This window comes from Myxococcus xanthus (assembly GCF_013116825.1).
In the GTDB taxonomy this organism is placed as follows: Bacteria; Myxococcota; Myxococcia; order Myxococcales; family Myxococcaceae; genus Myxococcus; species Myxococcus xanthus_B.
This window is the reverse complement of the sequence record NZ_JABFNS010000042.1, coordinates 1-55,745: the sequence shown is the minus strand read 5'-3', so window position 1 is coordinate 55,745 and position 55,745 is coordinate 1. Positions and strand designations below refer to the sequence as shown.

52 protein-coding genes (1 of these 52 running past the window's edge) are annotated in these 55,745 nt (G+C 69.5%); 25 read left to right on the top strand and 27 right to left on the bottom strand.

The features are described 5' to 3' along the window. The 4 genes in view from HNV26_RS14735 to HNV26_RS14720 are tightly spaced (at most 22 nt apart) and all read right to left on the bottom strand, a layout consistent with a single transcriptional unit that may run on beyond the window. On the bottom strand, positions 1-526 hold the start of the coding sequence (locus HNV26_RS14735) for a methyl-accepting chemotaxis protein (RefSeq protein ID WP_171443292.1). The gene continues 1,262 nt to the left of window position 1, outside the view; only the first 526 of its 1,788 coding nucleotides appear in the window; its start codon is at positions 524-526; the stop codon falls past the left edge of the window. Next, a complete protein-coding gene (locus HNV26_RS14730) occupies positions 523-894 on the bottom strand; it encodes a protein CrdC (protein WP_171443293.1) in 372 nt (123 codons plus the stop codon). Before HNV26_RS14730 ends, HNV26_RS14735 begins: the two co-directional genes overlap by 4 nt. Before the next feature lie 3 nt (positions 895-897). Then, positions 898-1,332 (bottom strand): chemotaxis protein CheW, encoded by a 435-nt coding sequence (locus HNV26_RS14725; RefSeq protein WP_163884324.1) that lies wholly within the window; start codon positions 1,330-1,332, stop codon positions 898-900. A 22-nt stretch (positions 1,333-1,354) separates the two neighbouring features. Further along, on the bottom strand, positions 1,355-2,104 hold the full coding sequence (locus tag HNV26_RS14720) for an OmpA family protein (RefSeq protein ID WP_171443294.1): 750 nt from the start codon (positions 2,102-2,104) through the stop codon (positions 1,355-1,357). 219 nt (positions 2,105-2,323) lie between these two features. Between HNV26_RS14720 and HNV26_RS14715 the strand changes: the two genes are divergently transcribed. Further along, the gene (locus tag HNV26_RS14715; protein ID WP_171443295.1) at positions 2,324-3,820 is read left to right on the top strand and encodes a sigma-54-dependent transcriptional regulator; all 1,497 of its coding nucleotides are present in this window, start codon (positions 2,324-2,326) and stop codon (positions 3,818-3,820) included. A 146-nt stretch (positions 3,821-3,966) separates the two neighbouring features. Here HNV26_RS14715 and HNV26_RS14710 read toward each other — a convergent pair whose 3' ends face one another. The 3 genes from HNV26_RS14710 to HNV26_RS14700 form a co-directional block, all read right to left on the bottom strand. Beyond that, positions 3,967-4,755 carry a pesticin C-terminus-like muramidase gene (locus HNV26_RS14710; protein ID WP_366816871.1) on the bottom strand — a complete coding sequence of 263 codons (789 nt, stop codon included), beginning with the start codon at positions 4,753-4,755 and terminating at the stop codon, positions 3,967-3,969. 153 nt (positions 4,756-4,908) lie between these two features. Next, positions 4,909-5,217, bottom strand: coding sequence for an AzlD domain-containing protein (locus HNV26_RS14705; protein WP_171443297.1), 309 nt, complete (start codon positions 5,215-5,217; stop codon positions 4,909-4,911). Continuing rightward, a complete protein-coding gene (locus HNV26_RS14700; RefSeq protein ID WP_171443298.1) occupies positions 5,214-5,963 on the bottom strand; it encodes an AzlC family ABC transporter permease in 750 nt (249 codons plus the stop codon). Before HNV26_RS14700 ends, HNV26_RS14705 begins: the two co-directional genes overlap by 4 nt. A 250-nt stretch (positions 5,964-6,213) precedes the next feature. On the opposite strand from HNV26_RS14700, the gene HNV26_RS14695 reads away from it, so the two are divergent. Both HNV26_RS14695 and HNV26_RS14690 read left to right on the top strand, forming a co-directional pair. Next, positions 6,214-7,728 carry an Hsp70 family protein gene (locus HNV26_RS14695; protein WP_171443299.1) on the top strand — a complete coding sequence of 505 codons (1,515 nt, stop codon included), beginning with the start codon at positions 6,214-6,216 and terminating at the stop codon, positions 7,726-7,728. 58 nt (positions 7,729-7,786) lie between these two features. Further along, positions 7,787-8,176 (top strand): DoxX family protein, encoded by a 390-nt coding sequence (locus HNV26_RS14690; protein WP_171443300.1) that lies wholly within the window; start codon positions 7,787-7,789, stop codon positions 8,174-8,176. A 10-nt stretch (positions 8,177-8,186) separates the two neighbouring features. On the opposite strand, the gene HNV26_RS14685 is transcribed toward HNV26_RS14690, so the two are convergent. Beyond that, positions 8,187-8,861 (bottom strand): SOS response-associated peptidase, encoded by a 675-nt coding sequence (locus HNV26_RS14685; RefSeq protein ID WP_171443301.1) that lies wholly within the window; start codon positions 8,859-8,861, stop codon positions 8,187-8,189. Between the two features lie 97 nt (positions 8,862-8,958). Between HNV26_RS14685 and HNV26_RS14680 the strand changes: the two genes are divergently transcribed. Then, positions 8,959-9,141, top strand: coding sequence for a hypothetical protein (locus tag HNV26_RS14680; RefSeq protein ID WP_090491820.1), 183 nt, complete (start codon positions 8,959-8,961; stop codon positions 9,139-9,141). Between the two features lie 52 nt (positions 9,142-9,193). After that, positions 9,194-9,928: a hypothetical protein gene (locus HNV26_RS38390; protein WP_253816567.1), complete on the top strand. Its 735-nt coding sequence runs from the start codon at positions 9,194-9,196 to the stop codon at positions 9,926-9,928. Between the two features lie 15 nt (positions 9,929-9,943). Here the strand turns inward: HNV26_RS38390 and dgt are convergent, their stop codons facing one another. Continuing rightward, entirely contained in the window at positions 9,944-11,362 is a 1,419-nt protein-coding gene (dgt, locus tag HNV26_RS14670) for a dGTP triphosphohydrolase (RefSeq protein WP_171443315.1), read from the bottom strand. A 245-nt stretch (positions 11,363-11,607) separates the two neighbouring features. On the opposite strand from dgt, the gene HNV26_RS14665 reads away from it, so the two are divergent. Beyond that, the gene (locus tag HNV26_RS14665; protein WP_171443302.1) at positions 11,608-12,123 is read left to right on the top strand and encodes an OmpA family protein; all 516 of its coding nucleotides are present in this window, start codon (positions 11,608-11,610) and stop codon (positions 12,121-12,123) included. A gap of 2 nt (positions 12,124-12,125) precedes the next feature. Here HNV26_RS14665 and HNV26_RS14660 read toward each other — a convergent pair whose 3' ends face one another. Beyond that, positions 12,126-13,742: a GMC family oxidoreductase gene (locus HNV26_RS14660; RefSeq protein WP_171443316.1), complete on the bottom strand. Its 1,617-nt coding sequence runs from the start codon at positions 13,740-13,742 to the stop codon at positions 12,126-12,128. A 287-nt stretch (positions 13,743-14,029) separates the two neighbouring features. On the opposite strand from HNV26_RS14660, the gene HNV26_RS14655 reads away from it, so the two are divergent. Together HNV26_RS14655 and HNV26_RS14650 are read left to right on the top strand one after the other, a co-directional pair. Further along, the gene (locus HNV26_RS14655) at positions 14,030-15,250 is read left to right on the top strand and encodes a M20/M25/M40 family metallo-hydrolase (RefSeq protein WP_171443303.1); all 1,221 of its coding nucleotides are present in this window, start codon (positions 14,030-14,032) and stop codon (positions 15,248-15,250) included. Positions 15,251-15,353: 103 nt separating this feature from the next. After that, entirely contained in the window at positions 15,354-17,111 is a 1,758-nt protein-coding gene (locus HNV26_RS14650) for an ABC transporter ATP-binding protein (protein WP_171443304.1), read from the top strand. A 4-nt stretch (positions 17,112-17,115) separates the two neighbouring features. Here HNV26_RS14650 and HNV26_RS14645 read toward each other — a convergent pair whose 3' ends face one another. Next, complete coding sequence (locus tag HNV26_RS14645) at positions 17,116-19,539, bottom strand: ABC transporter permease (RefSeq protein WP_171443305.1); 2,424 nt, start codon at positions 19,537-19,539, stop codon at positions 17,116-17,118. Between the two features lie 275 nt (positions 19,540-19,814). On the opposite strand from HNV26_RS14645, the gene HNV26_RS14640 reads away from it, so the two are divergent. The 4 genes from HNV26_RS14640 (at position 19,815) to HNV26_RS14625 (ending at position 22,033) form a co-directional block, all read left to right on the top strand. Next, positions 19,815-20,006, top strand: a complete 192-nt coding sequence (locus HNV26_RS14640; protein ID WP_216612286.1) for a hypothetical protein — start codon at positions 19,815-19,817, stop codon at positions 20,004-20,006. 375 nt (positions 20,007-20,381) lie between these two features. Then, positions 20,382-20,582 (top strand): hypothetical protein, encoded by a 201-nt coding sequence (locus HNV26_RS14635; RefSeq protein WP_216609124.1) that lies wholly within the window; start codon positions 20,382-20,384, stop codon positions 20,580-20,582. A gap of 201 nt (positions 20,583-20,783) precedes the next feature. Then, entirely contained in the window at positions 20,784-20,981 is a 198-nt protein-coding gene (locus tag HNV26_RS14630) for a hypothetical protein (RefSeq protein WP_253816566.1), read from the top strand. Between the two features lie 251 nt (positions 20,982-21,232). Then, the gene (locus tag HNV26_RS14625; protein ID WP_253816565.1) at positions 21,233-22,033 is read left to right on the top strand and encodes a glycosyltransferase family 9 protein; all 801 of its coding nucleotides are present in this window, start codon (positions 21,233-21,235) and stop codon (positions 22,031-22,033) included. 30 nt (positions 22,034-22,063) lie between these two features. Here HNV26_RS14625 and HNV26_RS14620 read toward each other — a convergent pair whose 3' ends face one another. From HNV26_RS14620 to xth, 6 genes are all read right to left on the bottom strand, one after another. Continuing rightward, positions 22,064-23,569: a radical SAM protein gene (locus HNV26_RS14620; protein WP_171443307.1), complete on the bottom strand. Its 1,506-nt coding sequence runs from the start codon at positions 23,567-23,569 to the stop codon at positions 22,064-22,066. Next, on the bottom strand, positions 23,566-24,987 hold the full coding sequence (locus HNV26_RS14615) for an aKG-HExxH-type peptide beta-hydroxylase (protein WP_171443308.1): 1,422 nt from the start codon (positions 24,985-24,987) through the stop codon (positions 23,566-23,568). Before HNV26_RS14615 ends, HNV26_RS14620 begins: the two co-directional genes overlap by 4 nt. Then, positions 24,987-26,684 (bottom strand): MBL fold metallo-hydrolase, encoded by a 1,698-nt coding sequence (locus HNV26_RS14610; RefSeq protein ID WP_171443309.1) that lies wholly within the window; start codon positions 26,682-26,684, stop codon positions 24,987-24,989. Before HNV26_RS14610 ends, HNV26_RS14615 begins: the two co-directional genes overlap by 1 nt. Positions 26,685-26,765: 81 nt before the next feature. After that, positions 26,766-28,808 (bottom strand): hypothetical protein, encoded by a 2,043-nt coding sequence (locus HNV26_RS14605; protein ID WP_253816564.1) that lies wholly within the window; start codon positions 28,806-28,808, stop codon positions 26,766-26,768. A 327-nt stretch (positions 28,809-29,135) separates the two neighbouring features. Further along, positions 29,136-29,336, bottom strand: coding sequence for a hypothetical protein (locus HNV26_RS14600; protein WP_171443311.1), 201 nt, complete (start codon positions 29,334-29,336; stop codon positions 29,136-29,138). 99 nt (positions 29,337-29,435) lie between these two features. Further along, positions 29,436-30,206, bottom strand: coding sequence for an exodeoxyribonuclease III (gene xth, locus HNV26_RS14595; protein ID WP_011555149.1), 771 nt, complete (start codon positions 30,204-30,206; stop codon positions 29,436-29,438). A 197-nt stretch (positions 30,207-30,403) separates the two neighbouring features. Between xth and HNV26_RS14590 the strand changes: the two genes are divergently transcribed. The 5 genes from HNV26_RS14590 (at position 30,404) to HNV26_RS14570 (ending at position 38,610) form a co-directional block, all read left to right on the top strand. Beyond that, on the top strand, positions 30,404-31,504 hold the full coding sequence (locus tag HNV26_RS14590) for a tetratricopeptide repeat protein (RefSeq protein ID WP_171443312.1): 1,101 nt from the start codon (positions 30,404-30,406) through the stop codon (positions 31,502-31,504). A 96-nt stretch (positions 31,505-31,600) separates the two neighbouring features. Then, positions 31,601-34,228, top strand: a complete 2,628-nt coding sequence (locus HNV26_RS14585; protein ID WP_216612284.1) for a penicillin-binding protein 1A — start codon at positions 31,601-31,603, stop codon at positions 34,226-34,228. Next, positions 34,225-35,583: an FG-GAP repeat domain-containing protein gene (locus tag HNV26_RS14580; protein ID WP_171443313.1), complete on the top strand. Its 1,359-nt coding sequence runs from the start codon at positions 34,225-34,227 to the stop codon at positions 35,581-35,583. The genes HNV26_RS14585 and HNV26_RS14580 overlap by 4 nt, the downstream gene beginning before the upstream one ends. Next, a complete protein-coding gene (locus tag HNV26_RS14575; RefSeq protein ID WP_171452814.1) occupies positions 35,580-36,950 on the top strand; it encodes a periplasmic substrate-binding domain-containing protein in 1,371 nt (456 codons plus the stop codon). Before HNV26_RS14580 ends, HNV26_RS14575 begins: the two co-directional genes overlap by 4 nt. 10 nt (positions 36,951-36,960) lie before the next feature. Continuing rightward, complete coding sequence (locus tag HNV26_RS14570) at positions 36,961-38,610, top strand: ATP-binding protein (protein WP_171444671.1); 1,650 nt, start codon at positions 36,961-36,963, stop codon at positions 38,608-38,610. A 1-nt stretch (position 38,611) separates the two neighbouring features. On the opposite strand, the gene HNV26_RS14565 is transcribed toward HNV26_RS14570, so the two are convergent. From HNV26_RS14565 to hpf, 4 genes are all read right to left on the bottom strand, one after another. Next, on the bottom strand, positions 38,612-39,436 hold the full coding sequence (locus HNV26_RS14565) for a class I SAM-dependent methyltransferase (protein ID WP_171444672.1): 825 nt from the start codon (positions 39,434-39,436) through the stop codon (positions 38,612-38,614). A 52-nt stretch (positions 39,437-39,488) separates the two neighbouring features. Beyond that, a complete protein-coding gene (locus HNV26_RS14560) occupies positions 39,489-39,821 on the bottom strand; it encodes an SMR family transporter (RefSeq protein WP_171444673.1) in 333 nt (110 codons plus the stop codon). A gap of 137 nt (positions 39,822-39,958) precedes the next feature. Beyond that, positions 39,959-41,911: an MXAN_5187 family protein gene (locus tag HNV26_RS14555; RefSeq protein ID WP_171452813.1), complete on the bottom strand. Its 1,953-nt coding sequence runs from the start codon at positions 41,909-41,911 to the stop codon at positions 39,959-39,961. Between the two features lie 144 nt (positions 41,912-42,055). Then, the gene (gene hpf, locus HNV26_RS14550; protein WP_090491726.1) at positions 42,056-42,415 is read right to left on the bottom strand and encodes a ribosome hibernation-promoting factor, HPF/YfiA family; all 360 of its coding nucleotides are present in this window, start codon (positions 42,413-42,415) and stop codon (positions 42,056-42,058) included. Between the two features lie 169 nt (positions 42,416-42,584). Between hpf and HNV26_RS14545 the strand changes: the two genes are divergently transcribed. Further along, positions 42,585-42,947, top strand: coding sequence for a response regulator (locus HNV26_RS14545; RefSeq protein ID WP_026114334.1), 363 nt, complete (start codon positions 42,585-42,587; stop codon positions 42,945-42,947). Positions 42,948-43,030: 83 nt separating this feature from the next. Further along, on the top strand, positions 43,031-43,513 hold the full coding sequence (locus tag HNV26_RS14540; RefSeq protein WP_140865075.1) for a putative signal transducing protein: 483 nt from the start codon (positions 43,031-43,033) through the stop codon (positions 43,511-43,513). Positions 43,514-43,519: 6 nt separating this feature from the next. Here HNV26_RS14540 and HNV26_RS14535 read toward each other — a convergent pair whose 3' ends face one another. Both HNV26_RS14535 and HNV26_RS14530 read right to left on the bottom strand, forming a co-directional pair. Further along, positions 43,520-44,485, bottom strand: coding sequence for an N-acetylmuramoyl-L-alanine amidase-like domain-containing protein (locus tag HNV26_RS14535; protein WP_171444674.1), 966 nt, complete (start codon positions 44,483-44,485; stop codon positions 43,520-43,522). Then, positions 44,482-45,537, bottom strand: a complete 1,056-nt coding sequence (locus HNV26_RS14530) for a HEAT repeat domain-containing protein (protein ID WP_171444675.1) — start codon at positions 45,535-45,537, stop codon at positions 44,482-44,484. The genes HNV26_RS14535 and HNV26_RS14530 overlap by 4 nt, the downstream gene beginning before the upstream one ends. Positions 45,538-45,614: 77 nt before the next feature. On the opposite strand from HNV26_RS14530, the gene HNV26_RS14525 reads away from it, so the two are divergent. Further along, complete coding sequence (locus HNV26_RS14525; protein WP_171444676.1) at positions 45,615-45,932, top strand: DUF4398 domain-containing protein; 318 nt, start codon at positions 45,615-45,617, stop codon at positions 45,930-45,932. 17 nt (positions 45,933-45,949) lie between these two features. Continuing rightward, complete coding sequence (locus HNV26_RS14520; RefSeq protein WP_171444684.1) at positions 45,950-47,359, top strand: OmpA family protein; 1,410 nt, start codon at positions 45,950-45,952, stop codon at positions 47,357-47,359. A 92-nt stretch (positions 47,360-47,451) separates the two neighbouring features. On the opposite strand, the gene truD is transcribed toward HNV26_RS14520, so the two are convergent. From truD to HNV26_RS14505, 3 genes are read right to left on the bottom strand one after another with little or no spacing between them, the layout of a single operon-like run. Beyond that, positions 47,452-48,486, bottom strand: a complete 1,035-nt coding sequence (truD, locus tag HNV26_RS14515) for a tRNA pseudouridine(13) synthase TruD (protein WP_171444677.1) — start codon at positions 48,484-48,486, stop codon at positions 47,452-47,454. Beyond that, positions 48,483-49,820 (bottom strand): DUF4388 domain-containing protein, encoded by a 1,338-nt coding sequence (locus tag HNV26_RS14510; protein ID WP_171444678.1) that lies wholly within the window; start codon positions 49,818-49,820, stop codon positions 48,483-48,485. Before HNV26_RS14510 ends, truD begins: the two co-directional genes overlap by 4 nt. Positions 49,821-49,827: 7 nt before the next feature. Next, the gene (locus HNV26_RS14505; protein ID WP_171444679.1) at positions 49,828-50,814 is read right to left on the bottom strand and encodes a DsbA family protein; all 987 of its coding nucleotides are present in this window, start codon (positions 50,812-50,814) and stop codon (positions 49,828-49,830) included. A gap of 72 nt (positions 50,815-50,886) precedes the next feature. Between HNV26_RS14505 and HNV26_RS14500 the strand changes: the two genes are divergently transcribed. Beyond that, positions 50,887-51,948, top strand: coding sequence for an asparaginase (locus HNV26_RS14500; protein ID WP_171444680.1), 1,062 nt, complete (start codon positions 50,887-50,889; stop codon positions 51,946-51,948). A gap of 60 nt (positions 51,949-52,008) precedes the next feature. Beyond that, on the top strand, positions 52,009-52,920 hold the full coding sequence (locus HNV26_RS14495) for a GGDEF domain-containing protein (RefSeq protein WP_026114337.1): 912 nt from the start codon (positions 52,009-52,011) through the stop codon (positions 52,918-52,920). 22 nt (positions 52,921-52,942) lie between these two features. Here HNV26_RS14495 and HNV26_RS14490 read toward each other — a convergent pair whose 3' ends face one another. Further along, the gene (locus HNV26_RS14490; protein ID WP_171444681.1) at positions 52,943-54,556 is read right to left on the bottom strand and encodes a HEAT repeat domain-containing protein; all 1,614 of its coding nucleotides are present in this window, start codon (positions 54,554-54,556) and stop codon (positions 52,943-52,945) included. Positions 54,557-54,667: 111 nt separating this feature from the next. Here HNV26_RS14490 and rpsU point away from each other — a divergent pair, with 111 nt between their 5' ends. Both rpsU and HNV26_RS14480 read left to right on the top strand, forming a co-directional pair. Beyond that, positions 54,668-54,862, top strand: a complete 195-nt coding sequence (gene rpsU / locus HNV26_RS14485) for a 30S ribosomal protein S21 (RefSeq protein WP_002614080.1) — start codon at positions 54,668-54,670, stop codon at positions 54,860-54,862. Between the two features lie 104 nt (positions 54,863-54,966). Further along, positions 54,967-55,425 (top strand): GatB/YqeY domain-containing protein, encoded by a 459-nt coding sequence (locus HNV26_RS14480; protein ID WP_171444682.1) that lies wholly within the window; start codon positions 54,967-54,969, stop codon positions 55,423-55,425. The last annotated feature ends 320 nt before the right edge of the window (positions 55,426-55,745 follow it).

Below are 55,745 nucleotides of genomic sequence, written 5' to 3'. Positions count from 1 at the left end.
CCACCTCCAGCGGGGACAGTCCCTCGGCCGCCACCAACTCCACCGCCTTGCGGGCGCGGCGAGCCACCATCAGGTAGACGAACAGCGCGCTCAGCGGCCCCAGGAACAGGCCCATCAGCGCGAGCCGCATCCCCAGCATCCATGTCCCGCCGACGAGCGGAACGAAGACGAGCGCCACGCCCAGCGAGGCCAACAGCCAGCACTGAAGGACGAAGGCGAAGCTCCGCTCCGGGAAGGAGCGCGCTTCCAGCAGCGCCTTGAGCAGGGCCTCGTGTGTGGATGGCAGCCGGCCTTCGCCCAGCGCGTACAGCACCCGGAGCGCGCGCCTTCCATGGACGCCGGTGAACCAGAGCGCCAGCGACAGCGCCAGGCCGACCAGCAGCAGGAAGGGCCCCCAGGTGCCCTCGGGCACCGTGCCGGTGAGCTGGCAGTGCAGCAGCACCAGCACCGTGCCCATGGAACTGCCCAACAACGCGGGACGCGCGGTCCACCGCGCCAGGCCCCTCATGCCCCCGGGCACCGTCATGCCCCCTCCCCTGGATGCCCGCGCAGGAAGCGCTCGAAGTCCGCCAGTCCCACGAGGGGCCACAGCGCGCCTCGCGCCATCACGAAGCCCTGGAGGCTGCCCCCCGACGCGCGCACCGTCACCGGCGGCGCGGGCAGCACCCGGTGCGGCTCCGCGTCGATTTCCAGCGCGTCCACGCCCACTGCCCCGCCCGAGGCGGACACCAGCACGCGGGCGGACCCCTCCGTCTCATGGAAGGCCCGGCGCGCGGAGGCCGCCGCGTGCCCGGAGGGCGACGTGATGGAGGCCACCTCGTGCGCATGGAAGGCGAGCCGGTGGGGACCGGCATGGCACAGGAGCATTCCCCGGACGTGGCCCGGCGGATCCATGACTCAGGTCCCCTGACTGAGGTGGTCGAAGAGCCCTTCCGGGTCGATGACGGCCACGTCCCGGGGGCCGCTCTTGGCGGGGCCTCGCAGGTGGACATGGACGCCCGTGGGGCCCAGGGGCTCCAGCGTGCCCGTCACCGGGGAGACGCCGGCCACCGTACTGGCCGTGAGGGCCAGGGTCCCACGCGGCAGGCGGACGAGCACCGCCCTTCGGGAACCCTGACTGACGCCGCCCACCAGCAGGCCCATGTCCACGACGGGGATGACTTCACCCCGGTGCGCGAACACGCCCAGCAGGTGGGCTGGAGCGCCGGGCACCCGCGTGAGCTCGGGGAAGGTCACGACCTCCGCCGCGCTCTCCGCGGGTACCGCATACCAGCTGCTGCCACAGGCGAAGACGAGATAGGACTGACGCGCTTCCGGCTCTTGGACGGCCATCACACGCGCAGCCTACCTCAGACTAGCGCTGGAACTCGACGCGGCGGTTCTCGGACCACGCGTCTTCGGACGAAGCGGAGTTCACCGGGCGGGTCTCACCATAGCCCACCGTGCCCAGCTGGCTGGCCGGCACGCCCAGGTCCGTCAGGTAGCGCTTGACGGACGCCGCGCGGCGGTTGGAGAGCTGGAGGTTGTACTCCTCGGTGCCGCGCTCGTCGGCGTGGCCCGCCAGGGTGACGCGGCCCGGCGCCGTCTTCATGCACTGCGCCAGGTCGGACAGGCGCTGCTGCGCGTCCGCGGACAGGCCGGACTCGTTGAAGCCGAACGCGATGGGGCTCCAGTCGCAGCGCTCCGCGGAGGCCGTCACGCACTGGCCGGCCTGGCACTCCTGGCCCTCGCCGCAGTCAGTGCTGGACGCGCAGGTGTTCTCGGGAACCTGGCAACGGCCGGACTCGCACTTGCCGCCGCCGGGGCACTGGGTGTCCTGCTGGCACTGGGCCTCGGCGCACTTGCCGGCCTCGCAGATGCGGCCGCTGCCACAGGCGCTGTCCGTGGTGCACTCAGGCGGCTTGGGGGCGCACTTGTTCGCCTGGCAGGTGAAACCCTCCTGGCAGTTGGCGTCGGTGGCGCACTCCTGGCACTGGCCCTGGACGCAAACTTCGCCCTTCTCCGCGCAGTGCTCGTCCTCGTTGCACTTCGGATAGGAAGGGGTGCAGCCGCCCATGATGGCGACGGCGAGGGAGAGCCCCGCCAAAAGGGAAATCTGACGCATTATTTCCTCCAGAATTCTGTAGTCGAAAACGCGCCCGCGCCCGCGGGGTGTAGTCGTTGGCGTGTAGTCTCACTGGAGGGGGTGAGTCAAAACATTTGTCCCGCGCAGGACACCCCACCCCATCGTCGAAACCCTTGAATCTCCAAATATTTTCCGTGAGATTGTCACGATTGACCCGCGTGTGGCGCGCCCCGCGGCTCGCCTCGGGGAAAGCCCGCCATGCCCGCCTCTGTCCTCATCGTCGATGACGAGAAGAACATCCTCCTCACCCTGAGCCAGTCACTCCAACTGGCGGGGTATCAGACGCACCTGGCCAACAGCGGGCAGGTGGCCCTGGATGTCGTCAGCGCCCGTCCCGTGGACGCGGTGCTGATGGACGTGAAGATGCCGGACATGGACGGCCTCACGGCCCTGGCCAAGCTGACCGAGCTGAAGCCGGAGCTGCCCGTCATCATGATGTCCGGGCACGGCACCATCGACACCGCGGTGAAGGCCACCCAGCTGGGGGCCAGGGATTTCCTGGAAAAGCCAATCGCCCGGGAGCGGCTGCTGGTGGCGCTGCGCAACGTGCTCAAGCACCAGGCCGCCATGGCGGAGCTCCAGGAGCTGCGGGCGCAGCTGGGCCGCTACGACATGGTCGGCAGTGGACCGGCCATGCAGCGCATCTTCTCGCTCATCCAGCGCACGGCGCCGTCCGAGGGCCGGGTGCTGATTACGGGTGAGAACGGCACGGGCAAGGAGCTCATCGCGCGGGCGCTGCACCAGCACTCGAAGCGCAAGGGACAGCCCTTCGTGAAGCTCAACTGCGCCGCGGTGCCGCATGAGCTCATCGAGAGCGAGCTGTTCGGCCACGAGAAGGGCGCCTTCACCGGCGCGGTGAGCGTGCGGCGAGGCAAGTTCGAGCTGGCCCACGAGGGCACGCTCTTCCTGGACGAGATTGGCGACATGCCGCAGGCGATGCAGGCCAAGCTGCTGCGCGTGTTGCAGGAAGGCGAGCTGGAGCGCGTGGGCGGCGCGGAGACGCACAAGGTGGACGTGCGCGTCGTCGCGGCGACGAACAAGAACCTGGAGGCGGAGATTGCCGCCGGGCGCTTCCGCGAGGACCTCTACTACCGCATCAACGTGGTGCAGATTCATTCGCCGCCGCTGCGTGAGCGGCGCGAAGATTTGCCGGACCTCATCAAGACGTTCCTCGACGAGGCCTGCGCCAAGAATGGACGCCGGCCGCTGACGCTGTCCCCCGACGCGCTGGCGGTGATGAGCGCCTACGACTATCCCGGCAACGTGCGCGAGCTGCGCAACCTGGTGGAGCGGCTGGCCATCCTGTGTGAAGGCCCCATCGTCACCCGGACAGACGCGCTGGAGCTGTTGCCTCGGGGCCGGAACGTGCCGCCGCCCGCACTGGTGGAGACGCCCGCGAGCCCCCTGCCCTCTCCTTCTCCCGAGGCGGCCGTGGTCCTGGCGTCCAGTACGCCCGCGCCCGCCATCGCCGCCCCGGTGGCGACCGAGCCTCCCGCGCCCGTGGGCTTCCGGCCGCGTGCGGACCGGACGTTCCGCGAGCAGGTGGAAGACGCCGAGCGGGAAATCATCCAGCACGTGCTTTCCCATACACACGACAACGTGACGGAAGCCGCGCGGTTGCTCGACCTGGAACGTGGTCACTTCTACAAGAAGATGAAGGCCTTGGGCCTACGCCGCGGACAGAGCGAATCCTGATGGCCTGACAATCATTACCGCCAAGCAATTCCAGACGCGCAAAAGCGAACGCGTGCCGCTCCAGCCCGGCGGCTCCCGCGCTGCGGGCGCAGGCCTGGAGCCTCGGCGTCTCCGCCGCGCTCCGGGCCGTGTTGGCCGCAGCGGGCTCAGCTCAGGGTCGCGATGCCCTCGCCCAGCAGATCCGCCTCGCGGCCCCGGCGCGACGGATAGCGGTCACCGAAGTCCTCCAGGTTGGCCTTCGCGTCGTCCCACCGCTGCTCCGTCACCTGCGCGAAGAAGTTGGGCGTGGCCGTCTTCAGCGAGCCGTACTGGAAGCCCACGGAGGCAATCACCGTCTGCATCTCCCGCGGCAGCTCCGCGAACTTCGGCCGGCTGCCACCGTCCGCGGCGTTCAGGCGCTCGACCTCGGTGTTGTACTCATTGACCACGTTGTCCAGCGCCTCACCCTTCACGGCCCGGTCCAGCTCCTTGACCTCTTCCGCCGTCAGGTTCAGCGGGTTCTCCGCCAGGAAGTCCGCGGCGTCCTGGCCCTGCTTGCCCAGGTAGGGCTCCAGCTTCGTCTTCAGCGCGTCCGACAGCCCCAACCGGTCCAAATCGTTCATGTCCCGGGCGCCCAGGTCCACGCCTGTGCCCACGGTGACGCCGCTCTTGCTCCCCGTGGCATCCGGGACATAGCCATCCTGCACCGCCCGGCCCTCCTGCTCGGCGATGAAGTCCCAGTCGACGTCCGGCTCCGTCGCGGCGGCAACTTCGCCCTCCGCAGCCACGGCCTGGGCCTCGACCGCCGGTTGCGATTGCTTCGCCGCGTGGGCGGGCCGCGAATCCCAGCCGTCCTTCACCGAATAGCCCTTGGCCTTGTTCTGCTCGGGCTGCCGCGCGTCCTCGCGCCGGTTCGTCTCATTCCGGAGGCCGCGGGCGGAGTCCCCTCCAGACACCCGCGATTCCCGCTGGGAGCTTCTTGAAGACGAAGAGCGATCGATTCCAGTCATGGCAAGCCCTCACTGAGTCCGGGAAAATTCGACTAACAGTGTGGAGCCTGCCACCCACATCACCCTTCATCAAGCCGCAGTGCGTGATTTAGCCCGAACTCAACTCACTCCTGACATTCGCAACAAAGCTGTGACACCCGCGGCCCCCACCACCACGACGACGAAGGGCAGCTTCCGCCACGCCAGCACAGCGCCAGCGAGCACCCCTGCCGGACGTGCCCAGCCCGAGAAGCCCCCGTTCGACGTCAGCGTGGCCGTGGCCACCAGCGCGGTGAGCAGCGCAATCGCGGAGAGAGACAGCAGGCCCTGGACCCGCGCGGACACCTGCACGCGCTGGCTCAGCAGGGGGCCCGCGAGCCGGAAGGCATAGGTGCCCGCCGCCAGAACCAGGATGGGGAGCAGCGTCATCGCAGCACCAGCCCGAGCGCCAGCAGCGAGAGCAGCACGGGAACCCCCGTGGGAAGAATCGGCGTGGTGGCGAGCGCGATGAGCACCGCGCCCCCCGCCACCCAGCGCGCCCGGGCAGCGGCCGCGCGGGCGTCCTGGGCGCGTGCGGTCGCGCCCCCACCCTCCGCGGTACCGGGCTCGACGTTCGGAGGCTTGGCGGGGGCGGTCAGCGACGGCAGCAGCAGCGCCAGCAACCCGGCGGGAAACGCGGCATCGAGCCCCATCGCCTCCGGGCTGCCCAGCGCCGTTCCCGCCAGGGCGCCGACGAGGACGCCCACGTTCCAGCCCACGAACAGCGCCCCACCGCACAGCCAGTACGCCGCCTTCCGGCGCTCCGGCGTGGGCTGCGCGAGCGCGAACGCCACGGACTCGTCCACCATCAAGTGCGTGCCAATCAGCCGCACGAGCCAGTGCTTTCCCAGCACGTCCGAAATCACCAGGCCAAACGGCAGGTGCCTCGCGTTGAGCAGCAGCCCCGCGATGACCGCGGCCACGGGACTGCCACCGCCCGCCACCACCCCCACGGCCATGAACTGTGAACCGCCCGCGAAGACGAGCACGGACATGGCCGACGCGACCCACACCGACAATCCCGACGCCACCGAGATGGCGCCGAACGAAGCCCCGATGACGCTAGAGGCGGCGGCAATCGCCGCGACATCCCGAACCAGAGTTCGATCCACATGCCCCATGACCATGGCGCGCATCCATGAAACGAAGGCTCGGGCCGGTCAACGACGAACACCGCCACGGACCTCGATGCCCCTGCCTTCGGGCCGGCAAGCCCCCGCGTACGCTCTGCGCCCACCCAACAACACATTTCTACTGCCTGTCGCCTCCCACCGCCGCCGCGGAGTGAAGCGAAGAGCAACCGGGCTTCAAGTGACCCACCCACGCTGTACTCGAGACATTTTCAGGGGCTGAACGTGCCCACGGGACGTGGGAGAGTCAGCGGCGATGAGTACGGGCTCCATCCTTGGCATCGACTTCGGGACCACCAACACCGCCGCTGCCTTCTTCGACAAGGCCGGCAAGCTTCGTGTCGTTCCGGTGACGGACAAGAGCGTCACGCTGCCTTCCGTCGTCTGGTTCCACGCGGCGGACAAGGCCCTCGTTGGCCACGCCGCGCGCCGGCAAATCATTGACGACCCGCGCCACACCGTCTTCGGCGCCAAGCGCTTCCTGGGCCGCCGCTTCCAGTCCGAGTACGTCACCCAGCACAAGGACAAGTACGCCTTCGAGCTCGTCGAGGCCGAGGACGGCTACACGGCCGTGACGATGTACGGGAAGCAGACGTCGCTGACGGACGTGGCGCACCTCATCATCAAGCAGATTTACACGTTGGCGAACCACGCCGCCGGCACGCCCTTCCGCGAGTGCGTGCTCACCGTGCCCGCGCACGCCAGCAGCCGCCAGCGCGCGGCGGTGCGCCATGCCGCGGAGCAGGCCGGCCTCCAGGTGCGCGCCATCGTCAACGAGCCCACCGCCGCCGCGCTCTACTACGCCAACCTGCGCAACCCCGAGCAGACGGTGATGGTGTTTGACTTGGGCGGCGGCACCTTCGACGCCACCCTGCTCGCGGTGCAGAACAAGGTGGTGAAGGTGCTGGCCACCGGCGGTGATGCCTTCCTGGGCGGCGCCAACTTCGACGAGCGCATCGTGGAGATGCTGGTGGACGACTTCCAGCAGAAGCACGGCATCGACCTGCGCGGAAACAAGGTGGTGATGCAGCGGCTCGTCTTCGCCGCGGAGTCCGCGAAGATGGCGCTGAGCCAGCGCGACGCCACGGTGCTCCGCGTGCCGTGCATCGCCCAGAAGGACGGCGGCTTCATCGACTTCGACTACACGCTCACCCGCAAGCGCCTGGAGGAGATGGCCTTCCAGCTCATCGAGCGCACCGCCTCCGCCTGCGACGACGTGCTCGAGCGCGCGAAGCTGAGGGCAGACCAGATTGACGAGCTGGTCCTCGTCGGCGGCCAGACGCGCATGCCCGCCATCCGCCAGCGCTTCTCCCACTTCAAGCGCATGTCTTCCGACAAGGAGGTCAACCCGGAGCTCGGCGTCGCGGTGGGCGCGGCCATCCTCGGCCGGAACCTGGCGCGCGGCATCACCGGCCTGGCGGACGTGGTGCCCATGCCCATCAGCATCATGGTCCCCGGCGGCGCGCAGCACGAGGTCATCCCCGCCAACACCCCCGTGCCCGCGGCGAAGTCCGTGACGCTGGAGCTGCCGATGATTCCCGGGCCGCTCTCCATCGCCCTCTTCGAGGCGCTGGACACCACCACCGTGGACCGCGAGCTGCTGGGCACCGTCCGCGTCGAGTTGGACTGGCGCACCACCTACAAGGGCCCCACCACGCTGGAGCTCCGCATGGGCCAGGACTTCGTCCTCGGCGCCGCGCTCGTCTCCCCTCAGGGCGCCCGGCATCCGCTGGCCATCAGCGACATGCGAGCACCCAAGCGCTCCGCGTAACGCAGCGTGACGCACGTCGCCGTGCGAGGATGCGCGGACAACCTGGGAGGTACACAGCATGGTGGGTAAGTCCGCGGTGGGTTTGACGTTGATCCGCGTGGTGTTCGGTCTCTCGTTGGCGCTGGGGCACGGCCTGTCCAAGCTCACCGGCGACATGAGCAAGTTCGCGGCGGGCGTGGCGCAGCTCGGCTTCCCGTTTCCGACGTTCTTCGCCTGGTGCGCCACGTTGGCGGAGTTCCTGGGCGGGCTGCTGGTGGCGGTGGGCCTCTTCACGCGTCCGGCGGCGGCGATGGCGGGCTTCACCATGGCGGTGGCCCTCTACCGGCACCGCGCGGACCCCTTCGGCCGCATGGAGATGGCGCTGCTCTACCTGGCCGTCATGGCCGGAATCGCGCTCATCGGCGCGGGGCCGTGGAGCCTCGACGCGAAGGTCCGCCGCCGCGCCTGAGCCGCGCGGCTCAGGCGGCCACGCGCTCCACACACTCCGGGGTGTCGTTGGCGGGGGAGTTCACCACGCGCGACACCTCGTAGGCGTCCAGCGACTCCTCGGCGCAGGTCACCAGCAGCGGGAGCAGCACCGAGGACTCCTGCGGCTCCGGACGCAGCCACACCTCCTGTGCCTCCGGCTCGAGGATGACGGGCATCCGGTCATGGATGGGCGCCATCAGCGCGTTGGGCCCGATGGTGATGATGGTGCAGGTGTTGAGCACCTCCCCCGTGTCGGGCGCGGTCCACTCTTCCCACAGCCCCGCGAGCGTCAGGAGTTGCCCGTCCTTGCGGTGGAAGTAGTACGGCGTCTTCGGCTTCGTGGACTGCTTCCACTCGTACCAGCCATCCACCACGACGAGGCAACGGCGCCGCTTGAGCGCGGAACGGAAGCTGGGCTTCTCCGCCACCGTTTCGCCCCGTGCGTTGATGAGCTTGTTGCCAATGGCGGGGTCCTTCGCCCACGACGGGACGAGCCCCCAGCGGAAGGCATCCAGCATCCGCGCGCCATCATTGGTCACGACGGGCATCAACTGCGTGGGACAGAGATTGAAGCGCGGGCGCTCCACCGCGGTACGGATGCCTGCGAGGCCCAGACCGGTGACAATCTGCTCAGGAGAGGCTCGAACGGTGACACGGCCACACATGGGCGGGAAGTATCGCCCTGGCTGGCCGAATGCCCAAGAAGACGCCTTGCCAGCGCAGCCGAACAGGCGGGCGGACGCTGCAGTAGCATGGGGGGGCATGAGCGACGGCCCCAAGAAGAACCCAAAGGTGTTTGGCGTTCCGGTGAAGATTGACCCGTACACGTCGGTCCGGCCTGAGCACCCCACCGGCGAGTTCGGTATGCCGAGCGCGAAGAAGAAGGATGACAAGCCCTTCGACCCCTTCGCGGTCGTCATCGAGTCACCAAAAGGCGGCGGCTGAGCGACGGAATCCGGAGCCCACCGCCTGTCCGCTGGACTACAACGAGCGGGCCATGAACCGGACTGCGCTGCTTTCTCTCTGTGTCGCCGCCTCGCTCGTCGCCTGCACCGAGCGAACCTCGAGCCCCACCGCCGGAGTCGACTCGGGTGTCGCCGCCGCGCCTGTCGCCCCTGCCGCGCCGGGCAAGGGACAGACACCCGCCCCGAGCACGGAGTCCCAGGGCGCGGGTAGCCCGGATGCCGCGGTGCCTGGCTCGGCAACGGCCGAAGCGGCCAACGCCGATTCGGGCGTCGGCGAATACACGGGAGCGCCGGCCGCGGAGAAGGGAACCTGCTCAGCGGCGAGTTTGTCTCCGCGCGCAGCACCAGCGTCCCCGGCGCTGCCAGCGCCCGTGGAGTCGATGCGTCAGCGCATCATCGCCGCGGCGGTGGCCTGTGATTACACGGCGCTCGATGCCCTGGCGGACGAGAACGGCAAGGCCGTGCGGTTCACCTTCGGCGACGACACCGACGCGGGAGAGTACTGGCGCGCAGCGGAGAAACTGGGCAACCCGGAGTTGGCGCGCATCGTCCAGGTCCTGAACCTGCCCTACGCGAAGCAGGGCAATCTCTACTTCTGGCCGGCCGTCCATGTCACCGGCGCGACGTCCGACAAGGATTGGGGCGCGCTCAAGGGCGTCTACCCGGACGAGGAAGTCGCGGAGATGAAGGACCAGGGCAGCTACCTCGGCCTGCGCGTGGGCATCACCCCCGAAGGCGACTGGCAGATTGCCGTCGCCGGGGACTGAGGCACGCCACGCGAATCACGTCGGCAGCTTGATGCCTGACAGCCGTTGGAACAGCTCCACGGCGAAGCCGTCCGTCATGCCGGAGATGTAGTCCGTCACGCACAGCAGCCGCTGGTACTTCGACAGACGGGCCACCGCCTCGGTGATGGCTTCGTCTCGGGAGGCGGGCTCTTCGGCCATGTCCCGGACGTGCTCCGGACGCTGGAAGAGGTCCAGTGGCAGCAATTGCCGCAGCTTCTTCTCCTCGCGGTTCGGCGTGTCGGTGACGACCGCCATCGCGAACATGTCCAGCAATCCGCCCAGCGTCTTGAATCCCGCGCTCTCAATCTGGAGCACGCGCTCGCTCTCATAGCCGTAGCGCCGCGTGAGGTTGCGGATGGCCTTCAACGGCTTCGCCACGTCGTCCCGCGCGGAGGCCAACGGCGTCTCCCACTTCCCGTCTTCCATCGCCTCCACGTTCTCCAGGAACACCTTCACGCACGCCTGGATGAGCTCGCCAATCGCCCGCGCTCGCGCCTGTGCAAGCCGTGTCTCCGGATGCGACGGTGGCGGACGCACTGGCCCCTTCACGGGCTTTGGCAGCACCGCATCCAACAACTCACACGCTTCCTTGATGGGAATCAGCCCCAGCTTCGCCGAGTCCTCCAGGTCGATGACCGCGTAGCAGATGTCATCCGCCGCCTCGACGAGGAACGCCAGCGGATGCCGGGAGAACACGCCAGCCTCCAGCTCCACCAGGCCCACCGCGCGGTACGCCTCCAGCGCAAGGGCCTCGTCGTCCTGGAAGTAACCAAACTTCTTCTCGGATACGCGCCCCTTGTCCCGCTCACGCCCGCCCGGCAGCACCGACGCGCGCGGGTACTTGCTCATCGCCCCCAGTGTCGCCGCCGTGTAGCGCAGGCCGCCTCGCCGCTCGCGCGACTGAAGCCGGTTGAGGATTCGGAAGCCCTGCGCGTTGCCCTCGAAGGCCTCCAGGTCCTGCCACTGCTCCACCGTCTCGAAGGGGCTCTTCCGCCCGTCCACCTCAGCACCGGGCCGCGCCAGCCGCTGTGACACCCAATGCTGGATGGCCGCCTCGCCGGAGTGGCCGAAGGGCGGATTGCCAATGTCATGCGCCAGGCACGCCGCCGCGACGATGGTGCCCAGGTGCGAGGGATTCACCATGACGTCGCGCGCCCGCAGCCCCCGCCCCGCCAGATTCCCCAGCGAGCGCCCGACGCACGAAGCCTCGATGCTGTGCGTCAGCCGCGTGCGCGTGTAGTCACTCGTGGACAGCGGAAACACCTGCGTCTTGTCGTGCAGGCAACGAAACTCCGCGGAGAAGACGATGCGGTCATAGTCCCGGTCGTAGTCGGTCCGCTCGTCCTGGAGCAGCGCGTCCATGTCACTCAAGACGGGCGCCGGCTCCTCCACCGGCTTCTTCTCCGAGCCCACCCGGTAACCCGACAGAAGCTGCCGCCAACGCTCCGTTCGACTGCTGCTGCTCACGCCTGCCTCGCTGTGCGAAGGGACCGGGGGGACATGCTGCCCCCCTCACGCACCGAGGCAAGTTTTACCAGCCGGGCGGACGGGCCCCCGTCACCCATCCCATGAGACATCGCGCCGCTGGACGAAGGCGCGGCCCCCGGGCAGCCTTCCGCCCGGCGAACACCGCCCATCCAACGGAGGCGTCCTCACGTATGAAGCTCAAGGCCCTGTGCATCACCGTGTCGCTACTCACCCTTCCCGGCGTGGCCTTCGCGCAGGGCGGGTTCGGCGCCCTCACCAAGGCCGCGGGCGATGCCGGCAAGTCCGCCGTGGAGAAGCGCGTCAACACCAAGCTGATGGACGAGGGCCGGCAGAACCAGTGCAGCTTCAAGACGGGCACCGCCACGCTCGATGCCGGCTGCGACGCCAAGCTCAAGAAGCTGACCAACGCGCTTGTCGACGCCAAGAAGCAGCTCGTCGCCGCCGGCGTGAAGTCCTACAAGTTCGAGGTCTCCGGCCACACCGACTCCTCCGGTGACGCGGCCAAGAACAAGAAGCTCAGCGAGCAGCGCGCGGAGACCATCGTCAAGGAGCTCATCGCGCGCGGCATCCCCCGGGCCGAAATCATCGCCGTGGGCTACGGCTCCGAGAAGCCGCTGGTGAAGCCCGACGACACCGCCGCCAAGAAGGCGAAGAACCGCCGCTACGAGCTCCAGGTCCGCCTGTAGCCTCAGCTCGCGCGGGCGTCCGAGGACACGGGCCCCGCGGGCACGCCCACCTCATCCCGCGGCGCCGTCCGGGCCGCGGGAATGAAGGTCATCGCGCGCTCGGCCAGCGCCGTAATCGTGAGCGACGGATTGACGCCCGGGTTGGCGGAGATGGCGGAGCCGTCCACCACATACAACCCCTCATGGCCGAACACGCGGTGCCGCGAGTCGATGACGCCCGTCTCCGCCGAGTCCCCCATGCAGCAGCCGCCCAGGATGTGCGCCGTCGTCGGGATGCCCAGCAGGGTCTCGCTGACGATGGTCATCGGATAGCCATCCAGCTTGTCCGCCACGCGCCGGGCCAGGTCGAACGCCTCTGGCATGTTGGCGCTCGGCGCCGGGCCCTCCTGGAGCGCCGTGCTCAACCCCAGCCTCCGCGAGCGCTTCATGCGCAGGTGCCCTTCCAGGGTGCGCATGTAGAGCAGAATCATCGTCCGCCGCGCGAAGTCCTGGACGAACCACGCCTTGAGGAAGCGCAGCGGATGCCGAACCAGCAGGCCCACCAGCCGAGCGAAACGCTGGAGCACCGTGGCCCCGGACACCTGCGGCGCCATCAGCAACCGGAAGAAGCCCGAGCCCGCCGAGTAGCGCACCGGCTCCAGGTGGGACTGGGCATCGGTGTGAAGGATGGAGCCGATGGCGATGCCCCGTGACAAGTCCTGCCCCTTGCGGCCGCTCACCACTCCCACGAGCGCCTCGGAGTTGGTGCGCACGCCGTCTCCCAGCCGCTCCGACAGGCGCGGCAGTCCGTCCGGGCTCGCCTTCAACTTGAGCAGCAGGTTCAGGGTGCCCAGCACGCCCCCCGCGAAGACGACGTGCTTCGCGGTGAACCGCACCTTCTTCCGGAAGAAGCGCCGCGCCCCTTGAAGCGCTTCGACCTCGTAGCCCCCGTCTGGCAGGGGCCGCACCCAGGTGACTTCAGTGTCCGCGTGCAACGTGAGGCCGCGCCGCTCCGCCAGGTGGAGGTAGTTCTTGTCGAGCGTGTTCTTGGCGTCGAAGCGACACCCCAGCATGCACCCGCCACACGCGATACAGCCCGTCCGGTCCGGTCCCTCACCGTTGAAGTACGGGTCCTTCACGGAGACACCCGGCTCGCCGAAGTACACGGCCACGGTGGTGGGCTGGAAGTCGGTGCGGCCCAGGTCCGTGCCCACGTCCTGGAGCACCTGGTCTGCCACGGTGCGCAGGGGATTCGGCGTGGCGCCCAGCATCCTCCGCGCGGTGGTGTAGTGCGGCGCCAGCTCCTCCTTCCATGCGGCGAGGTGGCCCCATGAGGAGGCCTGGAAGAAGTCGTCCCGGGGGATGGGGAGCGTGTTGGCGTACACGAGCGAGCCGCCGCCCACGCCCACGCCCGACAGAACGGTGACGTGGCGGAAGAACGACATCTCGAACAGGCCCCGCCACCCCAGCGTGGGCATCCAGAGCCAGCGCTTCAACTCCCAGTTCGTCTTCGGAAAGTCCGGGGCGCGCAAGCGCCGCCCCTTCTCCAGCACCAGGACGCGGTAGCCCTTCTCGGTCAGCCGAAGCGCGCTGACGCTGCCGCCGAACCCCGAGCCGATGATGAGCCAGTCGCAGTCCATGGCCATCCTGCCTCCCGTCGGGCACCACGCCACACACGTCACGCACCAGCGCATGCCGGCGGCGCCACTCTACGACAAAGGGATGCATCAACCCGGCGCGGAGATTCAGGCGGTGCGGGGAACGAAGCGCCTGCCCGCCCAGCCTCGATTTCACTCTTGGTGTGTTTTATTTTCCACACCCACACCGGACATCAGAAAGCCTTTATTTCTCGAAAAGCAGAGGCTCCTCCCCGCAGCCCGTCCCCCGTGCTGCGACGCAACGCCGTCCCCCTGGAGGAGCAATGCGGATGAAGACCTGGATGCCGGTCTCGCTGTTGCTGCTGAATGCCCCGCTGGCCCTTGCCGAGCCGATCAAGGCCAAGCCAGCAGACAAGACTGTCTGGATTGCGATTGGCACGGATGCCATCACGCCCATGCAGGAGACCTTCGCGGCCGAAGGCTGGAACGTGCCCACCGCCCTCAAGCAGCAGGAGCACGCGGGCGTGTTCCAGCTGAAGGAGTCCCAGCTGTCGCGGCTGGCGCTGATGATGCACGAGAAGTTCAACCGGTGCGCGGGCTTCATCACCTACGAGACGAAGGAGGAGGCACTGGCGTCCCTGGCGCCCGTGGCCCCCAATGCGACCCAGAAGGCCGTCAACTACACCCTCACCAACGCCGCGACCGTGAACACCCTGATGGGTGAGCTCTCTGCCGCGAACATCCGCACCACCATCGCCGACCTGTCCGCCTTCCCCACGCGCAGCCAGAGCTCGCAAGGGGGCGTGGACGCCGCGGCCATGCTCCTGGCGAAGTGGCAGGGCTACGTCACCAGCGCGGGGCGCACGGACGTCACCGTGGCGTACTACCCGCACACGGGCTGGCGGCAGCCCTCGGTCATCCTCACCATCCCCGGCACCGATTTGTCTGGCGAGGTCGTCGTGGTGGGCGGCCACCTGGACTCCATCAGCTCCACCAGCGCCGCGCCTGGCGCCGACGACGACGCGTCCGGCATCGCGACGTTCACCGAAGTCATCCGCGCCGCCATGGCTCGCAACTACCGGCCCCAGCGGACGGTGAAGTTCATGGCCTACGCCGCGGAGGAGACGGGCCTGCGCGGCTCGCGGGAGATCGCCCTTTCGCACAAGAGCAACAACATCAACGTCGTGGGGGTGATGCAGCTCGACATGACGAACTACAAGCACCCCAACGCCACAAGGGATGTGGGCATCGTCATCGACAACACGAACGCCCCTCAGAACCAGTTCATCCGCAACCTGATCACGACGTATGTCGGCGTGCAGTTCATCGACACGACCTGCGGCTACGGGTGCTCGGACCACGCCTCCTGGCACAACCAGGGCTACGCGGCCTCCATCCCCTTCGAGGGGACCGTCGCCCAGAAGAATCCCAACATCCACACCCCCAGAGACACCCTGGCGAACTCCGACAGCAGCGCCGCGCACGCGCTCAAGTTCTCCAAGATTGCCGCCGCCTATGTCGCCGAGCTGGCCAAGGGCACCGCGCAGTAGGCCCTGAAGCCAGGGGCCCGGCGCGAGACATGCGCCGGGCCCCCCTGCATCACCAGTTTTGTCGGGATTACAACTTTGGCACATCTGGACTAGCCTGTGAGCAATGGGCTTGATTCAGAATCCGCCGCTGAGCCACGCATCCCTTCGTCGCGTCCTGGCACTGGCTCGTCCCGAGTGGAGGCTGCTCTTGCTCGGCACGTGCTTCCTCTTCATCGGGAGCGCGGGAGGCCTGCTCTTCCCACAGGCCATCCGGGTCATCCTCGACGAAGCCTTGACCACCGCCACGCTCGACATGGTGAACGACACCACCCTGTGGATGCTGGGGGTGTGTTTCATCCAGTCGGTGGCCATCGGGCTGCGCTTCGCCTTCTTCAACATCGCGGGTGAGCGCATCGTCAGCGACCTGCGGGAGCGGCTGTATCGCAGCTTGCTGGAGCAGGAGATCGCGTTCTTCGACCAGCACCGCACGGGCGGCCTCACCAGCCGGCTGTCCACGGACACCGCCCTCATCCAGGGCGCCGTCAGTACGCACATCGCCATCATGCTCCGCAACGCGACCACGTTGATTGGAGGGCTGGCGCTGCTGCTCTACACGTCGCCCCGGTTGACGCTCGTCATGCTGGCGGTCGTCCCACCCGTGACGCTGGGGGCGCTGTTCTACGGCCGCAAGGCCCGGCAGCTCGCGCGAGACGCCCAGGCCGCGGTGGCCGAAGCCAATGAGGTCGCCGCCGAGTCCCTCTATGGCATCCAGACCGTCCAGGCCTTCGTCGCCGAAGACGCGGAGCGCCGGAGCTATGGCCGTGCCATCGGCAAGGCCCTGGCGCTGGCGCGCACGAGAATCGTCTCTTCGGGCTTCTTCATGGGAGGAACGGGCTTCACCGGCCTGGCTTCGACCCTGCTCGTCTTCTGGTACGGCACGCACATGGTCGTCTCGGGCGACATCACGGTGGGTGGACTGACCTCCTTCCTGATGTACACGTTGATGGTCGTCATGGCCGTCGGCGCCCTGAGCGAGCTGTGGGCGGAGTTCATGAAGGCCGGAGGCGCCACCGAGCGCGTCTTCGAGCTCATCGACCGTACGCCCGCTATCTCCGTCAGCGGCGGCGAGCGGCCCGCGAGCATGGAAGGCCACCTGCGCTTCCGCGACGTCAGCTTCAGCTATCCCACGCGCCGGGACGTGCCCGTCCTCCAAGGCCTGGACCTGGACGTCGCCCCCGGTGAAGTCGTGGCGCTGGTGGGACACTCGGGCGCGGGCAAGTCGACTGTCGCCTCGATGTTGATGCGCTTCTACGATCCGGACCGGGGCGCCATCCTCGTCGATGGGACAGACCTGCGAACGCTCGACGTCCGCTGGCTCCGTCAGAACATCGGCATCGTGTCGCAGGAGCCCACGCTCTTCTCGGGCAGCATCGCCGACAACATCCGCTACGGACGCACCGGCGCCACCGATGCGGAAGTGGAAGCCGCGGCCCGCGTCGCCAACGCCCACGACTTCGTGAGCCGGTTTCCAGAAGGCTACCGCACGCGCGTCGGCGAGCGGGGCATCCAGCTCTCCGGAGGGCAGAAGCAGCGCGTCGCCATTGCCCGCGCGGTCCTCAAGGATCCGCGGCTGCTCATCCTGGACGAAGCCACCAGCGCGCTGGACTCTGAAAGCGAGCACCTGGTCAAGGAGGCACTGGACCGGCTCATGGTGGGCCGCACCACCCTCATCATCGCCCACCGCCTGTCCACCGTGGCGGGCGTCGACCGCATCTTCGTGCTGGACCAGGGCCGCGTCGTCCAGCACGGAAACCACGAGGCGCTCATCACCCAGGACGGCCTCTACAAGCGCCTCGTGGAACGGCAGTTCATCGCCGCCTGAGCCCTCACTCCTCGCGCATGGCCATGCTGGGCGGGACGCGCGCTGCGCGCCAGGCGGGCACGTAGCCCGCCACCAGCGCCACGAAGAGCAGCACGCAAGCCGTCCCGAGGAAGACGAGCGGGTCCGCGGGGCTGACCTCGAAGAGCAACTTCGACAGGCCCCGCGCCAGGACCAGCGCCAGCACGGAGCCGATGATGACGCCCAGCCCGGCGAGCCGCAGCGCCTGGCTCAATATCAACCAGAAGATGCTCCCCTCCCGCGCGCCCAGCGCCATGCGCACGCCAATCTCCGTCCGCCGCTGGGTGACGGAGTAGGCCATGATGCCGTAGACGCCCCCGGCGGCCAGCAGCAGCGCCACGCACGCGAAGAACCCCAGCAGCGCGGCCAGCAGGTGCCTGGAGCCGAACGACTCCGCGATGAGCTCCTCCAGGGGCCGCGGCGACGGCGGTGGTTGCTCGGGGTCCAACGACGCCATTCCCTCACGCAAGGACAGCGCCAGCGACGACGCCGACGCCCCCGTCCCTCCCACGGTCACCATCATCACCATCGCGTCACGCGGGGCCTGCGCCAGCGGCAGGTAGAACTCCGGCACGGATGAACGCACCTGCCCGCGCCACAGCGTCCGGACGTCACCCACCACGCCGATGACCTCCCACGGCTCGGTGCCGCCCGTGAAGAAGCGCTTGCCCAGCGGCGACTCCCCGGGCCAGAAGCGCCGCGCCAGGGCCGAGTTGATCATCGCGACCCGGGGCGCATCCTCCACATCCAAGGCGTTGAAATCGCGCCCCTCGTGCAAGGGGATGCCCATGGTCCGGAAATAGCCCGGGGAGATGACGCGCTGACTGGCCTCGGGCAGTTGCCCGGGCTGCGGCTTCGGCTGCCCCTCCAGGTAGATGTTCGAGCTCTGGCTGCGACGGCTGATGGGCGGCAGGCTGGCCGCCGAGACGGCCTGGGCTCCCGGCATGGAGGACAACCGCTCCTGCAGCGCATGGAAGAAGCGAACCCGCTCGGCGTCCGTCGGATACTTGGTCTCCGGCAGCGTGACGTCGAAGTAGAACACGCGTTCGGCGGCGAAGCCGGGTGAGGTCCCCTGGAGCTGGTAGAGGCTTCGAAGCATCAGGCTCGCGCCGACGACCAGCATCAAGGCCAGGGCCACCTCCGCCGTCACCAGGGCCGAGCGGATGCTCTTTCGCCCCGCCGTGGCGCCCGCCCCCTCCCGCATCGCCTCCAGCGGGTTCTGCCGCGACATCTGGAACGCGGGCGCCAGGCCAAACAGCACCCCGGTGATGGCGGACAGCCCGACACAGAACAGCAGCGCCCCTCCATCCACCTGGATGGATTGCCACCCTGGCAGGCGCTCCGCCAACCCGGGCGGCAACATGGTGGCAATCATGTGCGTGCCCCACAGCGCGCCCAGGATTCCCAATCCTCCGCCCAGGAGCGACAGCAAGACACTCTCAGTCAGGGCCTGGACCATCAAACGCGTCGGGCTCGCCCCCAGCGCCCCACGAATGGCCAGCTCCCGCCGCCGAGCCGCCGCGCGCGCCAGCAGCAGGCTCGCGACGTTCGCGCACCCGATGAGCAACACGAAGCCCACCGCGCCCGCCAGGGTGATGAGCAGCGGCCTCAAGGGCCCCAGGTAGGCCTCGCGCACGGACGTCAGCCGCACGGTGCGCTCCGAATCCGTGTCGGGGTACCGCTCCGCCAGTTGCCCCGCGAGGACCCGCAGGGCGTCCTCCGCCATCGACACGGAGAAGCCAGGCTTGAGGCGGCCCACCACCCGCACCTTCCGGTCCCCGCGCGCATCCAGCTCCGCCTGCGTCGGCGCGAGCGGCACCCAGGCTTCGGCGCCAGGCGGGAAGTCGAAGCTCTTCGGCATCACGCCCACGACCGTGTAGGGCGCACCATCCAGCGTCACGGACTCACCCAGCACGGTGGGCGCGCCACCAAACCGGCGCCGCCACAATCCGTCCGACAGCACCACCACCGCCTCGCCACCCACACGGTCTTCTTCCGCGGAGAACGCCCTGCCCAGCGAGGGCCTCGCCTCCAGCGCGGGGAACAGCGCGGCCCCCACCCGAAACGCCTGGAGCCGCTCCGGCTGCAGCGCGCCCCCCAGGTTCAAGCTCCGCGGAACAATCCCCGCCACGTGCTCGAAGACCCCCGCCTGCGCGGTCCAGTCCTCCAGCGTCGCCAGGGATGTCTCGCTCCGCTCGACACCTGCCTTGGGAAGCGAGTCCCACACCATCACCAGACGCTCCTCATGCGGGAAACGCATGGGTTGCAGCCAGATGGAGTTGACCACGCTGAATATCGCCGTGCTCGCGCCAATCCCCAGCGCCAGCGTCATCATCGCGACCAGGGTGAACGTCGGACTCTTGAGCAACAACCTGGCGCCAAACCGGATGTCCTGACGAATTGTATCCATGTCCCTCTCACGCAAGAGCATGCCATGCGGCGTGTACCGCGGCGACGCGCATCACCACAAAGGCCCAGGCCCAGCGCCTGAGAACACCCAAGTCCGCGAAATTTCAAAGCTGGCAGATATTTCAACAAAAACATGTCTAAGCCTGGACATCCGCTCGAGGTTCGCCGTACGCTTGGAGATCCGAGCTGAAGGCATCAACTGGCGTCAGGCTCGGCACGTTCGGCGACAAGTTCGTGCCGCGCGTGTGTTTTGATTCACCTCCCCAGGAGTTCCTCATGGTTGAGAGCAACATCGTTCTGAAGCCCGAGGTGGTGACGTTCAAGCAGCTGGATCCCGCGAAGGTGGACGCGCTCCGCGGCCAGCTGAGCATGATCCTGGGCCGTGGCGAGTTCCCCATGATGTCCGCGCGTGCGGTCGTCAAGGAGCCGCAGGATCACACCAGCCACACGTCTGACGGCTGGTTCTAGCAGGTCTCTGCTCCCCGGCGCTCATCCCTGGGCGCCGGGGTGCAGATTGTCGTGACGCAAGGATTGCCCCCTTCCCGCCGCAGGAGCATCACTCGCTCCAAGCCCCGGTGGTGTTCCACCTGGATGGGATTGGAGACCGGCTCCTCGCCCTTCCCAACCCGCGCCCCCTGAGTCAGCCGTACCCGGGTCAAGCGCGCCGAATCTCACGTGTAGCAGCTGTTTCAGCGAAAACACGTCTACGCCTGGACATTCGTTCGAGGGACGCCGTACTCTTTGTGATCCGAGCTGCGAGCATCCACTGGCGTCAGACTCGGCACGTTCGGCGACAAGTTCGTGCCGCGCGTGTGTTTTGATTCACCTCCCCAGGAGTTCCTCATGGTTGAGAGCAACATCGTTCTGAAGCCCGAGGTGGTGACGTTCAAGCAGCTGGACCCCGCGAAGGTGGACGCGCTCCGCGGCCAGCTGAGCATGATTCTGGGTCGTGGCGAGTTCCCCACGATGTCCGCTCGCGCGGGCGCCGTCGTCGTCAAGGAGCCGCAGGATCACACCAGCCACACGTCTGACGGCTGGTTCTAGCAGGTCTCTGCTCCCCGGCGCCCATCCCTGGGCACCGGGGAGCAGGTTGTCGTGACGCAAGGATTGCCCCCTCCCCGCCGCAGGAGCATCACTCGCTCCAAGCCCCGGTGGTGTTCCACCTGGATGGGATTGGAGACCGGCTCCTCCGGAGACAAGCTCGTGCCGCGCGTGTGATTTGATTCACCTCCCCAGGAGTCCCTCATGGTTGAGAGCAACGTCGATCTGAAGCCCGAGGTGGTGACGTACAAGCAGCTGGATCCCGCGAAGGTGGACGCGCTCCGCGGCCAGCTGAGCATCATCCTGGGTCGCGGTGATTTCGCCCAGATCTCCGCGCGCGCGGCCGCCCCCGTCGATTATCCGTGGGAGCACTCCAACCACACGTCTGACGGCTGGTTCTAGCAGGTCCCTGCGCCCCGGTGACCCCACCCGGCACGCCGGGGGCAGGATGTCTTGACGCAAGGATTGCCCCCTCCATGCAGCAGAAACTTCGTTCTGCCCAGGCCCCCGTCGTATTTCACCTGAATGGGATTGGGGACCGGCTCCTCGCCCTTCCCGCCCTACGCGCCCTGAGTCAGCTGTACCCGGGTCAAATCAGACTGGTGGGTGCGCCAGGTGATTCAAGCCTGTTCTTCTATCAAGAGCTCGGGCTCATGAAGATTCACGAGGTCCGCGCGACCACGCAAGGCACGGAGCGAAGCATCGACGCAGAGATGCTCCGGCAGGCGGTGGGGGACTGCGACTTGTTTGTCTGTTTCAACACCTGGCACGCGACGGGTGTCTCCGAGCTGCTCGAGGGGTTCCCGGCGGCCACCGAGACGGTCGGCCTGTATCGCCGTTACAAGCAGTGGGTCCGGGGTGAAGAGTCCCAGCATTCCGCGGACCGGCTCTTCTCGCTGGCCCAGCATGTGGACCCCACCCTGCGGCTGGAGGATTTCGCCCAGCCCCCCGTGCTGACGGCCGAGGCCGCCGAGGCCGCCAGGCGCTTTCGTGACAGCGTCCCCGACGGGGCCAAGGTGCTCGCGCTCCATACGGAGACCGGCTCCCGGAAACAGTGGCCCGTCGCCCGCTACCGCGCCGTGCTGGACGCCTTCCTGGCAGCCCATCCCGAATGGCTCGTGCTCAACGTGGACTACAACGCCACGGAGCTGGCGCCCATGGTCCATGAAGGCCGCGTGCTGTCCATCGCAGGCGCCCCACTCGATGTCGCCATGGCGCTGCTCGGCGCCTGTGATGGCTTCCTCGGCATCGACTCCTGCATGCTGCACGCGGCGGACTTCTTCCGGCTCCCCTCGGTGGGCCTGTTCGGAACGACCTCCCCCCAGCAATGGGGCTTCCGTTTCACGCCGGCCTTCCGCGAGCCCACCGGGAACGGGAGCATGGACGACATCACCGAGGAAGAAGTCCTCGGCGCGCTCACGGACCTCGCCGCCGGGCGGCTGCGCCCCGCCTGAGCGGCGGCGAGGGCGCCAGCCCCTGCGGCCTCAGCCGCTCTGCACGCTCAGCATCGGCGGCATGGCCTGCGAGGCAGGCTCTGTCGGCAAACCGTTGGCCATCTCCACCAGGGCGGCGTCCATTCCAGGCATCATCCGCAACAGGGGGATGGGGTCCTCCACGAGCTTGCGCAGGACCCACTCCACCACCGCCAACGTCTGCAGGCATTCCTCGGACGCATGGGGGCGCGGCGTCGCGTCCCCGGTCCGGGCATAGTCGAGCACCGGCAGCACGCCGCAGTAGGGATTGAAAGCGCACTCGCGGCACTGCGGGTCACGATCCCGCAGCGACAGGTTCATGGACCGGAACGTGGCCTTGTTGCGGATGAGCGCGTCATAGGTCGTCCCCTTCACGTTGCCCAAGCCGAACTCGGAGCGCATCGAACGGGCTTCGTCCGACGGCAGGATTTCGCCGTCATGGTCATAAGTGATGGCCGAACCGAAGTCCCCGACCGGGTTGCGCCAGTCCACGAAGCCCGTATCCGTCGACTGGAGAATCTTGGCCAGGACGACCCGGACCACGCGCTCGGAGTAGTTCTCGTTCTCCTGGCGGTTCTTCTCGTAGATGTAATCGAGCGCGTCCAGGTAGTAGTGGAGGAAGTCCTGGATGTCGAAGGGCAGCTTCTCCTTGCGGGCGTTGCCCAGGGCCTTGAGCTTGAGGATGGCGAGGTCCTTGAAGCCCTCCGCATGATAGAAGTCGATGGTGCGCTTCAGCTCCTTGGCGTTGGAGGCCCCCACCACGCACAGGGGCGACGCGCTGAGCACCCCGGGGAACCGGTCGCGGAAGTGGGACAGCCGCTCCATGACCTTGCGGAAGCTGCCCGCCCCGCTCCGCGTGACTCGGAATGAGTCGTGAATGTCCTCGGGACCGTTCAACGAATACGACACGTTGATGCGGTTCTCCTTGCAGTACGCGATGTGCTCGTCGGTGGCGACCATGAGGTTGCTCACCACGGAGAAGCGAAGCCGCTTGCCCACGGCTTCGTTCTGCCTGCGGGCCTCCTCGACGAAGTACTTCATGCCCTCGAAGTTCAAGAAGGGCTCGCCGCCCTGGAACTCGAAGCCCAGGAAGGGGGCCGGAGAACCGAGCGCGAAGCGGATGATGGCATCCGCGACGTCGGGCTGCATGTCGAAGCGCTTGGAGTCCGCGGAGATGTTCTCCGGGTTCATGTGGCAGTAGGTGCAGTTGAGGTTGCACCGCTTGGACAGCACGACGATGTGGAGCCCCGGCCCCGCGTAGGTCCGGTCATGCCAGCGCTTGAGGTCCTCCAGCACGCGCGAGGAGTTCTGCGCGGTGATGAGGTGGCTGGTCTGCTCGAGCCGCGCGAACAGGGCCTCATCCATGGAGATTTCGTCGAGCTGGGCATTCTCCGCGGCGGACAGCAGCTGCATGGCGCCCGTCCGGGACAGCCGCACGAAGTGGTCGGGGCCCACCTGCTTCGCGGGGAAGAAGTTGGGCAACCACTCGTCGCGATAACGCAACCCTGGGACCCTCATGCGGCACCTCCGGCGTGCTGGGTATAGCGGGCCGCGAGCGCTGCCGCCTCGCGCCAGTCCATGTATGTCTCGGCGTCATTCACCACGGGGCCGCAGGCGGCCACTCGCGAGAAGTGCTGCTTCATCCAAGCGTCGAAGGCCTGGTCCATGTCCGCATCCGCGACACGCTCGATGAGCGGGTGCTGCTCACTCAGGGCCTGGGCCATCTGCGCGAGGAGCACGCGCCCTTCGGGCGTGGGACGCTCGAAGTCCAGGAGGGTCCGGAAGGAGAGCAGGTTGCAGCGGTGTGACTTGAGCAACTGGAAGCGCCACTCCCGCTGCTTGAACTCGGGCCTGTCCAGCGCCCGCAGCCGGAGCCGGTTCACCGCCAGGAAGGAGTGCAGGCCCAGATGCACGCCTCGGAGGGGGCGAGGGTCGGTGCGGTAGGCGGAGACGAACTCGGGGCGTGAGTCGTCCCACCGCCCGAATGCGCGCGAGTCGAGCAGCAGATACATGCGCTCGTGCTGCAGTTCGTGGACCAGGTCCTCCGCATGCTCCAGGCCGTGGGCCACGCGCGTGAGGAAGACGGGCGTGCCAGCCCCATACGAGGACGAACAGCGCACGCTCCGGTTCTCCGGGCCTCCCATGTCGACGAGCGCGGGGAGCAACACGCGGGCCCAGTCGAGCACTTCGGGCCACAGCTCCCTCAGGATGTGGAAGGCCTCCTCCGTGCTTCGCAGCAGGGGCATGGGCCGCCAGGTGCCCGTGCTCCCGTCGTCCGGGATGCCCGCTTGCTCGCGCCGGCCGGTGATGCCGAGCATCTCACTGTCGTCCAGCACCGGAACGTTCCAGGTCTCGGACCAGGGCAACGGCTGGATGCTCACGGGCGCATCGCCCGTGAGCGGCAGCGGGATGCGCAGCCCGGGGCCGGCGTGCCCCTCGGCGGAGAGCAGGCACTCCGCGCCAGAGAAGTGCCAAACGACGCGCCCCTCGCCGAGGCCGCGCACGTCGAGCCGCTCCCCCCGGGGCAGGCAGTAGAGGGTCCGCGGCGTCACGAAGAAGGCTTCGCCGTGGGTGACCTCTCCCCGCAGCCGCTGGACGATGAGCAGGGACGCGAGGTTGCCCATCAGGCATTGAATCAAGCCAGGCCCGACGGCGGCGGGCCCCAACAAGCGGCCGAGCAGCACCGTCGTGCTCCAGTGCTCCAGGAACTCACGCGCCAGCGCCGGCGCGCGCTCGACGAGCTCGAACGCCTCGGAGAGGAGGGATTGGAGCTCCGCGGCACATCCCCCCAACTTCCCGAGCCGCTCCGGCTGCTGGACCCAGCCCATGAGCAGATCGAGCTGCCCCATCTGCTGCGCACGCAACAGCTCACGCGCCGAGGCTTCCGTCTCGGGGGACAACGGCGTCGGGAACGTGAAGGCATCTTGGAATTGCATCAGTGACTCCAGTCGAGCACCAACGGCGACTCGTGCGACAGATGGGACAGGAACGTGAAGATGGCCGACCGGACGTCGTCGTGAGGCAGGGAGAGGGCCGCGCTCACGTCGCCGACCATCTCGGCGACCGTGCGTCCGTCACATTGGTCCAGCAGGAGCACCTCGAGCGTCGACAGCGGCTGATGGCGGATGCCCGCCGGGCTCGCGTAACACAGGACCTCCGACGTCTCCGGCGACAGCGGGCGCGCGTCCAGCAGCCGCGCCAGGTCTCGCGTGACGCGCAGGTGGTAGGGCCCCAACACCGGGCGGCGCTGGAGGAGGCTGTCACGCAGGACCGACACGTGGGTCGCGCGAAGCGCCTCGGTGCGCTCGTCACGGCGGGCCAGCTCCTTCATCCGGCGTGACATGCACTGGATGTGGAACAGGCCCCGGTCCATCCACAGGCAGGCCGCCAGGTCCTCCCGCAGCGGCGCCTCGAGCGCCGGCTCGCACTGGAGCGTGGCCTCGACAGCGGCGAAGTAGCCAGCATCCATGTCCGTGGGCTCCGAGATTTTCGACGGGAGGAGTGAGACCACCCTCGCCGCGAGCTCGAAGGCCTTACCCTCCACGAGGCAGCGGAGCGTCCGGGGCACCAGGACCGCCGCGGGGGTCTTGTTGACGGACAGCTGGCACCGCTCCAGCAGGTAGCGCAGGTCGTGGGTGGATGCGCGCAGCACTTCCCGGATGGCCTCGAACGGCTCCAGCCAACGCACGAGGTCGTTGCTGTCTCCCCATCCCCAACGCTGAATGGGTTTGCTCGGGTGATATCCCGTGAAGAAGGTCGTCAGCAGGGCCTGAGGACGCCGCTGCCCTCGCGCCGGTTCGAAGCGACGGCCGGGCTGCAGCAGCGCGCAGCGCTCCAGGACGTGCTCGCCGTAGACGAGCCGGTACGGGGGCTTCCAGGGCAGGAGCGCCGAGTCATGCGCGCGAGTCACCGCGGCGGCCATCCAATGCGCCCGGTCGACCGGGTAGCGCTCCAGGCGGTCTTCCCGCGGCCGCCCCGCCATGGACAGCGTGCCCCCACAGGTCGCGATACGCGCTGGCTTCAACCAGTCGCAGAACGCGAGCGCTCCCACGGAGTCCATCTGATTCCAGAAGCCCTGCCACTGGACCGAGGCCCCCGTGGGGACGAAGGCGACATCAACGCGGCCCCGGAAGGCCTCAAGCGCTTCGCGCGTCCGGGGGGAATCCGTCACGTCCACCGCGTCCAGCGCCAGCACATCCGGCGTCTCCACCAGCAGGGCACATTGATCCTCGCCCTCCCCCGAACACTGCGCGGGCAGGATGTGGATGCGCAGGTCCTGGGCCAGCTCGACGACGTCCCCCTCCTGGAAGGGATGGAGATTGCGAAAGCCCAGCGCCGTGAGAATCGCGCGAGCGCTCGACTCGGGCGCCGCGCCCGGCTTCGGCCTGTCGAGGAAGTAGAGGGCGACGTCTTCGCGAAGCCCCAACAGGCTGGGTGGATGGAGATGGTCGTCGTGCGCGTGGGAGAAGAAGACCGCGTCCACCGACGACAGGTCATCGAAGAACCACGCGGGACACGCAGGCTGCCGGAACTCCAGCTCCCGCAGCACCAGCACCGGGTCGATGAGAACCCTCAGAGGACCGCGCTGAATGACAAAAGAAGTGTGGCCCAGGTGCTCGATGAAAGTCTGCACAGCCTGCCCATTCTGAATATTCAGAATTCAACGTATCAATTCGTATCCCCGAGCGTCAATGCAGGCCACGGGAATGACGACTCAACGCGGCCGGAGCAGTTCGGAGGTGCGATGTGTGGCCAGATAGGCCTTGGCTTCAATCACCGGGGCCCCCGTCAACCCCAGCTTGACGTGCGCGAGCCGCTTATCGAAGACACTCTCTCGCGTGGCCGAGCCAGCGGACAGGTTGACCTGCGTGCGACCCGGCCACGCCAGCAGCGCGTCGCGCCGTGAGGGTGCGCAGAGCCCCCGCGTCACGAGCTCGTCGAGCAGGCGTTGCCACCGGGGCTCCTCGGCGGGCTGCGCACGCCCCTGGAACGAGCACTCGAGCCCCAGCGTCGGCAGCAGCTGCGGCGCCAGGTCCAGGTTGAGCATGAAGCGATTGACGCCGAGCGGAAGGACCCACGCGAGGGTGTCCCGCAACTGCTGGATGTCTCCTGGCCACGCCACGGCTTCCAGGTACGCCACCATGCTCTCGGGAGGCACGTTCTTGAGCGTGAAGCGGAGGTTCTTGCTGCGCCGCGACATCATCACGCAGGCCGCATAGAGGTGTGCACCGGGAGGCAGCGCCTCGATGCAGACATCCATTCCTCGCTGGAGCTCTGGAGTGAGCGGCGCCTCATCCCCACGCAAGAGCGGAAGCCCCGCGTGGAGTGTCGCGCGGTAGGTATCCGACTTCTGCCGGTGGAGCGCTTCGTTGACGGCGACAGGCTGGTCCCGTGTGCAGAGGAACACGATGGGCAGCGGAGGCGAGGCGACTGGCGCATCCAGGTCGAACTCCAGCCAGAACGCGTCGACTTCCCGGTCGAGCAGCCCGCCCGGCTCAGCCCACGCTCGCGCGAAGTCGCGAATGCGCCGCCACTCGGGAGCGGCGAACAAGGGCGCTGGGAGTTCTGAGTGGGGATGCCTGCCAGCAAGCAGCGCCTGCCCGTCGTGTTTGATCCCCAGGATGAAGTCCACCCGAGGCGTCCCCTCCAGCAGCCGGACCTCGAAGCCCCCATCGCCCTCCAGGGCCGCCGGCAGCCATTCGCCCAACGCGAGCAGGCGGGCCCGCGACTCGGGAGAAAACAACGCGGGCGGATAATCACTGTCGAAGGCCGCCAACGTCTCCTTCCAGGTGCCCGACCGAGGCGGGAGCGCCCCCGGGAGGAAGTTGTCGGTCCGGTCCGCCGCGATGCGCGCGATTCGGACGTACCGGACGAGCGCTTCGACACACAGCGCCGCCGATGCCTCCAGCGAGCCGTAGACGACGTCTCCGGCCTCGTACAGCGGCGCCACGGGCCAGAGCCCCTCCTCGCTCTGCTCGCGCAGCAGCAGGGCCGCCATGGAATCCAACGTCCGCTCGAAGAGGTTGACGTCCGTGGGGCGCCCCAGGTTCATCAGGGCGCTCATCGCGAGGGCGACATTCACCGCGCCGCGCACCTCCCCCTTCTCCCAGAGCGAGATGAGCTCTGCCCGAAGGGGGACCGCGAGCTGCCAGTGGTCCCCCACGTGACGAACCCAGCGCGTCAGCAGGTAGCCCAGCAGGAGAGGCGAAACCGCTGGCTCGCCGCGGGCGCAGCCCAGAAGCCCCTGGGTTCGAACCTTCTCGGAAACAAGCGCGGCGCGGCCCGGTAGCGACCGCCCCTCGTGCGCCGCCAGGAGCAGGAGGTCCGCGGTCATGGCGACGTCCGCTTCAGGAAGAACGCCTTCGATGGCCGCCGCTCTGGACTCGGACGATGTCTGGCCAGGCGCCCCCGCGACGTCGCGCGACAGGAGCGCAGCGAGCGCCGGGGGTGGGTCCAACGGCATGTTCCATTGCCTCAACGCCACCAGCGCGCGGGCGGACTCCCCCGCTTCCGACCGTCCCGAATCCGAGGAGAAACGCCAGAAGCCAGTCGATGCGCGACTGGAGAGCAGCCGCCGCATGCAGGACGCCCCATGCGCATGTGCAGCCCCCTCGCTCTCGGCCAGCGCGAGGAGGACCAGCGTTGCCGCCGCCGGTGAGTCCACCGAATGAACGCCTGCTCCCGTGGAAGCCAGCATCTCCGCGACGGGAAGCTGCTCCAGTGCGGCAACCGCCGCGCCAATCGCGCCATCCAGCATGTCTGCCGTGGGCCGGCTCGGCGCTCCTGGATTCTGAACAGACACGGGCTTCCTCCGAGCAACGCTGGCGAATGGACGCAAAGCGTGCCCGAGCGCGAAGCTCAGGGTCAATCACCTCTCCATGTAAATTGCTGAAATCAATTTAGACCCCCACTCCATGTAAAATTGGCGAAGTGATACTCTCGCGGCGCCACATCCTCCACCCGGCAGCGAAGGCACGAAGCCCCGGCGCGAGACACACAACGGGCCCCCTGGCGGGACGACGTGTCCGCCAGCGTGAAACCGATACGGGTGTTGCGCGCGGGCCTCCGGCTATCGAGGCTGGCGTCAGCGGGACACCGGAGGCGTCCCCGGCGGATTCGGCTGAAACAGCGCGCACGCACGGACCGGCTGCGGCGGGTACTTCTGAGGCAGCAGCGGGCAGAGGATGAAGGTCGTGGTCCTCGACTGGACGTAGCGAGGTGGCGCGGCGCAGCGGTGGCAAAGGCTGTCGGGAAACGGCAGCGATTCGGGCGGGGGCGTCGTCATGACCTTCGCTCCTGGAGCATCGCACGCATCGCACCGCGTGCCTGATGCTCGTGGAGAGCGGCCATGCAAGCAATGGCATGGCCGCTCTCGAATATCGCATCAGTCGCGCAGCTCGAGCCACACGGGAGCGTGGTCCGAGGGCTGCTTGCCCTTGCGCTCCTCGCGGTCCACGTCCACGACCGTCAGTCGTTCGGCCACGGGCGCCGTCACGTAGAGGTGGTCGATGCGCAGGCCCAGGTTCTTCGGGAAGCCGAGCATGCGGTAATCCCACCAGGTGAACTTCTGAACGCCAGGGTGCAGCCTGCGGAAGGCGTCCGAAAGCCCGAAGGCGCCCAGGCGCTGGAGGGCATCCCGCTCCTTCAGCGTGAAGAGCGTCTGGCCTTCCCACAACTTCGGGTCATAGGTGTCGATGTCCTCGGGCGCCACGTTCCAGTCCCCGCCCAGCACCAGGGGCTCGTCGGGCTTGTGCCGTGTATCCAGGTAGCGCCTCAGCCGGCCGTACCACTCCAGTTTGTACTGGTACTGCGGCGAGTCCACCGACTGGCCATTGGGCGCGTACGCGCTCACCACGCGGATGCCGCCCACGGTCGCCGCGATGAGGCGCGCATGCGAATCATCCACGCCGTCGGACAGGCCCTTCACGACGTCCTTCGGCTCCTCCTTCGCGAGGATGGCGACGCCGTTGTACGTCTTCTGCCCGTGGACGGCGGCGTGGTAGCCCAGCTCCCGCACGGCCTCCATGGGGAAGTCGTCGTCCACGCACTTGAGCTCCTGCAGGCAGAGGACATCCGGCTGGGCCTTCTTCAACCAGGCGAGCAGCCGTTCCTGACGGGCCCGCACCGAGTTCACGTTCCAGGTGGCGATCTTCATCGCGCGGACCGTCGCATGCCGCCCGCGCCCCCCGCCATGCTTTTCCCCGGCCCTGTGGCCACAGGGCCACACAACCCCCTCCGTCCCTCTGGGAGCATGCGTGGCACGCCAGTCGCAATGACGCCGGGCGGGAGGCCGGCACACGGCGCCCCGGAGTCCCCGTCCCGGGAGCTCCGCCAGCAGTCGAGGTCGCCGCCATGCGCCGCAACCACACGAAGCCCACGTCCCACACCCGATTCCGCTCGCCGGCCTCCGCGCGGCGCGCGCTGGTGCTGGCGAGCCTCGTGGTGCTCGGACTGGCCCTGGCGTGGGCGGATGCGCCGCTGCCCCGGGCGCTGCGCGCGTGGCTGGCCGCGGAGGAGCAGTCCACGTCCAACGCGGACGCCGCGGCGCCGGATGCGGCCCATCCAGGGGGAGACGCCGCCGCGTTTCCGCCGGCGTCCGAGCAGCGCGCGCCGGGTAGAGACAGCAGCATCGCGCACCTCGGCGCCGTGTCCGGAGCCGCGTCGGAAGGTTCGAACATCGCGCCGGACGCCGAGCTCGCGTTGCCGCACAGACATGGACGGCGCGTGGACCACTTGAGCCGGGCCCACCTGTTGCGCGACTGGGACGACCTCGCTGGCGCGCTCACCGAGTGCCGCCGTGCGATTCATGACGCCCCCGACGACGTGGCCGCCTTGGCGCTGGCGGCGGAGCTCGCCGGGCTCACGGGCCGGACGGAGCTGGCCGTGCGTGCCCATGCCCAGCTCGGCCGCCTGCTCCCCCTGGATGCCCGCCCCCTGGTGCGTCAGGCGAGGCTGCTGGTGTCCCTGGGCCGCCACGCCGAAGCGGTGTCCGTGGGCGAGGAAGCCGTGCTGCGCAATCCCGAGTACGTGGAGGCCTATCAGGTGCTCGGGCGCGCGCACCTGGCGCAGGGGGCGCTGGCGAAGGCGATGCTGCGCTTCGAGCAGGCCGTCCACCTCCACCCCGAGCACGGCTACGCCCTCAACAACCTGGGCCTCACCTACCTGCGTGCCGGAGAAGCCCAGAAGGCCGTGGACGTGCTCGTCCGGGCGGCGGAGCTGCTCCCGCACGTGGCCTATGTGCACAACAACCTGGGCGTGGCCCACGAGCGGCTCGGACAGGTGGAGGAGGCCCGGGCGGCCTACGCCGCCGCCATGCACCTGTCACCGCGCTACGTCCAGGCCCGCGTCAACGCGGACCGGATGCGCCGCACGGCCCACGCGGACATGGCCGGCGCCCGGACGGTTCGTGAGCGGCCGCGCCCCACCCAGGGAGAGGCGCCTGCTTCCCGGTAGCGCCTTCCTGCCTGGAGGCCCTGCGCCGGGCGAGCCTCCAGAGCGGTTCCCGTTCGGTGTCCCCCGGTCTAACCTGCGGACTTTCTTTCCAGCGCAATGACCACGGCTCCCCAGATGCCCTCTTCGCCCGACTCCTCCACACCCACTCCCCCCGCACCGCATTCGCGACCGGGGTTCGGTGCCCGGCTGTGGCGCTGGACGAAGCGGCTGCTCATCACCGGCCTCGTGTGCCTGCTGCTCGGCGCCATCACCGCGGCGGGCGGCTACGCGTACTACAGCCAGGACCTGCCCTCCGTGGACGCGCTGCGCAACTACCAGCCGCCGCAGGTGACGAAGGTGACGTGCGGTGACGGCACGCTCTGCGCCGAGTTCGCGCACGAGCGGCGCACGTTGATTCGCGTGGAGGACCTGCCGCCCCACGTCCGCAACGCCTTCCTGGCCGCCGAGGACGCGGACTTCTACAAGCACGAGGGCCTGGACTTCTTCGGCATCACCCGCGCGGCCATCAAGAACCTCATCCCCAACAGCCGCAAGTCCGGCGCGTCCACCATCACCCAGCAGGTGGTGAAGAACCTGCTGCTGACCCCTGAGCGCAGCTTCTCCCGCAAGGCGCGCGAGTGGATTCTCACGCCACGCGTGGAGGAAGCGCTCACCAAGGACCAGATTCTCTCGCTCTACATCAACCAGTCCTACTACGGGCAGCGCCGCTACGGCATGGAGGAGGCGGCGCTCTTCTACTTCGGCAAGCACGCCAAGGACTTGAATGTGGGCGAGGCCGCCGTGCTCGCGGGCACCGTGCAGCTCCCGCACCGCATCAACCCGGTGACGAACATCACGCGGGCGAAGTCGCGTCAGCGCTACGTGCTGGACCAGATGGCACGCAACGGCTTCGTGTCCGCGGATGTGGCGGAGGCGGAGAAGGAGAAGCCCATCGTCCTGGCTCCCCGGCGAGGCAAGGTGGTGGGGCCGTACTACACGGAGGAGATTCGCCGCACGCTCATCGCGCGTTACGGTGAGCAGGCGGTGATGGAGGGCGGGTTGCGCGTGGACATCGCCATGGTGCCCAAGCTCCAGCTCGCGGCGGAGCAGGCGGTGCGTGACGGCCTGGAGGCGGTGGACCGGCGCCAGGGCTACCGCGGTCCCCGTGGCGCGCTGGAGAAGAACCAGTGGGAGCGATACCGGGCCCTCATCGCCACGCGCATCGAGGAGGCGGGCCGCCGGCAGAAGGACCAGGGCTACGTCGCGGACCTGTCCGCGCTGGCGAAGGTGGAGAAGGAAGAGCCGAAGACGCCCGAGACCGCGGGTGCCCCCCTGGACGCGCTGGAAGAGGAAGGCACCGAGGAGCAGCGGCCGGACCTGTCGCCCGAAGACGAGGCGCCCCTCTCCGCGGACCAACTCCTGGCGCAGTCCGTGCGCCTCAAGCCCATGGAGGAAGGCCTGCGCCTCACGGGCTACGTCATGCAGGTCGACGACAAGCGCAACGTGGCGCGCGTGGACCTGGTGGGCCGCACCGCCGAGGTGGCCTTCGCGGCCGTCTCCTGGGCGCGGCAGAAGGGCAGGAGCGCGCCGAAGAAGATCTCCGACGTCTTCACGGAGGGGCAGCTCGTCTTCGTGCGCGTGCTCAAGGCACCGCCCGCGCCAGCCTTCGTGGAAGCGACGCTGGACCAGGTGCCCGAGGTGCAGGGCGGGCTGGTGGTCATCCGTCCGGAGAACCGGCACGTGGTGGCGCTGGTGGGCGGCTACGACGCGGAGCGCTCCTCCTTCAACCGCGCCACACAGGCGAAGCGGCAGCCTGGCTCGTCCTTCAAGCCGTTCCTCTACGCCGCCGCCATGGGCAGTGGCCGCTACACGCCGCTGTCCAAGGTCAATGACGCTCCCGAAGCCGTCCGCGACCCGTACACGGGCAAGACGTGGAAGCCGCAGAACTACGACCGCCAGTTCCACGGGCCGATGACGCTGCGCGAGGCGCTCACGAAGTCGAAGAACACGGTGTCCGTGCGCCTCATCGAAGCGCTCACCCCGGCCACCACCATCGACTTCGCGCGCCGGGCTGGCATCCACTCCCCGCTGCCGGAGAACCTCACGCTGGCCCTGGGCACCGGTGAAGTCACGATGCTGGAGGCCGCCAACGCCTACGCCACGCTCCAGGCCAGTGGCCGCTATGCGGAGCCCTTGATGCTGCTGCGCGTGCGCGACGCGCGCGGCAAGGTGCTGGAGGAGCATCAGCCGGCCTTCGAGGAGACGCTGCCGCCCGCGGTGGCCTACCTCACCACGTCGCTGATGCGCAGCGTGGTGGAGGACGGCTCGGGCCGGGCCGTGCTCGCGCTGGAGCGCCCCGCCGCTGGCAAGACGGGCACCACGCAGCAGTCCCGCGACACGTGGTTCTCCGGCTACACGGCGGACTGGGTGGCCAGCGCGTGGGTGGGCTTCGACAACAACGCGCCGCTGGGCGGCAGTGAGACGGGTGGCCGCGCCGCGCTGCCCATCTGGCTCCAGCTCATGCGCGTGGCCCACGAGGGGCTGCCCACGCGGGAGTTCGAGGTGCCCCCCGGCGTCGTGCAAGTGCGCATCGACCCCATCAGCGGACTGCTGGCGGGCAACTCCGTCCCGGGCCGGCTGGAGCCCTTCCTCGAAGGCACGCAGCCCACCGCGGAGGCGCCGCCGCCGGGGCAGGTGACCACCGACCAGTTCTTCCTCGACGAAGGCAGCAGGCGGGGACTGTGAGCCCTACCCGAGCCCTGCTGCTCGCCCCCTTGCTGGCCACGCTCGCGGCGCGGGCGGCGCCTGCGTCCGACACCACCGCCGCCATTCCCCGGCTCGCCCGGCAGGTGACGGGGGCCGTGCGGGCGCAGCGTGGCGTGGAGTCGCCGGTGGCGGTGAATGTCACGGGCGGCTCGGCCGAGCTCCGCCGCGCGGTGAGCACGATGCTCGCCTCGCAGCTCTCCTCCGCGGGCCTGCCGCCCGTGGTGCTGGAGGCGCCCACGGCCGATGCCGCCGAGGCGCTGGCGCGCGCGCAAGGTGCCCGGACGCTGGTGCGGCTCTCGCTGGACGTGGAGGGCGGCGAGCTGCGCGCCCGGGGGGATGTGATTGGCACCTGGGTGAACTTCTGGTCCGGCCGCACACCCACGCGGCCGCCCAAACCCGCCGCCACCCTGGTGGAGACGGTGCCCGCGGACCCGACCGTATTGGCGCTCGCGTTGGAGGGCGCAGGCACTTCGCCCACGTCGCCCCCGGAAACGGGCCCTCAAGGCATCCGTCTGCTGGGCGCGGCGCTGGCGCGGCTGGAGCATCCCCTGGCGGCGCTCGCCGCCGGGGACCTGGACGGGGATGGCCGGGATGAAGTGGTGGCGCTGACTGAGCATGACGTCGCCGTCTTCGACGCGGAGGGGCGGCTCGTCGCGCGCAAGGAGCTGGACTCCCTGCCCGCGGGAAGCGCCACCACCCGGGAGCCCTTTGGCGCGTTGGCATTCCTGCCAGGGCCCCCCCGGCTGGCCGCGTGGAGCACCCGCCATGCGCACGGCGAGCTGCTGGCGCTGGACAAGGCCCGCGCCACCCTGCGCGCCGTGGGGACGCTGGACACGGCGCCGCTGGGCGCCACCGAGCGAGGCACTTTCGTTCCGGGACAGACAGCCTTCGCGCCCACTCTGAAGCTGGCGGAGGGCCGCGCGCTGACGGTGCCCGCGCCCTTCACCACCGCGAGCATGGATGCCCAGCGGATGCTGTTCGTCCACCCGGATGGCACCGCGGCCTTCTACGCGCACGCGGGCGCGGCCCCGGCGCGCTGGACGAACCTGGGCGCCGGCAGCGCGCTGGGAGACCTGGATGGGGACGGCGTGCCGGAGCTCATCACCACTTCGACTCAGCTCACTCCCGCCCCCGATGTGCTGCGCGTGCACGGCACCTCCGGGGACGACCCCGGCACGCACGAACCGCTGTGGCAGGGCGCCCTGCCCACGGGCCGCGCGCTGTACGTGGTGACGGCCCGCCTGGACGGCGACAAGCGCCGCGAGGTCATCGTGGGCATCTGGAAGCCGGACGGCACCAGCGAGCTGTTCCTCCTGCGTCAGGGGGCGCCATGAGACTCCGCTCCACCCTTGCCTGCCTCGCGCTGCTCGCGTCCTCGGCCGCGCAGGCGGCCGGCCGGCCTCGTTACGGGGGTGAGTTGCGCGTCGCCCATGGCGGCCCGCCGGAAGTGGCCGAGCCCGCGCTGGCCGACACGCCCCTGGAAGCAACGCTGCTGGGGCTGCTTTCCCCACCGGTGTGCCGTGCCACGCGAGACGGCGGCTTCGAGCCCGCGCTCGCGCGGGAGCTGTCACGCCCCACGCCCCAGTCCCTGCGCATCACCCTGCCCACCCCCGCGTCCGCCACCGCGCTCGCGCGTGCATGGATGCGGCTGGCGAGCAGCGACGGCGCATCCCCGTACCGGGCCCTCTTCCATCCGCTGCGCGGAGAGGCGCGGCAGGTGACGCCCCAGGGCGCCACGCTGGAGCTGACGCTCGCCTACCCCTGGCCGGACCTCGAGCGCGCGTTGTGCCATCCGGCGCTGGCGCCGCCCGCCTCCCCCAACGCGCTTGGCCCCTTCACCGCCGCGGGACGCGGGGCCCTGGAGGCGCAGACGGCCTGGCCCCAGGGGCGCCCGTACCTGGACCGGTTGCTGCTCACCGCCACGGACCAGCGCGGCCTCTCGCGGCTGTGGTCGTCCCGGCAGGTCCAGGTGGAGCTGGGCGTCGCGTCGGAGACGGACACCACGGCCGGCGCGCCGCTCTATGCCACCTTCCTGGCGTTCTCCCCACGGCGGCTGCCCCCGGACTTCCGGCAGGCCGTGGAGAGCGCCATCGACCGCGAGGACCTGACCCGACTCTTCGTCCAGGCGCCCGCGCAGCCCATGCCGCACCTGCTCCCGCCAGCGATGATGGACGCGCCCGCGCGCCCCCGTCCGTCCGCGCCGCCGGTGAGCCCCGCGCGGACGGTGACGCTGCGCTACGACGCATCGGTGGAGGACCAGCGCGCGGTGGCGGAGCGCATCCAGGTGAAGCTGCACGAGCGCGGCTACACCGTGGCGCTGGAGGCGCTCCCGCGCGCGGCCCTGCGCGCCCGCTGGGCCCAGGGCGACTTCGAGCTGATGCTGCACGCGCTGCTGCTGCCCCCCATCCCCGGGCCTGCGCTGGCGGTGGTGCTGGATGCCGGTGGGCGCAAGGACTTGCTGGGCGTGGAGTTGCCCGCCATCGGCGCGCTTGCGTCCTCCGCGGCGCGGGACGCGCGGGCGCGCGAGCGGGCCCTGGCCCTGGCCGCGTCCGTGCCCCTGGTCCCCCTATATGTACAGGGGCTGGGAATGCGCTTCGCTCCGGACGTGGGCGGGGTGATGATGGATGCACAAGGCCTGCCCTCGCTGGACGGACTGCATGTGCTTCCACCGGAGGGGACGGCGATGGGAGGACGTCCTTGAGGAGAACGGCATGCGCTTGAGGACGCGGCTGGCGCTCGCCTTCGCCCTGCTGGCCCTGGTTCCGCTCGCGGTCGTCGTGCCCCCCACCCTCACCCGCTTGCGCGACACGTTGTCGCGCGAGCTGGACGCGCGCATGGAGGCCGCCACCGCCTCCGCGCAAGAGTCCCTGGAGCGCTCCGGCGCCACGGCCCGCCGCGCGGTGGAGGAGCTGGTGGACAGCACCAGCATGGAGGACCTGGCCCGCGAGGCCCGCGACCGCCCCACCCGCGCCATCCAGGCCGGCACCGCCGAGGCCCTGATGAAGAGCCGCGGCCTGAGCGTGCTGACCCTCTTCGACCGCGAAGGAAGAGTGCTCTCCTCCGGCCACCTGCCCGCGCGCCGGGGAGACCCGGACCCAGCCCTCTTCGCCGTCACCCGGCAGAAGTCACCCCGGCCCGTGCCAGTGCGCGTGGACGTGCGCACGGCCTCCGGACTCCGTCAGCTTCCGGCGCTCGTCACCGCGCGCCCGGTGGACTTCGGGGACCTGCGGCTGTGGGCCGTGGGCGGCGTGCTGCTCGATGAGAGCCTGGCGCAGCACCTGGCCCGCCTCACCCAGACGCAGGTGACGCTGCTGGCGGGTGACACGCCCCTGGCCAGCGCCGGCACGGCCGAACCGCCGACGGTGACGAAGGCGCTCCCGCTGGGAGACGCGGCCACGGTGCGGCTCGTCTTCAGCCGCGCCGCCGCGCGTGAAGCGGAACAGGGCGTCATGCGCGCCTTCCTCCTGCTGGCGGCGCTGGGCGGCACCTTCGCGGTGCTGCTGGGCCTGCTGGTGTCCCGGTGGATGACGCGGCCAGTGGAGGCCCTCACCGAGGGCGCCCGGCGCGTGGCCGAAGGCGCGCTGGAGTCCCAGGTGACGGTGGAGGCCAGCGGCGAGGTGGGCGAGCTGGTGCGGACGTTCAACCGCATGACATCCGAGCTGAAGGCCACCACCGAGCGGCTGATGGCCAGCGAGCGCATCGCCGCGTGGCAGGAAGTGGCGCGGCGACTGGCTCACGAAATCAAGAACCCGCTGACGCCCATCCGCATGTCGCTGGAGACGCTCCAGGCCGCGCAGGAAGCGAAGCACCCGCGCTTCCCCGACATGTTCAAGGAGAGCGCGGGCGTGGTGTTGGAGGAAGTGGACCGGCTGCGCCGCATCGTCGACGAGTTCAGCCACTTCGCGCGGATGCCCAAGCCGCAGCTGGCGCCCGTGGACCTGGGCGAGCTGGCGCAGAGCGTGCTGGCGCTGTACGCCACGCCTCCGGCCGGCATCCAGATTCTGCCCACGCTCCAGACGGGCGTGGTGGCGCGGGCGGACCGCGACCAGCTCACCCAGGTGCTGGTGAACCTGGTGAAGAACGCCGAGGAGGCCATGACGTCCACGGGTGGCACCCTGCGCGTGCGCGTACGCTCCACCGAAGCCGACGCCATCGTCGAGGTGGAGGACACCGGCCCCGGCATCCCCCTGGAGCACCGCGCCCGGATCTTCGAGCCCTACTTCACCACCAAGGACGGCGGCACCGGCCTGGGGTTGGCCATCGCCTCGCGCATCCTCCAGGAGCACGGCGGCAAGCTGGAGGTGGGCGGAGAGCCCGGCCACGGCGCGCGCTTCAGCCTCGTGCTGCCGCGCACGGCCTGACTCAGACGCTGCGCTCCGCGAAGCGGACGTGGACCAGCGCGGGCAACCGTTCCTTCACCCAGGGCAGCATGTTGAGACCGCTGTAACCGTACCGGAAGAAGCCCCGCGGGAAGCTGTAGGGCTTCAATTCCACCTGGCGGATTCGCGGCGCCCACCGCCGCAGCGTCGCCTCCAGCACGTCGCGGTTGATGCCCCAGGGCATGGGTGGCACCTGGTACGCGCGAGTGCGGCGCAGCCCCTTGAGCGTGCACCGCGAGAACCAGCGGGGAATCGTGTCGAAGAGGAGCTCGGCGCCCGGGAAGCGCTCGGCGATGTCCACGATGAGCCGACGGACGTCGTCTTCCTCGAAGTACATGAAGAGGCCCTGCGCGACGATGAACACGCCCTTGCTGGCGTCCACGCGGTCCATCCATGCGCGCTCCAGCGCGCTCACCGGGAAGTGCATCAGCCGCTCGTTCGGCGTGAGGAAGCGCTCCCGGATGGCCACGGCTTCCGGAAGGTCCACGCTCAGCCAGCGCAGCTGCCCGTTGTCCAGCCGCTGCGCCTGCGTCTCCAACCCTTCTCCCAGCGACACCACGAAGCCGTCAGGGTGCGTGGCCAGCCACGCGCGAATGCACCGGTCCATCGCCACCGCGCGAATCGCGAGGGACGGCTCCGCGCGGCCAAAGGACTTCTCGAAGTCGTAGTCGATGGCGCCGTAGATGCGCAGCGCCTCCGCGTCCTTCAGGACGCCGTCCGGCCGCTTCGCCTCCCCTGCCCGGCAGTGCAGCGTCCAGAGCATCGTCTCCGGAATCCCCGTCAGGTTCGGCACGTACCGCGTCTGCATCGTCCCCCTCCTGACATCAACGACGTCTCCCGGGCGAACTCCGCCAGGCGCCTCAGTGCGCCGCCGACCTGGAGAAGGTGTTGATGACGATGACGCCCGCCAGGATGAGCCCGATGCCCACGAGCGCGGGGACGTCCAAGCGCTGGCCGTGAAGGAGCCACGCCACGCCGGAGACGAGGACGATTCCCGCCCCGGACCAGATGGCGTAGGCGATGCCCGTGGGGATGGTCCTCAACGCGAAGGACAGGCAGAAGAAGGCCACGCCATAGCCCAGCACCACGAGGAGGGACGGACCCAGCCGCGTGAAGCCGTTGGAGCTCTTGAGCGCCGAGGTCGCCACCACCTCGGCCGCGATGGCAATCCCCAGATAGACCGCGTTGTGCATGAACCGCCTCCGCGGGCCTCTATAACCACTGGCTCCGAAGGCGGCCCGCGCGAACGTCCGAAATGAGAAGGCCCGCGGCCTCTCGAGGAGACCACGGGCCTTCCGCGCTTCAGCAGCGGCCAGGGCCGCGCGCGGGCTCAGTCCTTGATGGGCGTGGCCTTGAGGGCCGCCTTGCCTTCCTTCACGTAGACCTGGAAGCGCACCGTCTTGCATGCGTACTTCTGGACGAGCTGCTCCTTGTTCTTGCGGAGCTTCTGCACGAACTTGTCGTACGTCAGGCCGTCAGCCGCCTCGCCACACCGCTCACGGGTGGTGAGGAACTCGCGGAAGACCTCCTGGAAGTGCTGCTCGTCGGTGAGCGCCACCGCGGAGTTGCCAAGGCCCGGCAGCGGAATCGCGGCGGGCTGAGGGGCGGAGCGCGGCGGCGGCATGGGGATGGCGTCCGACGTCGGAGGCCGCACGCTGGCCTGGAGCAGCTCGCGCGGAATCGCCGCCACGCGCGTCGTCTCCGGGCTGTCCGGTGCGGCCTGGGAGGCCGCCAGGGCGAAGGGGTCCGCCGCCTGTTGCAGCGAGTACGCCGCCGTGGGCTGGTCCTCGAAGGCGAACGCGCCCCGGCGAGGTGACGCGGGCGACAGTGGCTCGGGCCCACCGAAGGACTCGGGTGAGGACTCGAACGGCATCGCTCCCGCGTGCGCGGGCTGCTGCGGCGGCGCGGGGAACGGGAACGCCTCGGCCGAGCCGAAGGGGTCCGCCGCGGGCGCGGGCGCCGGAGGGGCAAAGGCAAACGGGTCCGCCGCGGGAGCCGGAGGCGGCGCCGGCGGGGCGAACGCGAATGGATCGTCCACGGGAGCCTGCGCCGGGCGCGACATCGCGAACGGATCGCCCGACGGCGGCGGCGCGAAGGCGAACGGGTCCGCGGCGGGAGCCGGAGCGGCGGGCGGCGGCGCGAAGGCGAACGGGTCCGCGGCGGGCGCGGGGGCCGGCGGCGGCGTGACGGCGGCCGGCGCGGGCGCCGAGGCCATGGCGGCCGACAGGCTCAGCGTGTCGGAGCCGCCACTGGACGCCTCCGCGTCAGCCGCCTTGCGGCCGGAGCCCATCATCAGCGTCCACAGGAGGCTCAGGCCCAGCAGGCCCGCCAGGGCGAACAGCGCGTTCTGCTGATACGCGGCCAGCGTACCCAACACCGGCTGCGTGCTGGCGATGGCGAGCACCTCCAGCGGCGTGCTGGCCAACGCGCGGCGCGAGCCCACCATCAACGGGGCGTTCCCGCCCAGGGGGTCATTCTGGGTGAAGACAGGCAGCGCCACCGGGCCCAGCTCCAGGAACTTGCCGGTGCTCAGCACCACGCCCGAGGCATCCGCGCCGACCTTCGTCAGCGAGCCTTCCGCCAGCAGCTTCTGCGGACCGGCGACGCCCGCCAGCGCGTCGCCCTTCACCAGCGCCAGCGCGGCCGCGCCCGACGCCTGGACGGCGGCCTCCAGCCCGCCCTCGTCCAGCAGCGGCGCGCCCAGCACCAGCGTCACCACCGGCGCTCCGGCGTTCCACGACAGCGGCACCGCGGCGAAGGCATGCGGCGCACCGAAGGCATCCACCACGCTGGCCCCGGACTTGACGAGGCTCACCACGTCCAGCTTCGCCGCGTCCGAGGACGGCTCGGCCCCGGCGACCGCGTGGAACTGCGTGTCCTGGGCGACCACGGCCACCACCACGCCCTTGAGTTCCTGGGGAATCAAGACTTCAACGGCGCTGCGCACCGCGGCGAAGCGCTCGGCGGTGAAGGCGAGGGCGGCGGCATCCACCTCGACGCGCTCACGCTCACGCTCGCGCGGGTTGCGCGGCGCGGGCTGCTCCGGAAGCGGCGGCGCGGCGGCGGACACCACTTCCGGCATGGCCGCGAGCTTCAGCGCCAGCGACTGCACTTCGGCACGACGAGAGTCCACACGGCGCGCCACCTCGGCGGCGCCCGCGGAAGCCTGGGCCGATGCTCCGGCGACGGCGCGCTCGCGCAGCGGTCCCGACAGCATCGGCAGATGAGCAACGCCCAGTCCGATGACCAGGAATGCGAAGACGAGGAACTTGAGGCGGACCATCGCCGTCCTTTTAGCCCGAGGTTGAAGGGTTCCGCTTATAGCGTTCACCGTTCGGCCCCAGCAAGATTCGGGCACTGGACACGACGAGCCCGGCCGCCAGGTGTACGACCTGGGTAGCCGGGCTCTTGCTGCCGCCAACCGCGATTAATAGGTGGGAACGTCGGCCGCCACGTCCTCGGGCAGGCCGTTGGTATGAACGTCGCGCCGTTTCCCCAGCATGCGCTTGAGGCTCGTCTCCAACCGGTCACGCGACGCGTCGATTGCGGGGAACAACGAGTCCGCCGTCTCCGTCACATGCACCGAGGAGAGCCCGGGCAGTCGCACCGTGACCCGGCATTCCTTGTCCATGCCGCCCTTGGGCCCGTTGGTGTCCACCAGCGAGATGTCGATTTCCGCTGCCTCGTCATCCGCGAACCGTTCGATATGGCGCACCAGGTGTTCGTCGACATACGACTTGAGAGCATCCGACAGGTTCAGGTGCACTCCACGCAGCAACACCTTCATGGCATTTCCTCCGAGCCCAAAGATGGGCAGCCTGACGCCCGGTGGTGAGCCACCCCCTGCCCATTAATGGAGCCCGCCTGACGCTCCCCTGCTCTCCAGCCGACTGGGCAGCGAAGCGCTCGCATCCGGGAAGGACGAATCCCCACCGCCGCGCGGGTTTCTCAAGGGCATGGGCGCCGAACGAATCAAGGTCTTGCTGGTCGAGGACGACGGGGACAGCCGGGAGCTGCTGGCGGAGCTGCTGGAGTCGGAGTTCGACGTGAAGACGGCCACGGATGGCCTGGCCGGCCTCGAGATGTTCGAGGCCGAGCACCCGGACGTGGTGGTGACGGACGAATCCCTCCCAGGCATGTGCGGCACCGAGCTCGCGCAGAAGGTCAAGGAGCGCGAACCCCGGGCCCGCGTCATCCTCGTGTCCGGTTACACACAGGTGCAGGGCTCCGAACACTGTGACGTGGTGCTGCGCAAGCCCATCGACGTGGAGCGCCTCAGCGCCGCGGTGTGCAGGCTGGGCGACGAAGCGCGGCACTGAACGTAGTGACGGGCCCCGGGTGCCGTCCACGGGAACCGGACCTACTATTTCCCTCCAGACACCCACGGGCTGGAGGGACGGCGATGAAATACTGTGCCAGGTGCGGCTCCGAGTATCAGGACAGCGTCAACGCGTGTGCTGACTGTCCAGGCAACCCGCTCCTCGTGAGCGCGGAGGAGATGCGCAGCAGGGGGCTGCCGCTCCCGCATGAGCTGGATACCCGCGTCTTCGTCCGGGCCGGCTCCGCGGAGGACCCCTTCACCGCCGAGGTCTACGCGCAGCTCCTCCAGGACGCGAACATCCCCGTCCTGGTGCGCGCGGGCCGCTCGGGCGTCGTGGACAAGCTGACCACTGGCAACGTGTTGCCCTGGTGGGAAATCCACGTCCCCGCCGAACAGCAGGTCCGGGCCGCGACGCTGATTGAGCAGGAGCGCCTGCGGGAGCTGGCCACCAACGACGAGGCCGCGGCCGCCGCAGAGGCCGAGGAGCGGGAGACCGAATCCCCCGCCGCGGAGGCCAAGGAGCGGGAGACCGAATCCCCCGCCGCGCCGCCACCGGCCTACTGAACGCGCTCAGGGCACCGGGCGCGCCACCGAGCCGCCGCTCGCCACATCGGGGCGGCGTGGCTCGAAGAGGCTGACGCCCGTCACCCTCCACTTCGAGTAGCGGCCGTTGCGGGCCAGGAACGTCTCCAGGTCCTCGTCCACCACGCGATTGTAGCCGCCGCGCGAGGCGTGGCGCAGGTACGTGCGCTTCTTGCGCTGCACCACGAAGCCCAGGTGGGTGATGCGGGTGGCCTTCAGCGGCAGGTCCTCGCGCATCACCACCAGGATGGTGCCCGAGGGGATGTCGCGCGCGTGCGCCATCACCCGCTCCAGGGGCAACATGTTCAGCGGGTACGTGCCCACCACCTGCTGCGCCTTGGGAAGGCCCAACGCCTGCGACGAGCGCGACTGCCAGGTGACCTTCGTCAGCGACTTCGTCACCGTGACGGCGTCATCCCCCGCGTAGCGCCGCGTCACATCCGTCAGGAAGCCCTTGCGGATGTTGTTGGGCAGCCACTGCGCCTCCATCAGGTGGTTGCGGTCCTCATAGGTGGGCGAATTCGCGTAGCGGATGCGCTCGAGCAGCGGCGCCACCTCGTCCTCGCTGCCCGCGAGGCTCAGCGCCATCGACTGCTCCACGAAGGTGAGGCAGTCCACCGCGTCCAACCGGAAGGTGGGGTCGGGGTCCACGCCCTGGCCCTCGCCCAGCGGAGACAGGACGTAGGGCGTGTTGATGAAGCGCTCGCTCATCCGCAGCAGGCGCCCGGCCAGCGGCGCGTCCGCGTCCTCCGACACGAGCGCGGCGCGCGCCTCCGCGCTGAGCCCCACCCAGCCATTGGGCCTCACCGGCCGGGCCGTGGCGAGCTGCTTGGACGCCGATGGCGACTCCAGGAGCGCTTCGGCACCGGGCCGGGTGTCACCGTCCTCCGGGGGCGTGGGGACCGCCGGCGCCTGCGACAGCAGGGCCGCGGCCAGGACCGCGACAACCTTCATTGCGCGACACCCGCCTTGCGGAGGATGGCCTTGCGCCGGTCGTCACGCAGTTGGAGCGTCTCCAGCTCCCGCTCGTACGCGAGCTTCTCGTCGGACTTCGCGTTCCACGACGCCAGCACCAGCCACTCCAACATCGACGCGTCCCCGCCCTCGTGGAGGATGCGGGCGGCGCTGGCGGCCAGCGCGCGGTCCTTGTCCTCCAGCAGCGGCTTGAGCGCGGGCGAAGCCTTCTTCGCGCTGACGCCTTCGTAGAGCTCCAGGCCCTGCCGGCGCACGAAGCGGTCATCCGAGCCGAGCAGCTTGCCCGCGAAGGCGAAGCCCTCCGGCGAGCCCAGCCGGCACAGGCCGCGCGCCGCCGCGAAGCGGGTGCTCTCCGAATCGCTGGCGAGGAACTCCTTGAGGGCCGACGCCTGCCTGGCGTCCCCGGCCTCCCCCGCGGCGGCGAGCAGGGCCGCGCGCACCTCCACCTCCGGCTCCTTCCGGGCGGTCTTCACCAACAGGGCGCTCATCTTCGGGTTGCGTGAGGCGCCCAGGGCCCGCGCCGCCTCGCGGCGGACCCCGCTGCTCTTGTCCTCCAGCAACGGCACCAGCACCTGGGTGAGGCGGCTGTTGAGCTTCGCCAGGCCCTGCGCGGCATACATCCGCACCGCGCTGTCCTCATCCGACGCCAGGCCCGCCAGGGTGGGCTCGGCGGCGCGCGTTCCCAGCCCCGCAAGCACCGCGGTGAGGTTGCGGCGCAGCCGCTCCTCATGGACGGTGCGCAGCGTGGTGGCGATTTCCCGGGCCGCGTAGGGCTCCTCGCGCAGGAAACGCAGGCGGGAGATGGCCGGGGGGACGGCGCCCCCCTGCACCACGGTCTGGATGACCGCGTCCGTTTCCGCGCGCCGGGAGTTCCGTTTGGCGGCGGACGCGGGTCCGGACAGGGCGGTCCAGGGGAGGAGCAGCGAGAGCAGGAGGACGAGGCGGACGGACGGAGGCACGGGCCCCCGACGATGGCAAGGGCGGCGCCGGCCGTCAAAGTCCCACCCCATGCCCGGTTCCCCGCCCGGCACGTCTGCCCGATTCTTGACCCTCCTGGGGGCGATTGATACGACCGCCAGGTTTCACCTCTCTCTCAAGGCGCCACCCTATGAAGAAGCTGATGGCGTTGGTGGCGGTGTCGGGGACGCTCACCGCGTGCGGCCCCGTGAAGTCCACCGCGAACATCCTCGACGCTGAAGTGCAGATTCAGGCCGCGCGCACCGCCGGGGCGGAGAAGCTCGCTCCCTACGAGTGGACCGCCGCCAACCTGTACATCGGCAAGGCCCGCGAGGAGGTGGGGTACTCCGACTATCAAGCCGGCGTCGACTTCGCCGTGAAGGCCTCCCGCTACGCCAACGAGGCCCGCGAGAAGGCCATGGCCGTGGCCGGAAGCACCGAGCCCGGCGGCCGCAGTCCGAACCCCTGATGACCGAGCGCTTCCCGATGACGCGTCCTTCCCTGGTCACGCTGCTTCCCCTCCTCTTCTCCCTCTCCTGTGTCAGCGGCAGCAAGATTCGCGCGGACACGGAGGTGCTCGCGGCCAACGTGGAGCGCGCCCGCCGGAGCGGCGCCCTGCGCTGCGCGCCCGTGGAGCTGGCCACCGCCGAGGCCCACCTCGACTTCGCCCGTGGCGAGCTGAGCCAGGGCAACAGCGGCCGCGCCGACACCCACGCACGCACCGCCGACGCCGCGGTGACCCGCGCGCTGGAGCTCTCCAAGAACTGTGGCCCGCGCCAGGTGCTGGTCCGCGACCGGCCGGAGGCCCCGCAGCCGCAACAGCCCCAGCAGCCGCAACAGCCGCAAGTGGTGGTCCGTATCGAGGAGACGGACAGCGACGGGGACGGCATCCTGGACAAGGACGACCCCTGCCCCGACCAGGCCGAGGACAAGGACGGCTTCCAGGACGAGGACGGCTGCCCCGACCCGGACAACGACAATGACGGCGTGCTGGACGGCAACGACAAGTGCCCGCTCACCCCTGGCGTGCCGGAGAACCAGGGCTGCCCGGCCGAGGCGCCCAAGGACCGCGACGGCGACGGCATCATCGACTCCGAGGACAAGTGCCCCGACCAGGCCGAGGACAAGGACGGCTTCCAGGACGAGGACGGCTGCCCCGACCTGGACAACGACGGCGACGGCATCGTCGACACGGCCGACAAGTGCCCCAACGAGGCCGGCCCCATGCAGAACCTGGGCTGCCCCATCGTCGACAAGGACGGTGACGGCGTCCTCGACGTGGACGACAAGTGCCCGGACGAGCCCGAGGACAAGGACGGCTTCCAGGACGAGGACGGCTGCCCCGACCTGGACAACGACGGCGACGGTACGCCGGACGTCCAGGACAAGTGCCCGAACGAGACCGGCCCGGCGGAGAACGGCGGCTGCCCGGACAAGGACACCGACGGTGACGGCATCGTGGACCGGCTGGACGCGTGCCCCGAGGAGCCGGGCGTCCAGGAGGAGCGCGGCTGCGCCAAGCAGTACAAGATGGTCGTCATCAAGCGCGACCGGATTGAAATCAAGAAGCAGATCCTCTTCAGCTCCGGCTCGCACAAGATCTACGGCAAGCAGAGCACCGCGGTGCTCGACGACGTGGCGCAGGCCCTGCGCGACGCGCCGTGGATCAAGCGCATCCGCATCGAGGGCCACACCGACTCGATGGGCAACGACGCCTCCAACCTGCGGCTGTCCCAGCGCCGCGCGGACGCCGTCATGGCGCAGCTCCTCCGCCGCGGAATCGACCCGGGCCGCATCCAGGCCGTGGGCTTTGGCGAGACGCAGCCCATTGCCCCCAACAGCACCAAGACGGGCCGCGCGATGAACCGCCGGACCGAATTCAAGGTGGCGGAGTAGCAGCCGCCCTGCCCCGGCCGCACCTGGCCGGGGCACGACGCACCAGACGCCTCCGGGGCCTCGCGCCCGCGGAGGCGTCGTCGTTTCCGGGCTCAGCCGTCCTTGAGCAGCTCGTGGAGGACCTCGGTGGCATACGCGCCCCGGGGCAGCTCGAAGGTGAGCCAGAGGTCCTCGCCGTCCGCCGTCTTCTCCACGGTCAGCTCGGGCGAGCCCAGGCGGACGCGGTAGGGGCGGCGGCTGCCTTCCGTCTCACCACCGCCGCGCTTGAAGTCCTCCGGCGTGACGCCGGCTTCCGTCAGCAGCCGCGCCTCGAGCTCGGCCACGGCGCCAGCGGAGGCCGTCATCTTCGGCCCGAAGAGCGGGCCCGCCGGGCTCACCTCGAAGGCGGCCACGCGGGGGCCGTCCACCTCGGGTGACTCGCACACGAAGAGGCCGCCCGTCTCCTCCTTGCGCAGCACGTCGCCGACGAGCGCGGTGGCCAGCGTCCCCGCGTGCAGCCGCGCCGCCAGCGCCTGGTTGAAGAGGCGCGACTGGAAGGCGGACAGGTACAACTTGCGCTGGAAACGGTCCGGCCGCTTCGGCAGCCGCTGGCCCAGCACCAGCAACCGGCCCAGGTCGGCGTTGTCCCCTGCCCGGCCGAAGCGCTGCTCGCCGAAGTAGTTGGGCACGCCCTGCGCCACCAGCCGGGAGAACGTCTCCCGCGCCGCGCCGGAATCCTTCACGTCGCGCAGGCGCAGGCGGAAGCGGTTGCCCCGCAGGTGCCCGGTGCGGAGCTTGTTGCCGTGGCGCTTCGTCCACAGCACCTGGACGCCGTCCAGGGCGAACTCCGGCACCTTCGGCTCGGCGCGCGCGGGCACGGACACCAGTTGCCGGGTGATGGCGTGCCGGTCCTTCATCCCCGCCACGCCAATGTCGTCCTCGGACACGCCCAGTGACGCGGCCAGCGCGCGCACCAGCTCACGCGTGTCACGGCCCCGCTTCTCTACCCAGAGGTAGAGGTGCTCGCCCTCGCCGGAAGGCAGGTAGGCGGGAACCTCCTCGACCTCGAAGTCCTCGGGAACCAGCTTGAAGGCGCCCCCACAGCCGGGCACCTCCGCCGTCAGTCGCGGCCAACCAGAATCCGTCACGATACCTCGAGCGTGGACAACAGTTCTTTCACGCGGCGGGCCAGGTCCTCGTCCGCGCGTGACTCCAGCAACTCACCGGCCTGGAAGAGCAGGAAGAACATCATGTCGCTGAGCGCCTGCCTGAAGGTCGCCAGGGGCTCACTGCCCAGCTGCGCGCGATGGCGCTCGAAGCTCTCGATGAGCTTGTTCTCCGGGAGGCTGCCATCCGGAGCGAAGGCCAGCCCTTCCAGCACCGGCGACGACGACAGGCCCTGACCGGAGAGGGCCGCGTTGGCCGCGGCGATGAACTCGCGATCCATGCCCTGCTTGGCCACCTCGTCGCGAATCTCCCGGAAGATGAAGTTGAAGACGCGGGCCACCGGGCGTGGATCCACCGTCACCACCGGGCGCGCGGGCGCGCGGGCCGGAGCCTGCGCCGTGCGCTCGGACGGCTGGGGAATCGGTGTCGGGACGCCCGGGCCAGGAACCATCAGCGGCTTGTCCGTCACCGAGGCGAAGCCGCCCTCCAGCAGGCGGAAGACCACCCTGGTGACGTCGAACTCCGACAGGCGCGCCGCGTGCCCCAGCTCCAGAATCGTACGCCGGCCGTCGAGCAGGCCCAGCACCCGGTCCTCGTCCTCCTCCAGCTTGCCGTCCGAGGCGCGCTTGCGCGTCACGTACAGCCGGCCGTGGGGGATGCGCTTCCGGAAGTGCGCCATCTCGTCAATCTTCCGGATGCTGTCCATCAGCAGGCTCTGCGTGGACAACTGGATGATGTGACCGGACTTGTCCTCCACCGGCTGGTCGATGAGGAAGAAGGTCCCCTCCCGGCACAGGACGATGGCGTGGAAGATCTCGCTCACCTGGTGGGTGATGCACTTGAAGAGGTCGTGCGACTTGAGCAGCCCCTTCTCCACCAGCGAGCGCCCCACCTTGGAGGGCGGCTGCTCACGCAGCGCCGCCTCCACCTGGGCGCGCTCCACGTAGCCCATCCGCACCAGCACCTCGCCCAGCCGGTCGGCCGGGTCGTCGGAGGAGGCGCCGCGCACCTCACCCTCGCGCAGGGTGACGGAGCGCTCTCCGCCCGGCGAGTGGACGCGCACCACGCCGCTCCAGCGCGACTGGCTGAGGAAGGCGATGAGGTCCGACAGCGGGAAGCCGCCCGCGTCCCCCGCCAGCACCACGCGCGGCAACGGGATGGAGCCGCCCTCCGCGGGCGTGCGGGAGAACACCAGCAGGTCGGGCGCCGTCGCCATCAGCGCGTACGTCCCCGAGCGCCCCGCCAGCGGTGAAGGCACATGCCGGTCCTCGGGGACGAGCTGCGCCGACGCGTCGATGCGGAAGCGGGGTGTCATGGCGGCGTCAGTCAGCCGCCCAGGCGTTCTTGTTGGCGGACCACTCCAGCTCGTCTTCCAGGCTGTGCGACAGCATCTCCGCCTCCACGAAGGACAGGTCCAGCGCACGTCCGTTGAAGTACACGGAGGGCGTGCCGCTGATGCCCGCCGCGCGGCCCTGGCTGCGGTAGCCGTCCAGCTCTTCCTTATACGCGTCCGTCTTCAGCAGCGCCGCCAGCTTCGCGCCATCCAGGCCCAGCGACGTCGCCAGGGCGGCAATCGCATCGGGCTTGAGGTTGGACTGGTGCGCGAAGAGGGCGTCGTGCATCTGCCAGAACTTGCCCTGGTCCCTCGCCCACAGCGCCGCCTGCGCGGCCGGCTTCGCGTTGGCGTGCATGGACAGGGGGAACGGCAGGTAGCAGAAGCGCACCTGCTGCGCGTGCTTCCTGGCGAAGGCCTCCAGCACCGGGCGGGCCTTGGCGCAGTACGGGCACTCGAAGTCGGAGAACTCCACCACCGTCACCGGCGCGCCAGCCGGGCCCATGCACATCCGGTCATCCACCTTGAACTGCGCCCGCGGGTCGCGGAAGGCGGAGTAGTACGTCGACAGGGAGAGGATGACCTCGGTGGCGGGGCTGCCCTCGGACACCCTGCGCGCGGCCAGCTGCGCCATGCGCCGGGCGTGCTTGCAGGAAGTGTGCGACTTCAGACAGGCGCCCAGCGTGTGGGGGCAGCCGCAGTAGCAGAACTCGTCATTGAAGACCGTGCCCAACTCCCGCTTCGCCGTGGGCGACAGCGAGGAGAAGTCCATGCCCGGGATGCCCGACACGGCGGCGGCCGGGTCCACGGGCGCGGCGGCGGGCTCGGCCGGAGCCGGAGCGGCGGAAGCCTGCGGGGCGGGCGACGCCGACGGTCCACCCGTCGGGGCCGCGCTCTCGGGATTCTTGCACCCTGGGGCCGTCAGGACCGCGACGGCCAGCAGGGGAACGACACGCTTCCAGCAGAAAAGGAGCACGCGGCGGGTCTTAGCGACGCGCGCGGGGCTTGTAAAGCAACGCCAGCCTTGGCAGGGAAGCGCCTGTTCATCATGCCCAGAGTCCTGCTGCTGCATACCGGGGGTACGCTCGGAATGGCCGGGGGACGCCCGTCCGCCCTGAAGCCCGCGGCCTTCTTCAAGACACTCAAGGCCCGCGTGCCGGAGCTGTTCGAGCTGGCCGACATCGAGCTGGAGTTGTTCAGCAACCTGGACAGCTCGGAGATGCAGCCGGAGCTCTGGAGCCGGATGGCCGCGCACCTCCACGCGCGCCTGCCCCACTTCGACGGGGCCGTGGTGACCCATGGCACGGACACGCTCGCCTACACCGCGAGCGCCCTCTCCTTCATGTTGCGCAACCCGCCCTGCCCCGTGGTGTTGACGGGTTCGCAGCGGCCGTTGGGCAAGATTCGCTCGGACGCGCGGCTCAACCTCATCGACGCGGTGCTGTCCGCGCTGCACGGCCCCCGCGAGGTCACCATCTGCTTCGACTCGCGCCTGTACCGGGGCAACCGGGCGCGCAAGGTGAAGGTGTCCGAGTACGACGCCTTCGACAGCCCCAACTTCCCCGTGCTGGGCACGCTGGGCGTGGACACCACCTTCGAGCCGGGCCTCAAGCCCCGCGGGGCCTTCCGCCTCTATGAGCGGCTGGATGCCAGGGTCTTCCTCCTCAAGGTGTACCCGGGGCTGGATCCGGCGCTGCCGCTCCAACTGCTACCGCACGTCCGGGGACTGGTGCTGGAGGCCTACGGGGCAGGTAACTTCCCCATCGCCCCGGAGCTGGGGCGCTCGCTGACGCCCCTCTTCCTCCAGGCGCGCGAGCGGGGCGTCCCGGTGGTGGTGGTGAGCCAGGCGCACCGGAATGGCGTGGACCTTTCCTTGTATGAGTCCGGGGCGGCGGCCCTGGAGGCCGGGGCGATGGGCGGCGCGGACATGACGCCGTCGGCGGCCCTGGTGAAGCTGATGCAGGGGCTGGCCTACCACTCCCGCTCTTCCGGGGCCCTGGCGCGCTACATCCAGACCCCGGTGACCGGAGAATTGACCGTCGGAAGGCCGACAGTCGCTCGGGAAGCCCCCGCCGGCCCCCCCGCCACTCGGCGGCTCCGAGGAGAGTAGTGGAGAGTCGGGCAGTATGCTTGCCGCCGCGAAAAGGCGGCCCGTAAGATGGGTGCCGCGATGTCCGAGGAGAAAACTTCCGTCCATTCGATTTCGGACCTGCTGGGCAGTGCCCAGCAGCAGAGCGCGTATCTGATCGTCATCAGCGCCAAGTCCGCGGCGGGCATCGGGCGGATGTTCAAGCTGGACCGCTCCGAGGTCGTCCTGGGGCGCAGCTCCGAGGCGCAGTTCCAGGTCGAGGATGACGGCATCTCCCGCAAGCACGCCAAGGTGGTGGCGCTGGGAGACGGCCGGTTCCAGTTGGTGGACCTGGCCAGCACGAACGGGACGTACCTCAACGGCCTGAAGGTCAACGCCGCCCCGCTCTACGACGGCGACAAGATCCAGATCGGCTCCAACACCGTCCTCAAGTTCTCCATCCAGGACGCGCTGGAGGAGCAGTACCAGCGCAGCATCTATGAGTCCGCCACGCGTGACGGCCTCACCCGCGTCTACAACAAGAAGTACTTCCTGGAGACGGTGCGCAAGGAGTTCAGCTACTGCCTGCGCCACCGGGTGCCGCTGTCGCTGGTCCTCTTCGACGTGGACCACTTCAAGAAGATCAACGACGCGTATGGCCACCCGGCCGGTGACTACGTGCTGACGCGCATCGCCCAGCGGGTGAGCGACACGGTGCGCACCGAGGACCTGCTCGCGCGCTACGGCGGCGAGGAGTTCGCGCTGATGCTGCGCGAGTCCGCCGAGGACCAGGCCCTGGCGTGCGCGGAGCGCTGCCGGTACGCCGTGGACAAGGCCGACTTCGTCTTCAGTGGCACGCCCATCAAGGTGACCATCAGCCTGGGCGTGGCCACGCTGCTGGACTCGGACTTCTCCCAGCCCGAGGACCTCATCGCCGCGGCGGACAAGTATCTGTACCGCGCCAAGCGCGCGGGCCGGAACCGCGTGGACGCGAAGGCCATCAGCGGGCTCTGAACTTCAGGCGCGGCCCCCGCGCCTACTGGCCGAAGCCCAGTCGCCGGAGCGCCTCGCGCGATACGTGCTTCACATGGGAATCCGGGTCGCGCGCCGCTGCGTCCGATAGCGCGGCCGCCGCCTGCGCTCCACCAATCCGGCCCAGGGCCTTTGCCGCGGCCACCCGCACAGCGGCCTCCGTGTCCTCCCGCAGACACCCGGCCAGCGCCTTCACATGTGACGCGCGGCCAATCTGCTCCAGCGCCTCCGCGGCGGCGGTGCGCACCACCACATGTTCCGACTCCAGCAGCATCGCGGCCTCATCGCCTCGGGACGTCTGCCGTTGAAGTGTCAGCAACTCCAGTGCGGCGCTCACCACCTCAGGCGCCCCGTCCCCCAACGCACGCGAGGTGGCCTCCGCCACTCCCGGCTGCCGCGTCGTCAAACCGCTCAAGGCCCGCACGGCCCCTGCCCGCAGCAGCGGCTGCGCATCTGTCAGAAACGGCTCCACCGAGGACACCCGGTCCCGGGCCCCCTCGCCACAGTCCGCCAGTTGCGCCAGCGCGGCCCCTCGGACGGACGCGGCCAGCGCCTTGTCCCGAGCCGTCCCCAGGAAGAACGCCGCGCACCCCTTCTCCCTCGCCATGGCCTCCAGCCACGGCCGAGCCTGCGTCGCGTCACTCGACTCGATGCGCCGCTCCGCCGCCGTGCGCAGCGGGACGCCTTCCGCCTCGGCCAGCGCCCGCGCCGCATCCCGGCGCACCCACCGGTCGGAGTCACCGAGCGCCCGCTCCAGCTCCCGCATCGCCAGCGGCCCATACACTCGCAACGACTCCACCGCGCGTCGGCGCTGAAGTGGATCCGCCACGGTCAGCTCCGGCTGCATGCCCTCCAGCTCCTTCGAATACACAGCGAAGAGCCGGTTGATGCGCGCCTCCTCCGCGGGCTTCGCCTCATCCAGAAGCATCCGTCCCACCGACGACCGGCTGCGCCCGGCCACCACCTTGAGCGCGCTGGCGCTGACCGCATCCACGCTCTCCGGCCGCTTCGCCATGGCGTCCAGAAGGACGCGTGCGGGTTTGCGGCCCAGGAACCCGGCCAGGTGGGCCAGCGCCGAGCTCCGAACCGCCAGGTCCTCCGCGTACAGCTCCAACTCCAGCGCCTCGCGAATGGCCTCCCGCCGCCCCCACACGCGGGCCGCGGCGTTGGCGCCGCGAGGTCCGGCATCTCGCAGGAACTTCGCGGAGGAAGCCCCGGCCTCCGCCGCGGCGCGCGCCGCCGTCAGACACGCCGTCAGGTTGGACGACGCCGGCTCCTCCATGACCCAATCCGCCAGGGCCCGGCGCTCCGTGACGCCCTGACGCCTGGCATCCGCGCGCACCGCCGCCCACCTCACCCGCCAGTCCGGGTCCTTCCTGGCGGAGACGAGCGGCGCCCGGGGAATGGGCCGCTGCCCCGCCAGGCCCTGCACCCAGGAATCCACGCGGCCACCCGGCAGGCAGCTGCCGCAGGTCCGAGCGCGCAAGGCCGGGTCCGTCACGTGCCGCTGGCAGGACATCCAACACTCACGAGTGGGCGTCCCTCCCTGCTGCTGGCCGGTCGTCAGGAGTACCACCAGGAGGAGGGCTGGGCTCACGAGGCGGACAGTGTAGTCCATCCGACTTAGCCTTTTCGTCCAGCGTCCTTGCGTTTTCCCTCTCAGTGGGTCATACCCGCTGCCCCTTTTGATCTACACCCACATCTACGTACGGCGGAAGGAGGTGACTGCATGCCCGGTATCCGAGTGAAGGAAGGAGAGTCCATCGAGAGCGCCCTCAAGCGCTTCAAGAAGGCCACCGAGAAGGCTGGAATCCTTTCCGAGATCCGTAAGCGCGAGCACTACGAGAAGCCTTCCGTGAAGCGGAAGAAGAAGGCCCTCGCCGCCAAGAAGCGCGCTGTGAAGAAGGCCCGCAAGTCGTTCTAGGCGCGTGCCTCGCGCGTGGAGCCGGGGCGCCACCGATGTCAGGTGCCCTGGCTCCCGCCGTCGAAGTCCCCCTGAACAACGTCTTACCCTCCGGAGCTGCGACCATGGCCACCCTGAAGGAGCGGATCGACGCGGACCTGAAGGACGCGATGCGGTCCAAGAACGAGCTGACGCTCAGCGTGCTGCGGATGCTCAAGAGCGCGGTGAAGTACAAGGAAGTGGAGCCCGGCGCGTCCGTCCTGGATGACGCGGGAGTCCTCACCATCATCGCCGGCCTCATCAAGCAGCGCCGTGACTCCGTGGAGCAGTTCAAGACGGGTGGCCGCCCGGAGCTGGCGGAGAAGGAAGAGGCTGAAATCAGCATCCTTCAGAACTACCTGCCCAAGCAGCTGACCGCCGACGAGCTGGCCGCCGAGGTCCGAGCCGCCATCGCCGAGACGGGCGCCAAGGGTCCCAAGGACATGGGCACGGTGATGAAGAACCTGAACGCCAAGATTCACGGCAAGGCGGAAGGCCGAGCCATCTCCGAGGCCGTGAAGTCGGAGCTCGCGAAGCTCTCCTGAGCCTCCACCGTTCTGAGATCAGCGCTGGCGCTGTCGGGAAACCGGCGGCGCCTTTGCATTGAAGGGCTGGACAGGGATGCGGAAACTTGCTCCGTCGGCCCCTCGTCATTAAGTGCCTGGGTCAGTCCCGCCGTGCCCCCCGCTCCCCCCAGCGGAAGTCGCGTGCAGGGGCCTCAGGAGTCCACCCCATGCCGCAACCACTCCCTGCCCTCGCGAGCGCTCCGGCTTCCGCCCCCATGGGGATGATCCGCCAGGTCGGCCGGTGGGCAGGCGACGTCAGCCCTGTCGGGCAGGATGCAGGGGCTGGGCCCGCCCAGGGG

What these genes read in the sequence shown, in the direction of transcription:
- HNV26_RS14545 (WP_026114334.1), top strand. Translation starts at nt 42,585, where the DNA reads ATGGGCGCCGAACGAATCAAGGTCTTGCTGGTCGAGGACGACGGGGAC.
- HNV26_RS14495 (WP_026114337.1), top strand. Translation starts at nt 52,009, where the DNA reads ATGTCCGAGGAGAAAACTTCCGTCCATTCGATTTCGGACCTGCTGGGC.
- HNV26_RS14730 (WP_171443293.1), bottom strand. Translation starts at nt 894, where the DNA reads ATGGATCCGCCGGGCCACGTCCGGGGAATGCTCCTGTGCCATGCCGGT.
- HNV26_RS14660 (WP_171443316.1), bottom strand. Translation starts at nt 13,742, where the DNA reads ATGGACTGCGACTGGCTCATCATCGGCTCGGGGTTCGGCGGCAGCGTC.
- HNV26_RS14620 (WP_171443307.1), bottom strand. Translation starts at nt 23,569, where the DNA reads ATGAGGGTCCCAGGGTTGCGTTATCGCGACGAGTGGTTGCCCAACTTC.
- HNV26_RS14690 (WP_171443300.1), top strand. Translation starts at nt 7,787, where the DNA reads ATGGTGGGTAAGTCCGCGGTGGGTTTGACGTTGATCCGCGTGGTGTTC.
- HNV26_RS14480 (WP_171444682.1), top strand. Translation starts at nt 54,967, where the DNA reads ATGGCCACCCTGAAGGAGCGGATCGACGCGGACCTGAAGGACGCGATG.
- HNV26_RS38390 (WP_253816567.1), top strand. Translation starts at nt 9,194, where the DNA reads ATGAACCGGACTGCGCTGCTTTCTCTCTGTGTCGCCGCCTCGCTCGTC.
- HNV26_RS14590 (WP_171443312.1), top strand. Translation starts at nt 30,404, where the DNA reads ATGCGCCGCAACCACACGAAGCCCACGTCCCACACCCGATTCCGCTCG.
- HNV26_RS14525 (WP_171444676.1), top strand. Translation starts at nt 45,615, where the DNA reads ATGAAGAAGCTGATGGCGTTGGTGGCGGTGTCGGGGACGCTCACCGCG.
- HNV26_RS14695 (WP_171443299.1), top strand. Translation starts at nt 6,214, where the DNA reads ATGAGTACGGGCTCCATCCTTGGCATCGACTTCGGGACCACCAACACC.
- HNV26_RS14560 (WP_171444673.1), bottom strand. Translation starts at nt 39,821, where the DNA reads ATGCACAACGCGGTCTATCTGGGGATTGCCATCGCGGCCGAGGTGGTG.
- HNV26_RS14575 (WP_171452814.1), top strand. Translation starts at nt 35,580, where the DNA reads ATGAGACTCCGCTCCACCCTTGCCTGCCTCGCGCTGCTCGCGTCCTCG.
- HNV26_RS14655 (WP_171443303.1), top strand. Translation starts at nt 14,030, where the DNA reads ATGAAGACCTGGATGCCGGTCTCGCTGTTGCTGCTGAATGCCCCGCTG.
- HNV26_RS14625 (WP_253816565.1), top strand. Translation starts at nt 21,233, where the DNA reads ATGAAGATTCACGAGGTCCGCGCGACCACGCAAGGCACGGAGCGAAGC.
- HNV26_RS14700 (WP_171443298.1), bottom strand. Translation starts at nt 5,963, where the DNA reads ATGCGCGCCATGGTCATGGGGCATGTGGATCGAACTCTGGTTCGGGAT.
- HNV26_RS14685 (WP_171443301.1), bottom strand. Translation starts at nt 8,861, where the DNA reads ATGTGTGGCCGTGTCACCGTTCGAGCCTCTCCTGAGCAGATTGTCACC.
- HNV26_RS14650 (WP_171443304.1), top strand. Translation starts at nt 15,354, where the DNA reads ATGGGCTTGATTCAGAATCCGCCGCTGAGCCACGCATCCCTTCGTCGC.
- HNV26_RS14500 (WP_171444680.1), top strand. Translation starts at nt 50,887, where the DNA reads ATGCCCAGAGTCCTGCTGCTGCATACCGGGGGTACGCTCGGAATGGCC.
- HNV26_RS14720 (WP_171443294.1), bottom strand. Translation starts at nt 2,104, where the DNA reads ATGCGTCAGATTTCCCTTTTGGCGGGGCTCTCCCTCGCCGTCGCCATC.
- HNV26_RS14555 (WP_171452813.1), bottom strand. Translation starts at nt 41,911, where the DNA reads ATGGTCCGCCTCAAGTTCCTCGTCTTCGCATTCCTGGTCATCGGACTG.
- HNV26_RS14680 (WP_090491820.1), top strand. Translation starts at nt 8,959, where the DNA reads ATGAGCGACGGCCCCAAGAAGAACCCAAAGGTGTTTGGCGTTCCGGTG.
- HNV26_RS14585 (WP_216612284.1), top strand. Translation starts at nt 31,601, where the DNA reads ATGACCACGGCTCCCCAGATGCCCTCTTCGCCCGACTCCTCCACACCC.
- HNV26_RS14635 (WP_216609124.1), top strand. Translation starts at nt 20,382, where the DNA reads ATGGTTGAGAGCAACATCGTTCTGAAGCCCGAGGTGGTGACGTTCAAG.
- HNV26_RS14535 (WP_171444674.1), bottom strand. Translation starts at nt 44,485, where the DNA reads ATGAAGGTTGTCGCGGTCCTGGCCGCGGCCCTGCTGTCGCAGGCGCCG.
- HNV26_RS14570 (WP_171444671.1), top strand. Translation starts at nt 36,961, where the DNA reads ATGCGCTTGAGGACGCGGCTGGCGCTCGCCTTCGCCCTGCTGGCCCTG.
- hpf (WP_090491726.1), bottom strand. Translation starts at nt 42,415, where the DNA reads ATGAAGGTGTTGCTGCGTGGAGTGCACCTGAACCTGTCGGATGCTCTC.
- xth (WP_011555149.1), bottom strand. Translation starts at nt 30,206, where the DNA reads ATGAAGATCGCCACCTGGAACGTGAACTCGGTGCGGGCCCGTCAGGAA.
- HNV26_RS14510 (WP_171444678.1), bottom strand. Translation starts at nt 49,820, where the DNA reads ATGACACCCCGCTTCCGCATCGACGCGTCGGCGCAGCTCGTCCCCGAG.
- HNV26_RS14565 (WP_171444672.1), bottom strand. Translation starts at nt 39,436, where the DNA reads ATGCAGACGCGGTACGTGCCGAACCTGACGGGGATTCCGGAGACGATG.
- HNV26_RS14725 (WP_163884324.1), bottom strand. Translation starts at nt 1,332, where the DNA reads ATGGCCGTCCAAGAGCCGGAAGCGCGTCAGTCCTATCTCGTCTTCGCC.
- HNV26_RS14490 (WP_171444681.1), bottom strand. Translation starts at nt 54,556, where the DNA reads ATGGACTACACTGTCCGCCTCGTGAGCCCAGCCCTCCTCCTGGTGGTA.
- rpsU (WP_002614080.1), top strand. Translation starts at nt 54,668, where the DNA reads ATGCCCGGTATCCGAGTGAAGGAAGGAGAGTCCATCGAGAGCGCCCTC.
- HNV26_RS14705 (WP_171443297.1), bottom strand. Translation starts at nt 5,217, where the DNA reads ATGACGCTGCTCCCCATCCTGGTTCTGGCGGCGGGCACCTATGCCTTC.
- HNV26_RS14645 (WP_171443305.1), bottom strand. Translation starts at nt 19,539, where the DNA reads ATGGATACAATTCGTCAGGACATCCGGTTTGGCGCCAGGTTGTTGCTC.
- HNV26_RS14540 (WP_140865075.1), top strand. Translation starts at nt 43,031, where the DNA reads ATGAAATACTGTGCCAGGTGCGGCTCCGAGTATCAGGACAGCGTCAAC.
- HNV26_RS14640 (WP_216612286.1), top strand. Translation starts at nt 19,815, where the DNA reads ATGGTTGAGAGCAACATCGTTCTGAAGCCCGAGGTGGTGACGTTCAAG.
- HNV26_RS14630 (WP_253816566.1), top strand. Translation starts at nt 20,784, where the DNA reads ATGGTTGAGAGCAACGTCGATCTGAAGCCCGAGGTGGTGACGTACAAG.
- HNV26_RS14600 (WP_171443311.1), bottom strand. Translation starts at nt 29,336, where the DNA reads ATGACGACGCCCCCGCCCGAATCGCTGCCGTTTCCCGACAGCCTTTGC.
- HNV26_RS14520 (WP_171444684.1), top strand. Translation starts at nt 45,950, where the DNA reads ATGACGCGTCCTTCCCTGGTCACGCTGCTTCCCCTCCTCTTCTCCCTC.
- HNV26_RS14665 (WP_171443302.1), top strand. Translation starts at nt 11,608, where the DNA reads ATGAAGCTCAAGGCCCTGTGCATCACCGTGTCGCTACTCACCCTTCCC.
- HNV26_RS14605 (WP_253816564.1), bottom strand. Translation starts at nt 28,808, where the DNA reads ATGCTGGATGGCGCGATTGGCGCGGCGGTTGCCGCACTGGAGCAGCTT.
- HNV26_RS14615 (WP_171443308.1), bottom strand. Translation starts at nt 24,987, where the DNA reads ATGCAATTCCAAGATGCCTTCACGTTCCCGACGCCGTTGTCCCCCGAG.
- HNV26_RS14715 (WP_171443295.1), top strand. Translation starts at nt 2,324, where the DNA reads ATGCCCGCCTCTGTCCTCATCGTCGATGACGAGAAGAACATCCTCCTC.